Source organism: Ruminococcus sp. SR1/5, from assembly GCF_000209835.1.
Lineage (GTDB): Bacteria > Bacillota > Clostridia > Lachnospirales > Lachnospiraceae > Blautia_A > Blautia_A fusiformis.
The window spans coordinates 1,767,498-1,825,168 of the sequence record NC_021014.1 but is presented as its reverse complement, the minus strand read 5'-3'; the positions used below and the strand labels follow the sequence as shown (position 1 = coordinate 1,825,168).

Annotated in this window: 57 protein-coding genes, 3 pseudogenes and 2 riboswitches (2 of these 62 cut by a window edge); of the genes and pseudogenes, 59 read left to right on the top strand and 1 reads right to left on the bottom strand. The window is 47.1% G+C overall.

Annotated elements, in window-relative coordinates; genetic code table 11:
• From argJ to CK1_RS09070, 50 genes and pseudogenes are all read left to right on the top strand, one after another.
• A protein-coding gene (gene argJ, locus CK1_RS09295; RefSeq protein WP_015526005.1) for a bifunctional glutamate N-acetyltransferase/amino-acid acetyltransferase ArgJ crosses the window boundary here: on the top strand, window positions 1-946 show its 3' portion. The gene continues 278 nt to the left of window position 1, outside the view; only the last 946 of its 1,224 coding nucleotides appear in the window; its start codon lies beyond the left edge, outside the window; its stop codon occupies window positions 944-946.
• A 634-nt stretch (window positions 947-1,580) separates the two neighbouring features.
• Window positions 1,581-2,477, top strand: a complete 897-nt coding sequence (argB, locus tag CK1_RS09290; RefSeq protein ID WP_015526004.1) for an acetylglutamate kinase — start codon at window positions 1,581-1,583, stop codon at window positions 2,475-2,477.
• Window positions 2,464-3,654, top strand: a complete 1,191-nt coding sequence (locus CK1_RS09285; protein WP_015526003.1) for an aspartate aminotransferase family protein — start codon at window positions 2,464-2,466, stop codon at window positions 3,652-3,654. Before argB ends, CK1_RS09285 begins: the two co-directional genes overlap by 14 nt.
• A 299-nt stretch (window positions 3,655-3,953) precedes the next feature.
• The gene (locus tag CK1_RS09280; RefSeq protein WP_173722804.1) at window positions 3,954-5,393 is read left to right on the top strand and encodes a sodium:proton antiporter; all 1,440 of its coding nucleotides are present in this window, start codon (window positions 3,954-3,956) and stop codon (window positions 5,391-5,393) included.
• Window positions 5,394-5,408: 15 nt separating this feature from the next.
• Window positions 5,409-5,660, top strand: coding sequence for a hypothetical protein (locus CK1_RS18265; protein ID WP_015526001.1), 252 nt, complete (start codon window positions 5,409-5,411; stop codon window positions 5,658-5,660).
• On the top strand, window positions 5,657-6,412 hold the full coding sequence (locus tag CK1_RS09275) for a cytidylate kinase-like family protein (protein ID WP_015526000.1): 756 nt from the start codon (window positions 5,657-5,659) through the stop codon (window positions 6,410-6,412). The genes CK1_RS18265 and CK1_RS09275 overlap by 4 nt, the downstream gene beginning before the upstream one ends.
• Before the next feature lie 300 nt (window positions 6,413-6,712).
• Window positions 6,713-6,925, top strand: coding sequence for a FeoA family protein (locus CK1_RS09270; RefSeq protein ID WP_015525999.1), 213 nt, complete (start codon window positions 6,713-6,715; stop codon window positions 6,923-6,925).
• Between the two features lie 103 nt (window positions 6,926-7,028).
• On the top strand, window positions 7,029-7,247 hold the full coding sequence (locus CK1_RS09265) for a FeoA family protein (protein WP_015525998.1): 219 nt from the start codon (window positions 7,029-7,031) through the stop codon (window positions 7,245-7,247).
• 58 nt (window positions 7,248-7,305) lie between these two features.
• Window positions 7,306-9,489 carry a ferrous iron transport protein B gene (gene feoB / locus CK1_RS09260; RefSeq protein ID WP_015525997.1) on the top strand — a complete coding sequence of 728 codons (2,184 nt, stop codon included), beginning with the start codon at window positions 7,306-7,308 and terminating at the stop codon, window positions 9,487-9,489.
• Between the two features lie 72 nt (window positions 9,490-9,561).
• Window positions 9,562-9,909, top strand: a complete 348-nt coding sequence (locus CK1_RS09255) for a FeoB-associated Cys-rich membrane protein (protein WP_015525996.1) — start codon at window positions 9,562-9,564, stop codon at window positions 9,907-9,909.
• 18 nt (window positions 9,910-9,927) lie between these two features.
• Complete coding sequence (locus CK1_RS09250) at window positions 9,928-10,269, top strand: heavy-metal-associated domain-containing protein (RefSeq protein ID WP_015525995.1); 342 nt, start codon at window positions 9,928-9,930, stop codon at window positions 10,267-10,269.
• A gap of 468 nt (window positions 10,270-10,737) precedes the next feature.
• Window positions 10,738-11,510, top strand: a pseudogene (locus CK1_RS09245) (nucleotide-binding protein).
• Window positions 11,507-12,115: a nitrogenase component 1 gene (locus CK1_RS18260; protein ID WP_015525993.1), complete on the top strand. Its 609-nt coding sequence runs from the start codon at window positions 11,507-11,509 to the stop codon at window positions 12,113-12,115. Before CK1_RS09245 ends, CK1_RS18260 begins: the two are co-directional and overlap by 4 nt.
• A gap of 10 nt (window positions 12,116-12,125) precedes the next feature.
• Window positions 12,126-12,656 carry a nitrogenase component 1 gene (locus CK1_RS18255; protein WP_015525992.1) on the top strand — a complete coding sequence of 177 codons (531 nt, stop codon included), beginning with the start codon at window positions 12,126-12,128 and terminating at the stop codon, window positions 12,654-12,656.
• Window positions 12,653-12,808 carry a hypothetical protein gene (locus tag CK1_RS18250; protein WP_353611156.1) on the top strand — a complete coding sequence of 52 codons (156 nt, stop codon included), beginning with the start codon at window positions 12,653-12,655 and terminating at the stop codon, window positions 12,806-12,808. The genes CK1_RS18255 and CK1_RS18250 overlap by 4 nt, the downstream gene beginning before the upstream one ends.
• The gene (locus CK1_RS09235) at window positions 12,805-13,497 is read left to right on the top strand and encodes a nitrogenase component 1 (RefSeq protein ID WP_015525991.1); all 693 of its coding nucleotides are present in this window, start codon (window positions 12,805-12,807) and stop codon (window positions 13,495-13,497) included. Before CK1_RS18250 ends, CK1_RS09235 begins: the two co-directional genes overlap by 4 nt.
• Window positions 13,433-13,840 carry a hypothetical protein gene (locus CK1_RS18245; RefSeq protein ID WP_353611155.1) on the top strand — a complete coding sequence of 136 codons (408 nt, stop codon included), beginning with the start codon at window positions 13,433-13,435 and terminating at the stop codon, window positions 13,838-13,840. The genes CK1_RS09235 and CK1_RS18245 overlap by 65 nt, the downstream gene beginning before the upstream one ends.
• A gap of 30 nt (window positions 13,841-13,870) precedes the next feature.
• Window positions 13,871-16,291, top strand: a complete 2,421-nt coding sequence (hypF, locus tag CK1_RS09230; protein WP_015525990.1) for a carbamoyltransferase HypF — start codon at window positions 13,871-13,873, stop codon at window positions 16,289-16,291.
• Between the two features lie 90 nt (window positions 16,292-16,381).
• Window positions 16,382-16,591, top strand: a complete 210-nt coding sequence (locus CK1_RS09225) for a HypC/HybG/HupF family hydrogenase formation chaperone (RefSeq protein WP_022426401.1) — start codon at window positions 16,382-16,384, stop codon at window positions 16,589-16,591.
• On the top strand, window positions 16,591-17,634 hold the full coding sequence (hypD, locus tag CK1_RS09220) for a hydrogenase formation protein HypD (protein WP_015525988.1): 1,044 nt from the start codon (window positions 16,591-16,593) through the stop codon (window positions 17,632-17,634). The genes CK1_RS09225 and hypD overlap by 1 nt, the downstream gene beginning before the upstream one ends.
• Before the next feature lie 130 nt (window positions 17,635-17,764).
• Entirely contained in the window at window positions 17,765-18,772 is a 1,008-nt protein-coding gene (gene hypE / locus CK1_RS09215; protein WP_015525987.1) for a hydrogenase expression/formation protein HypE, read from the top strand.
• Window positions 18,773-18,799: 27 nt separating this feature from the next.
• Complete coding sequence (locus CK1_RS09210) at window positions 18,800-19,069, top strand: TM1266 family iron-only hydrogenase system putative regulator (RefSeq protein ID WP_015525986.1); 270 nt, start codon at window positions 18,800-18,802, stop codon at window positions 19,067-19,069.
• Window positions 19,066-19,832, top strand: a pseudogene (locus CK1_RS09205) (nucleotide-binding protein). The gene CK1_RS09210 and the pseudogene CK1_RS09205 overlap by 4 nt, the downstream one beginning before the upstream one ends.
• Complete coding sequence (locus CK1_RS09200) at window positions 19,826-21,169, top strand: nitrogenase component 1 (protein ID WP_015525984.1); 1,344 nt, start codon at window positions 19,826-19,828, stop codon at window positions 21,167-21,169. Before CK1_RS09205 ends, CK1_RS09200 begins: the two are co-directional and overlap by 7 nt.
• Window positions 21,166-22,239, top strand: a complete 1,074-nt coding sequence (locus CK1_RS09195) for a nitrogenase component 1 (RefSeq protein WP_306288855.1) — start codon at window positions 21,166-21,168, stop codon at window positions 22,237-22,239. The genes CK1_RS09200 and CK1_RS09195 overlap by 4 nt, the downstream gene beginning before the upstream one ends.
• On the top strand, window positions 22,215-22,481 hold the full coding sequence (locus CK1_RS09190; RefSeq protein ID WP_015525982.1) for a hypothetical protein: 267 nt from the start codon (window positions 22,215-22,217) through the stop codon (window positions 22,479-22,481). Before CK1_RS09195 ends, CK1_RS09190 begins: the two co-directional genes overlap by 25 nt.
• Window positions 22,482-22,661: 180 nt before the next feature.
• The gene (locus CK1_RS09185; RefSeq protein ID WP_015525981.1) at window positions 22,662-23,093 is read left to right on the top strand and encodes a DMT family transporter; all 432 of its coding nucleotides are present in this window, start codon (window positions 22,662-22,664) and stop codon (window positions 23,091-23,093) included.
• 110 nt (window positions 23,094-23,203) lie between these two features.
• The gene (locus CK1_RS09180; protein WP_015525980.1) at window positions 23,204-24,031 is read left to right on the top strand and encodes a ComEA family DNA-binding protein; all 828 of its coding nucleotides are present in this window, start codon (window positions 23,204-23,206) and stop codon (window positions 24,029-24,031) included.
• Between the two features lie 10 nt (window positions 24,032-24,041).
• The gene (locus tag CK1_RS09175) at window positions 24,042-24,731 is read left to right on the top strand and encodes a response regulator transcription factor (protein ID WP_015525979.1); all 690 of its coding nucleotides are present in this window, start codon (window positions 24,042-24,044) and stop codon (window positions 24,729-24,731) included.
• 3 nt (window positions 24,732-24,734) lie between these two features.
• Window positions 24,735-26,165: a sensor histidine kinase gene (locus tag CK1_RS09170; protein ID WP_021651567.1), complete on the top strand. Its 1,431-nt coding sequence runs from the start codon at window positions 24,735-24,737 to the stop codon at window positions 26,163-26,165.
• A 10-nt stretch (window positions 26,166-26,175) separates the two neighbouring features.
• Window positions 26,176-26,628: a GerMN domain-containing protein gene (locus CK1_RS09165; RefSeq protein WP_015525978.1), complete on the top strand. Its 453-nt coding sequence runs from the start codon at window positions 26,176-26,178 to the stop codon at window positions 26,626-26,628.
• Window positions 26,591-27,124: a GerMN domain-containing protein gene (locus CK1_RS09160; protein WP_015525977.1), complete on the top strand. Its 534-nt coding sequence runs from the start codon at window positions 26,591-26,593 to the stop codon at window positions 27,122-27,124. The genes CK1_RS09165 and CK1_RS09160 overlap by 38 nt, the downstream gene beginning before the upstream one ends.
• A gap of 43 nt (window positions 27,125-27,167) precedes the next feature.
• Window positions 27,168-29,447, top strand: a complete 2,280-nt coding sequence (locus tag CK1_RS09155) for a DNA internalization-related competence protein ComEC/Rec2 (protein WP_015525976.1) — start codon at window positions 27,168-27,170, stop codon at window positions 29,445-29,447.
• An 89-nt stretch (window positions 29,448-29,536) separates the two neighbouring features.
• Complete coding sequence (locus tag CK1_RS09150; RefSeq protein ID WP_015525975.1) at window positions 29,537-30,916, top strand: NAD(P)/FAD-dependent oxidoreductase; 1,380 nt, start codon at window positions 29,537-29,539, stop codon at window positions 30,914-30,916.
• Between the two features lie 319 nt (window positions 30,917-31,235).
• Window positions 31,236-31,410: riboswitch (cobalamin riboswitch) on the top strand.
• Window positions 31,411-31,572: 162 nt separating this feature from the next.
• Window positions 31,573-32,865, top strand: coding sequence for a sirohydrochlorin cobaltochelatase (locus CK1_RS09145; RefSeq protein ID WP_015525974.1), 1,293 nt, complete (start codon window positions 31,573-31,575; stop codon window positions 32,863-32,865).
• Window positions 32,866-32,986: 121 nt separating this feature from the next.
• Entirely contained in the window at window positions 32,987-33,556 is a 570-nt protein-coding gene (locus CK1_RS09140; RefSeq protein WP_015525973.1) for a hypothetical protein, read from the top strand.
• Window positions 33,557-33,699: 143 nt separating this feature from the next.
• On the top strand, window positions 33,700-33,885 hold the full coding sequence (locus CK1_RS09135; protein WP_015525972.1) for a hypothetical protein: 186 nt from the start codon (window positions 33,700-33,702) through the stop codon (window positions 33,883-33,885).
• A 58-nt stretch (window positions 33,886-33,943) separates the two neighbouring features.
• The gene (locus CK1_RS09130; protein ID WP_306288854.1) at window positions 33,944-35,026 is read left to right on the top strand and encodes an ABC transporter substrate-binding protein; all 1,083 of its coding nucleotides are present in this window, start codon (window positions 33,944-33,946) and stop codon (window positions 35,024-35,026) included.
• A gap of 96 nt (window positions 35,027-35,122) precedes the next feature.
• Window positions 35,123-36,141 (top strand): annotated as a pseudogene (locus CK1_RS09125) (FecCD family ABC transporter permease).
• On the top strand, window positions 36,138-37,205 hold the full coding sequence (locus tag CK1_RS09120; RefSeq protein WP_353611237.1) for an ABC transporter ATP-binding protein: 1,068 nt from the start codon (window positions 36,138-36,140) through the stop codon (window positions 37,203-37,205). Before CK1_RS09125 ends, CK1_RS09120 begins: the two are co-directional and overlap by 4 nt.
• A 286-nt stretch (window positions 37,206-37,491) precedes the next feature.
• Entirely contained in the window at window positions 37,492-39,159 is a 1,668-nt protein-coding gene (locus tag CK1_RS09115) for a DUF1002 domain-containing protein (RefSeq protein WP_015525971.1), read from the top strand.
• Between the two features lie 232 nt (window positions 39,160-39,391).
• A complete protein-coding gene (locus tag CK1_RS09110) occupies window positions 39,392-40,594 on the top strand; it encodes a class I SAM-dependent rRNA methyltransferase (RefSeq protein WP_015525970.1) in 1,203 nt (400 codons plus the stop codon).
• Window positions 40,595-40,668: 74 nt separating this feature from the next.
• The gene (locus CK1_RS09105; protein ID WP_015525969.1) at window positions 40,669-41,082 is read left to right on the top strand and encodes a hypothetical protein; all 414 of its coding nucleotides are present in this window, start codon (window positions 40,669-40,671) and stop codon (window positions 41,080-41,082) included.
• Window position 41,083: 1 nt separating this feature from the next.
• Window positions 41,084-41,932 (top strand): DUF5685 family protein, encoded by an 849-nt coding sequence (locus tag CK1_RS09100; RefSeq protein WP_015525968.1) that lies wholly within the window; start codon window positions 41,084-41,086, stop codon window positions 41,930-41,932.
• Window positions 41,926-42,573: a J domain-containing protein gene (locus CK1_RS09095; protein WP_015525967.1), complete on the top strand. Its 648-nt coding sequence runs from the start codon at window positions 41,926-41,928 to the stop codon at window positions 42,571-42,573. The genes CK1_RS09100 and CK1_RS09095 overlap by 7 nt, the downstream gene beginning before the upstream one ends.
• A 193-nt stretch (window positions 42,574-42,766) precedes the next feature.
• Window positions 42,767-43,753, top strand: coding sequence for a diaminopimelate dehydrogenase (locus CK1_RS09090; protein ID WP_015525965.1), 987 nt, complete (start codon window positions 42,767-42,769; stop codon window positions 43,751-43,753).
• A gap of 280 nt (window positions 43,754-44,033) precedes the next feature.
• Entirely contained in the window at window positions 44,034-44,270 is a 237-nt protein-coding gene (locus tag CK1_RS09085) for a hypothetical protein (protein ID WP_015525963.1), read from the top strand.
• Complete coding sequence (locus tag CK1_RS09080; protein WP_015525962.1) at window positions 44,267-45,526, top strand: N-acetylmuramoyl-L-alanine amidase family protein; 1,260 nt, start codon at window positions 44,267-44,269, stop codon at window positions 45,524-45,526. The genes CK1_RS09085 and CK1_RS09080 overlap by 4 nt, the downstream gene beginning before the upstream one ends.
• A 283-nt stretch (window positions 45,527-45,809) precedes the next feature.
• Window positions 45,810-47,270, top strand: coding sequence for a C40 family peptidase (locus CK1_RS09075; RefSeq protein ID WP_015525961.1), 1,461 nt, complete (start codon window positions 45,810-45,812; stop codon window positions 47,268-47,270).
• Window positions 47,271-47,501: 231 nt separating this feature from the next.
• Window positions 47,502-47,671: riboswitch (cobalamin riboswitch) on the top strand.
• 267 nt (window positions 47,672-47,938) lie between these two features.
• Complete coding sequence (locus tag CK1_RS09070) at window positions 47,939-48,226, top strand: cysteine-rich small domain-containing protein (RefSeq protein ID WP_173723397.1); 288 nt, start codon at window positions 47,939-47,941, stop codon at window positions 48,224-48,226.
• Window positions 48,227-48,333: 107 nt separating this feature from the next.
• Here the strand turns inward: CK1_RS09070 and CK1_RS09065 are convergent, their stop codons facing one another.
• A complete protein-coding gene (locus CK1_RS09065) occupies window positions 48,334-49,050 on the bottom strand; it encodes a phosphatase (RefSeq protein ID WP_015525959.1) in 717 nt (238 codons plus the stop codon).
• Between the two features lie 354 nt (window positions 49,051-49,404).
• On the opposite strand from CK1_RS09065, the gene CK1_RS09060 reads away from it, so the two are divergent.
• The 9 genes from CK1_RS09060 to CK1_RS09020 form a co-directional block, all read left to right on the top strand.
• Window positions 49,405-51,930, top strand: coding sequence for a glycyl radical protein (locus CK1_RS09060; RefSeq protein WP_015525958.1), 2,526 nt, complete (start codon window positions 49,405-49,407; stop codon window positions 51,928-51,930).
• Between the two features lie 11 nt (window positions 51,931-51,941).
• Entirely contained in the window at window positions 51,942-52,733 is a 792-nt protein-coding gene (locus CK1_RS09055; protein ID WP_015525957.1) for a glycyl-radical enzyme activating protein, read from the top strand.
• A 185-nt stretch (window positions 52,734-52,918) separates the two neighbouring features.
• On the top strand, window positions 52,919-53,800 hold the full coding sequence (locus CK1_RS09050) for a class II aldolase/adducin family protein (protein ID WP_015525956.1): 882 nt from the start codon (window positions 52,919-52,921) through the stop codon (window positions 53,798-53,800).
• Window positions 53,801-53,830: 30 nt separating this feature from the next.
• The gene (locus CK1_RS09045; protein WP_015525955.1) at window positions 53,831-55,219 is read left to right on the top strand and encodes an aldehyde dehydrogenase family protein; all 1,389 of its coding nucleotides are present in this window, start codon (window positions 53,831-53,833) and stop codon (window positions 55,217-55,219) included.
• A gap of 18 nt (window positions 55,220-55,237) precedes the next feature.
• Complete coding sequence (locus tag CK1_RS09040) at window positions 55,238-56,470, top strand: zinc-binding dehydrogenase (protein WP_015525954.1); 1,233 nt, start codon at window positions 55,238-55,240, stop codon at window positions 56,468-56,470.
• A 24-nt stretch (window positions 56,471-56,494) separates the two neighbouring features.
• Window positions 56,495-56,809: a BMC domain-containing protein gene (locus CK1_RS09035; RefSeq protein WP_015525953.1), complete on the top strand. Its 315-nt coding sequence runs from the start codon at window positions 56,495-56,497 to the stop codon at window positions 56,807-56,809.
• Window positions 56,810-56,893: 84 nt separating this feature from the next.
• Complete coding sequence (gene pduA, locus CK1_RS09030; RefSeq protein ID WP_015525952.1) at window positions 56,894-57,169, top strand: propanediol utilization microcompartment protein PduA; 276 nt, start codon at window positions 56,894-56,896, stop codon at window positions 57,167-57,169.
• 43 nt (window positions 57,170-57,212) lie between these two features.
• Window positions 57,213-57,554 carry a BMC domain-containing protein gene (locus CK1_RS09025; RefSeq protein WP_015525951.1) on the top strand — a complete coding sequence of 114 codons (342 nt, stop codon included), beginning with the start codon at window positions 57,213-57,215 and terminating at the stop codon, window positions 57,552-57,554.
• Between the two features lie 72 nt (window positions 57,555-57,626).
• Window positions 57,627-57,671, top strand: partial view of a BMC domain-containing protein gene (locus CK1_RS09020; RefSeq protein WP_005427721.1) — the start only. The gene runs 234 nt beyond the window's last position; only the first 45 of its 279 coding nucleotides appear in the window; the start codon lies at window positions 57,627-57,629; its stop codon lies off the right edge, out of view.

Here is a 57,671-nt window from a genome sequence, read left to right as displayed (position 1 = left end):
AACCGCCAAGGCAGCATCCGAAAGCCTTGGGGTCCCGGAAGACAGCGTACTGGTAGCATCCACAGGTGTCATCGGAATGCAGCTTCCCATCGACCGTATCGCAAACGGAGTAAAAGCCATGGCACCGAAGCTTGAGGGAAGCCGCGAGGCAGGCCTTGAGGCAGCAAAAGCCATCATGACAACAGATACCGAGAAGAAAGAGGCAGCGGTAGAGATCGAGCTCGGTGGAAAAACTGTAACGGTAGGCGGTATGTGCAAGGGCTCCGGAATGATCCACCCCAACATGTGCACGATGCTTGGATTTATCACCAGTGATGTGGATATCTCAAAGGAGCTTCTTCAGGAAGCACTCAGCGAGGATATCAAGGACACCTACAACATGGTATCCGTTGACGGAGATACCTCCACAAACGACACTGTCCTCCTCCTTGCAAACGGCCAGGCCGGCAATCCGAAGATCACAGAGAAAAACGCAGATTATGAAGAGTTCAAAAAGGCTCTTAACTACGTAAACACAACCCTTGCCAAAACGATCGCAGGTGACGGAGAAGGTGCAACTGCACTCTTCGAGGTCAAGGTCATCGGCGCAGCCACCAAGGCAGAAGCCGTAACCTTAAGTAAATCCGTAGTAACCTCTTCCTTAACAAAGGCAGCCATTTACGGCCACGACGCAAACTGGGGAAGAATCCTCTGCGCCCTCGGCTACTCCGGCGTCCAGTTCGATCCGGAAAAGGTAGATCTCTACTTTGAGAGCAAAGCAGGAAAGATCAAGATCATTGAAAATGGAGTTTCTACAGGCTACAGCGAAGAGGAAGCAACTAAGATCCTCTCAGAAGAGGCAGTGACAGCCATCGCGGATATGAAGATGGGAGATGCATCCGCAACTGCGTGGGGATGCGACCTCACCTATGATTACATAAAGATCAATGCGGATTATCGTTCTTGATGTAAGAGCTTTGTAGAATGGTTTTTATGGTGGATTTTAGTTGTAGTTTTGTTTCAGTTTGTAAGCTGAGAAAACCCTTAGGGGGAGCGAGCTCAAAGTTGCGAAGCCCGCACGCTCCCCCTAAGAACCCCCTCCGTTGGGCACGCTTGGCTGTGGCATGTAGAACTTCAGTCGACGAAGACTGGGTGACGAACGTGAGAACCCGCAGTGCGGGAGCCCGGAAGTTGAGGCGTGTTGAGGTGTAGTTGACGAAGACTGAGTGACGAACGTGAGAACCCGCAGTGCGGGAACCTGGAAGTTGAGGCGTGTTGAACTTCAGTCGATGAAAACTGAGTGACGAACGTGAGAACCCTCAGAGCGGGAGCCTGGAAGTTATGTCGGGTTAAACGTCAGTCGCCGAAGGCAGACTGACGAGCTGTTCGCCTTCGGCGAAAGCGCGTCGGAAGCGGCTGTCTGCGACAGCCTGTCCGCAGCAGGCGCTTTGCCCGCAACGCGGGCAACAGCCCGTTTCCCCTCCTCGCAAATCCACAGCTGTCAGCTGAGACAAAATTATAATAAAAAAGAAATCCCTCCAACATACAACAACAAAACCTTTTTCAATCCATATCATTTTTCAAAAAAAGGAGACACCCACATGGTAAATCAGAAATATCTTGACAAAGCAGAGGTTCTCATAGAAGCCCTGCCATACATCCAGCGGTTCAACCGCAAGATCGTAGTCATCAAATACGGCGGAAGCGCCATGCTTGATGAAGAATTAAAGCGTAACGTCATCAAGGACGCAGTCCTTCTGAAATTAGTCGGTTTCAAACCGATCATTGTTCACGGCGGCGGCAAGGAAATCAGCCGCTGGGTCGGTAAAGTCGGCATGGAGCCGCATTTTGTAAACGGTCTCCGTGTAACGGACAAAGACACTATGGAGATCGCAGAGATGGTTCTTGCAAAAGTAAACAAGGAGCTTGTTACTCTGGTAGAATCTCTCGGCGTACAGGCTGTAGGTGTCAGCGGTAAGGACGGCGGTCTTCTCCAGTGCAAAAAGAAGCTTTCCAAAGGCGAAGACATCGGCTACGTAGGTGAGATTACAAAGGTTAATCCGAAGATCCTTCATGACCTTCTGGAAAGAGATTTCCTTCCGATCGTATTCCCGATCGGCTTTGACGAAAATTTTGATTCCTACAATATCAATGCGGACGATGCAGCCTGCGCCATTGCAGAGGCAGTTGAGGCAGAGAAGCTTGCCTTCCTGTCCGATATTGAGGGCGTTTACAGGGATGCAGATGATCCCTCCACTCTGATCTCCGAGCTTCGTGTAGATGAGGCTGAGAATCTGATCTCAGATGGTACTGTGGGCGGCGGTATGATCCCGAAGCTGAAAAACTGTATCGACGCTATCGAGCATGGTGTAAACAGAGTTCATATCCTGGATGGAAGGATCCCGCACAGCTTACTGCTTGAGATCTTTACAAACAAAGGTATTGGTACTGCAATTTTAAAAGATGATGGGGAGAAATATTACAATGAGCATGAATGAACAGATGGAAGAATCTGAAGCCAGTATTCTTCATACATATAACCGTTTTCCGGTAGTTTTTGAAAAAGGCGATGGCTGTTACCTCTATGATTCCGAAGGAAAGGAATATCTGGATTTTGCGGCCGGTATCGCTGTAAATGCCCTGGGATATCATTATCCGGGCTATGACGAAGCATTGAAATCCCAGATCGACAAGCTGATGCATATTTCCAACCTGTACTACAATGAGCCGATCATTGATGCAGGTGCCAGACTTGTACAGGCAAGCCATATGGAAAAGGCTTTCTTCACAAACAGTGGTACAGAGGCCATTGAGGGTGCTCTGAAGGCTGCCAAGAAATATGCCTACGAAAGAGATGGCCATGCAGACCATGAGATCATTGCCATGAACCATTCCTTCCACGGCCGCAGCATCGGCGCTCTTTCCGTGACAGGCAATGCACATTACAGAGAACCCTTTGAGCCTCTGATGGGTGGGGTGAAATTTGCAGATTTCAATGATCTTGAGAGTGTAAAGGCTCAAATCACAGATAAGACCTGTGCCATCATCACCGAGACCGTACAGGGAGAAGGAGGTATTTATCCGGCTACAAAAGAGTTCCTGGAAGGCTTACGTAAGCTTTGTGATGAGAAGGATATCATCCTGATCCTGGACGAGATCCAGTGCGGTATGGGACGTACCGGACATTATTTTGCATGGCAGGCATATGGAGTACAGCCGGATATCATGACCTGTGCCAAAGCACTTGGCTGTGGAGTTCCGGTAGGTGCTTTTGTGCTGAACAAAAAAGCAGCTGCAGCTTCCCTGAAGCCAGGCGACCACGGAACCACTTACGGTGGAAATCCCTTCGTATGTGCAGCAGTCAGCAAGGTATTTGACATTTTTGAAAAAGATCAGATCCTTTCCCATGTGCAGGGACTTACTCCGTATTTTGAGGAGAAGCTGGACGAACTGGTTGCAAAGCATGACTGTGCAGAAACAAGAAGAGGCAAAGGCTTCATGCAGGGTATCGTGATCAAGGGACGTCCGGTAGGAGATGTGGTGAAAAAAGCTCTTGCAAAGGGGCTTCTGGTGATCTCAGCAGGAAGTGATGTTCTCCGCCTTGTTCCTCCTCTTGTGATCACAAAAGAGGATATCGACAAGATGGCAGAGATCCTTGACGAGTGTATGGAATAATAAAAAAATAACAGATACAAAAGCAGCAGTATTTTCCGGAAAGGGTAGTGTGCCGATGGAGAATACGGCTGCTTTTTTGTCAGAGAGACAATGTATATAAATTATATAACAGATATAGAAAACAGTATCCGAAAATCTGGTCGTGTGTTTGAAAACAAACAAAAAATGCTATGACACACCGGCAAAATGCACAAAAAAGAGAGAGGGTTCGAGTATAAATTGCACATCTACACAGTTGATTTTAGAACGCCATATGTTATAATTTCACTGGTAAAAAATTTATGTGAGGGGTGAAAATTTTGAAAAAATTATTAACCGTCATGTGTACTTTTCTGACAGTATTTCTGGCATGTCCTGTGGGTGTATGGGCAGCCGGAAACGGTGGGACAGGATCTGGTGTGCCGGTGTGGCTTTGTATCCCTTTTGCGGGCCTTCTTCTGTGTGTTGCAGTGATGCCGCTGGTAAAGGGTGAGTGGTGGGAGTCACATCAGCCCGTTGTGGTTGCATTCTGGATCATTCTTATGATCATTCCGTTTGCAGTTGTTTACGGTGCTGGAAAAACTGCGGAAACAGTACTTGAGTGCGTGATCAATGACTATCTTACATTTATCATCCTGTTATTCGGACTGTTCTGTGTATCCGGTAACATTACAGTTGAGGGTGATTTTGCGGGTTCGCCAAGAGTAAATGTAGGACTTCTTGCACTGGGAACCCTGCTTTCCAGCTGTATCGGAACTACCGGAGCCAGCATGCTGATGGTCCGTCCGGTGATCAAAATGAATTCCTGGAGAAAGAGAAAGGGTCATATCATGATCTTTTTCATCTTTATGGTATCCAACATGGGTGGCTGCCTGACACCGATCGGTGATCCGCCGCTTCTGATGGGCTTCATGCGAGGAGTTCCGTTTTTCTGGAGCCTTCATCTTTTTCCGGTACTGATCTTTAATATGGTGATCCTTCTGTTTGTGTTCTATCATCTGGATATGCGCTCTTACAAGAAGGATATCGCAGAGGGACGTAAACCGGATATCAGCAAACCGGGTACCGAGTTTAAGATCGAGGGTCTTCATAATATCATCTTTCTTGTGATGATCGTTGTGGGTGTTATTTTAAGCGGAATGCTTCCCGGTATGCCTGCATTTCAGGATGCAGCCGGAAATGTAAAGGGGCTTCATATTTTCGGTGAGGTTACTTTAGGCTTCCCGTCGATCATTGAGATCGTCCTGATCCTGGCAGCTGCATTTCTGTCCTTTAAGACAACGGATAAAAGGATCCGTGTGCGGAACCATTTTACCTGGGGTGCGATCAAGGAGGTTGCAGTACTTTTCATCGGTATTTTTATCACCATGCAGCCGGCCCTGATGCTTCTGAAAGCAGTAGGACCGAATCTCGGTATCACCGAGCCGTACCAGATGTTCTGGGCGACCGGAGCTTTGTCCAGCTTCCTGGATAATACACCGACCTATCTGGTATTTCTGACAACAGCGGGAACTCTCGGATTTACAAACGGAATCGCAACAACGCTGGGAACGGTTCCTGTAAAGCTTCTTTCTGCGATTTCCTGCGGTGCTGTATTTATGGGCGCCAATACATATATCGGCAATGCTCCGAACTTTATGGTCAAGACACTTTCTGACGAAAATGGTATCAACATGCCGTCCTTCTTCGGATATATGGCATGGTCCATTTGTTTCCTGGTACCGGTGTTCATCATCGATATGCTGGTATTCTTTTTATAAGGGAGGAGGATCAATATGCAGGATAATAACATTCGAGAGAAATGCAGAGAGCTTGCCACCAGGCTTTATGAACTGGATGGCGAGGTTTATGAAAGCGTAGGATCTTCCCTTGGACGTACCTTCACCGGTGACAGAGAAGGCACTATCCGGAACTTAAGTGCTCTGATGTATACCAAACCGGACGGACATCTTCTTCGAAGCGAGATGGCACTGATCAGCAACATGGCCAGGACCATCAAGGATAAAGAAGAAAAAGCCGTCTCATGAAGAAATATGATGAGATCTTTCAGGAGATCCTGACGTTGCCGGAGACTTTTGTTGCTACGGATATCATGGATAAGGAACGTGTGGCACTGAATCATATGATCAAGCACAGGGAAAAAATCTCTGAGAATGACCATCTGGTCATCTGCATCAGCCGTACACAGGGAAGTGCCGGTAATGATATCGGTTTCGGACTGGCAGACAAGCTTCGGATCAACTATTATGATGTGGAGATCTTTGATCAGGTATTAAGGCGTCTTGAGGCGGAAAAGGGCGCGGTCAACGATGCGGAATATTTTGCGGATTTCAATAAATATGAGAAGAAGCATAAATTTGATCCCAAGGGCTGGTTCCGGGAATTCAACCGTTACCATGGTCTTCCGAAACAGGATGCGGTATTCTTTAACATGAGTGACCTGATCTGCGATCTGGCCTCAAAAGAGGACTGCATCATTATGGGAAGGTGTGCGGATGCGATCCTCAAGAACAATCACATTCCGCATATAAGTCTGTTTATCACAGCTCCTTTTGCTATCCGTGTGCAGCATGTTATGGATGTACGGAAGATGAATATGAAGCAGGCAGTCCGTTTCCTGAAGAAGATGGACAGCCAGCACAGACGGTATTACAATTTTTACGGCGGAGCTCAGTGGGGCAAGCCGGATAACTACGATCTTTGTATCAACAGTGCAAGCTACGGAATCAATGAAACGGAGAATCTGATCCTGAAGCTTTTGAATGATCAGATCCACTAAGAGATAAAAATATGAGCAGCACGGAAGAAAGAAAAAGTTCCGGAAGGGGTTTTTAGCTTAACAGGCTGCAAACAGAAAAAGAATCAGAACAGAGTTCCTGCATTCTGAGGTAACCTTCTGCCAGACAGAAATACCTCAGAATGCAGGAACTTTTTTATATGTTGTTTATAAAAACTTAATCTTGATTAACTTTTTTCATTTAGGGGATTGACATTCGAAAAAACTTAGTATAAACTAACCTATGAGTTAGGGCTGACTAATTAGACTGAGTTAATTAATAGAAAGAAACGGAGGGATTCCATGCAGCCGATTTTATTTTTACAGTCAGGTGATACTGGCACGATCAAGCGTATTTCCGGAGCGGAGGATACAAGAAGATTTCTTGCAGGCCTTGGTTTTGTTGAGAATGCGGAAGTGACAGTTATTTCTCAGTTTGACGGCAATCTGATCGTAAATGTCAAGGATTCCAGAGTAGCAGTCAATAAGGAAATGGCCAGACACATTATGGTGTGACCGGACTGCGAGGCAGTGACCGGTAGTGGATTTGCCCCAAACTGCGGAAGGCGCAGTTGAGGATAGATTAGGAATTGGAATATGAACAGGGAGGAAAAGAGAAATGACTTTACGTGATGCAGCAGTAGGTTCTACAGTAGTTGTTTCCAAGATCACCGGCGACCCGGCTTACAAGCGCCGTATCATGGATATGGGAATCACAAAAGGCAGCGAGGTTTATATCCGAAAGGTAGCTCCTCTTGGAGATCCGGTTGAGATCACCATCAGAGGTTATGAGCTTTCCCTGCGTAAGCATGACGCAGCATGTGTGGAAGTAAAGTAAATAAGCTTCGAAAAATGACAGAGCGTCAGGCTCTGACCTGAAAAAAGGAGGATGCAAAATGTCTGTAACAATAGCTCTTGCCGGAAACCCGAACTGTGGTAAGACTACAATGTTCAATGCTCTTACAGGCGCAAACCAGTACGTTGGTAACTGGCCAGGTGTTACTGTAGAGAAAAAAGAGGGTAAGCTGAAAAACCAGAAGGATGTAACGGTAACAGACCTTCCGGGTATCTATTCACTTTCCCCGTATACACTTGAGGAGGTTGTCAGCCGTGATTATCTTCTGAAAGAGAAACCGGATGTGATCATCGATCTTGTGGATGCAACAAACATCGAGAGAAACCTGTATCTTGCAACCCAGCTTCTTGAGATCGGTATCCCGGTTGTTATCGCTCTTAATATGGTGGATCTTCTGAAAAAGAACAACATCCATATCAATGTAAAAGGCTTAAGCTCCGCGCTTGGATGCCCGATCGTTGAGACCTCTGCTCTTAAAGGAACAGGCCTTAAAGAGGTTGTTGATGAGGCAATCAAATGTGCGAACCAGCACAGAGTACCATCGAAGCAGATGGAATTTCCGAAAGCAGTAGAAAAAGCTGTAAATGAGATCGAGGGATTTGTTCCTGCAAACATCGCTGAGGAGAACAAGAGATGGTATGCAGTAAAGCTTCTTGAGAGAGACAGCAAGGTAAAAGAAGGTCTGAACCTTCCGGCTTCTGCACAGTCCAGGATCGAGGAGATTGCTTCTGGCCTTGAGAAGGCAGAGGATGATGATACAGAGAGTATCGTAACGGATGGAAGATATCAGTACATCCAGAAGGTTGTTTCTGCAAACGTTAAGAGAAGCGGAAATAAGATGACAGTTTCCGATAAGATCGACCGTATCGTAACAAACCGTATTCTCGGTCTTCCGATCTTTATCCTTACCATGTTTATCGTTTATTATGTATCGGTAACAACAGTTGGTACCATGGTAACAGACTGGACAAACGACAGCTTTGTGGGAACCATCCAGAGTGTTGTATCGGATGGACTCGGCAATGCCGGTGTTGCTGACTGGCTGGTAAGCCTTGTATCAGATGGTATCATCGGTGGTCTTGGTGCAGTGCTTGGATTCGTTCCGCAGATGGCGATCCTGTTCCTGTTCCTTTCCATCCTTGAGGATTGCGGTTACATGGTTCGTATCGCGTTCGTCATGGACCGTGTATTCCGTCATTTCGGACTTTCCGGAAAGAGCTTTATCCCGCTTCTTATCTCCTCCGGCTGTGGAATCCCTGGAATCATGGCTTCCAAAACGATCGAGGCAGATAATGACCGTCGTCTGACGATCATGACAGCAACATTTATCCCATGTGGTGCCAAGCTTCCTGTTATCGCCCTTATGGGTGGTATCATGACCGCTTATGCAACCGGTGACTATGTAGCTGCTGGTTTCATCACACCACTGATGTACTTCATCGGTGTTGTAGCAGTTCTTGTAGCTGCGATCATCCTGAAGAAAACAAAACCTTTCTCCGGTAAACCTGCTCCGTTCGTAATGGAGCTTCCACAGTATCACATTCCGTCTGTAAAGACAGTTCTGCTTCATGTTTGGGAGAGACTGAAAGGCTTCATCATCAAAGCCGGTACCATTCTTTTCCTTGCAACCGTTATCATGTGGATCCTTTCCAGTATCGGAAATACAGGAAGCGGAATCGGATTTGTTGAGGACAGCAATGACAGTATCATGGCTATCCTTGGCGGTATCCTTGCTCCGATCTTTGCTCCTCTTGGATTTGGCAAATGGCAGCCGGTTGCAGCCTCCATCTCCGGATTCTCCGCAAAAGAGTCCATCGTAAGTACAATGGGTGTTCTTGCAAACGTAGCTGGTGATGATGCAGAGGATACCATGATCGTTGGTGCAGCGATCAAAGCATGGTTCCCGACAGCAGTAGCAGCATTTTCTTTCCTGCTGTTCAACCTGCTTGATTCTCCGTGCCTTGCAGCTATTTCTACAATGGCACATGAGATGCAGTCCAGAAAATGGTTCTGGTTTGCAATTTTCTTCCAGAACATTTTTGCTTATGTTGTAACACTTTGTGTATACCAGATCGGTCTTGTTGTCACAGGTGCCGGTTCCTTCGGAATTGGAACGATCGTAGCGCTGATCCTTGTAGCGATCCTGCTCTTCCTTCTGTTCAGACCAGATCCGTACAAGAACCAGAACGACGTTACAAAGAGATCTGTACAGGCAGCAGAGTAATTGAAAACCGGTCATACAGTAACGATCCGGTACATATGATAGCTTTGAAATGATGCTGTAAGAACAGCTGAAATGATAAGAAATGCAGGAGACCGGGGATGTAAATACCTGGTCTTCTGTGCTATAATAAGCCTGAAGAAATATGGAAGTTTTTTTACAAAAGTATTCATCAGAGGCTGGCAGCAGTTCACAGGCTGTACAGCGAAAGAAAGGGTGACAGATATGAGTATGATAGCGGATATTATTGTACTGGCACTGGTGATCGCATATGGCGTATTTGTGGTCAGTTATCTCTATTCAAGAAAGAAACAGGGGCTCAGCTGTGTCGGCTGTGCCGGTAACACACGTACAGGTGGCTGTGGCGGCAGCTGCTCCGGTCATTGTTCCGGCTGCTCCGGCTGCAGTGGAATGCATAAGTAACCAGGAGGGAAAGAAATCATGGCAAATGCAATTGTTGTCATCGTTGTTATCATCATTATGCTGTTTGCCGGAAAAGGCGCATATAAACATCTGAAGGGCGGAGGCGGCAGCAAGCCGGAGATCCCGAAGAAGAGGCTGGATGGAACCAAGCTGGGTGAGAAAACCATGAAGATCACAGGCATGCACTGTGAGAACTGTGTGGCCAGCGTCACAAGAGCGATCAACCGCATTGACGGTGCGGCAGCAAAAGTAAGCCTGAAAAAAGGTGAGGCAGTGGTTTCCTACGACAGAGAGATCTCCAACGAAGAGCTTAAGAAGGTAGTGGAAGACAGAGGATATCACGTAGTTTCTATCCAGTAAAGCTTTATCATAAGAATAACTTTGCCGCGGCTTCTGAGCCGGCAGATCAGAGAAGAGACTTCTCGGCGAAATGCTTAAAAATATTTCGCCTTGGGGTCTTTTTTGTATAAAAAGTCAGAGTTGCAATTGACTCACTAATGTACACCATTGTATAATAAAAATAGAAAAATTCAGACGGAACGAAATATTTTCTTTCTATCCGGATGAGGCATTAAAACAAAATACAGCAGGAAACAGACTTTGACGGCAAGGAATATCCGAGCAGGAATCGTTGTTCATCCGGCACAGCTTAACCGAATCAGCTGCGAAGCAGTTATTCGGTTATGAACAAGCAGCAAATGCGGATCGCGAATATCCGCTTGACTTTGTTTTGTGAGCGGAATACGGGACTCTTTCACCTTGTACGTGAAAGAGCTTTTTTATGAAAAATATCTGCGGGAGCGGACAGAATGAATTAGGGAGGATTTTATGCTGAAGGTAGCAGTATACGGAAAGGGCGGTATCGGAAAGTCTACAGTGACGTCCAACCTGGCGGCGGCTTTTGCAGCCATGGGGAAGAGAGTGATCCAGATCGGTTGTGATCCCAAGGCGGATTCCACCATCAATCTTCTTGGGGGAGAACCTCTGCGGCCGGTAATGAATTATATGCGGGAAGAGGATGAGGAGCCGGAAAAGCTGGAGGATATTTCAAAGGAGGGCTTTGGTGGAGTCCTCTGCATTGAGACCGGCGGCCCCACGCCGGGACTTGGCTGTGCAGGCAGAGGTATCATCGCAACCTTTCAGCTTCTGGAGGATCTGAAGCTTTTTGAGACCTGGAAGCCGGATGTAGTGCTTTACGATGTTCTTGGAGATGTAGTATGCGGCGGTTTTGCGGCACCGATCCGGGAGGGCTATGCGGAAAAAGTACTCATTGTCACATCCGGAGAGAAAATGGCACTCTATGCAGCCAATAATATTTCCAGTGCTGTGCGGAATTTTGAGGATCGAAGCTATGCGAGAATCTTCGGAATCGTGCTGAATCACAGGAATGTGGAGAATGAAACGGAAAAAGTAAATGCTTTTGCAAAAAAAATAATATCCCGGTCGTGGGTGAGATCCCGAGAAGTGACGAGATCATCCGATGGGAGGATCAGGGCAAAACGGTGATCGAGGGAGATGAGAATTCTGAGATCAGTGAGAAATTTTTTGCACTGGCGAGGAAGCTATTGGAAAGTGAAGAAGCGGAGAAGGAGGATATATGAAAAAGGAAGCATATTTTGCAACTGCAGAAGAACTGGCCCGGGGCGGGCTGGAAGCGATCCCTCCGCAGATGATCTCCGGGAAGCATCTGATCTACAGCTCTCCGGCAACTCTGGCATTTAACTCTCCGGGAGCGGAGGGCTTTGGCGTAAAGCGGGCCGGGCTTGCAGTGCCGGATTCCATTATGCTGATCGTGGCACCGGGATGCTGCGGAAGAAATACTTCTCTTATCAGCTCCATGCCGGAGTACAATGATCGATTTTTTTATCTGATGATGGACGAGACGGATATTGTTACAGGCCGTCACCTGAAAAAGATCCCGAAAGCGGTAAAAGAGATCTGCGACTGCTGTGAGAAGAAGCCGTCTGTGGTGATGATCTGTATCACCTGTGTGGATGCACTTCTGGGAACGGATATGGAACGTGTCTGCCGGAAGGCAGAGGAAAAGGTGGATATTCCGGTGCGCCCCTGTTACATGTACGCACTGACACGTGAGGGCAGAAAGCCGCCTATGGTCCATGTGCGCCAGTCCTTATACTCCCTCCTTGAGCCACAGAAAAAAAGGGAAATGTGGTCAATCTTCTGGGATTTTTTCGCCGCTGGTTGATGACTGTGAGATGTATGAGCTGCTGCAGCAGGCAGGCGTAAAGACCATCCATGAGATCTCAAGATGTAAGGATTATGAAGAATATCAGACCATGTCACAGGCCAATTTTAATCTGGTGCTTCATCCGGAAGCAAGGTTTGCAGCGGAGGATTTTCATGACCGGCTGAAGATTCCTTTTATTGAGCTTCGGAGGCTCTACCAGACAGATAAGATCGAAAATCAGTATCGTGCCTTGGGACAGGTTCTTGGAGTCTCGTTTGATCAGGAAGTGTATAAAAAAACAGCAGAAGAGGCAGTGGAGAGATTCCGGGAGGTCTGTCCGGATGCGTCTTTTGCTGTAGGGGAGTGCATGAACGGAGATTCCTTTGAGCTGGCCCTGGCCCTGGTGCGGTATGGTTTCCGGGTGCCGGAGATCTACGGAACTATCACAGCCGAGAATTTTGTATACATACGGCATCTTGCGGAATTGAGTCCGAATACAAAGGTTTTTCCAATATGGAACCCACCATGCTGTATTACGATCCGTCCGGGAGCGGAGTGAACCTTACTATAGGAAAGGATGCAGGATATTATCACCGGGATCAGCCAAATGCCGTGTGGAATCAGGACCGGCAGCCCTATGGCTATGCAGGGGTACGCAGGCTGTTTGAAACACTGACAGAGAAAGTTTTGCAGAAGGGAGAAAAGGTATGAGAGGACTTCGGAAATATCTGACACCTTTTGCACCGGATCAGTCCGGAGCCGTGTCAGTGCTGTATGAGCTTGGCGGGATCATCGTGATCTGTGATGCAGGAGGATGTGCGGGAAATGTCTGCGGCTTTGATGAACCAAGATGGTTTGAACAGAAAAGTGCGGTATTCAGTGCAGGACTTCGGGATATGGATGCCATCCTGGGACGGGATGACCGCCTGGTTGCCAAGCTTGTGGATGCAGCAGTAAAGGTGGAGGCAGGCTTTGCAGCCATTATCGGAACACCGGTACCTGCTGTGATCGGAACGGATCATCAGGCACTGCGGCGGATGTGCGAGAAGAAAACAGATCTTCCGGTGCTTGCAGTAAATACCAACGGAATGGAGCTTTATGATGCGGGAGAGCGGAAGGCTTATCTGGAGCTTTTTAAAGCCTTTGCCCGGGAAAAGCTGCCTGTGGAGGCTGGTAAGACAGGAATTCTCGGAATGACACCTCAGGATGTCAGTGACCTGAAAGCAGCAGACAAGATCCGTGAAAAATTCCGTGCCAGAGGACAGAGAGCAGTCTGCTACGGAATGGGAGACGGGCTTGATGAGGTAAAAAAGCCTCCTCTGCGGAAAAAATATCGTGGTTTCTCCTGCGGCACTGGAATGTGCCAGATATCTGGAGAAAACCTTCGGAACACCTTATGAGGTGGGATATCCTCTGGCGGAAGAGCTGGTTCCTGATATGGATTATACAGGAAAAAAGATTCTCATCGTGCAGCAGCAGGTGATGGCCGGTTCCATAAGAGAGGAGCTACGGAAACGTGGTGCGGACGGAGAGCTCACCGTGGCAAGCTGGTTTTCCATGGAAAAAAATCTCCTGGAGGAGGGCGATGTGTCATTAAGGGATGAGGAAGATTACATGGAACTGGCAGAGAAGGGCGGATATGACGTGATCTTTGCAGATCCATGTATGAAGCGGATGACAAAGGCTTTTTCAGGAGTGTTTGTGGATACAGTGCATTTTGCGGTATCCGGAAAATGCAGGTAGTCCATAAGGGCAGGATATAAAGTTACATGCATGCTGCAGCCGGATCAGTGGAAACAGCTGCAGGGAATGGAGAAACATATGGAGCGGGAAATTACGAAAATGATCCGTGTTTACGGGATCGTACAGGGAGTGGGATTTCGCCCTACGGTGAGTCGTCATGCTATGGCAAGAGGAATCCGTGGCAGTGTGTCCAATAAAGGACCCTATGTGGAGATTTTTGCTCAGGGTAAGCAGCAGGATGTGGATGCCTTTATCGCAGATATCGGGAATAAGCCACCGAAGCGTGCAGCTATCCTGAAGCTTCTTGAAGAACCGGTGGAGGAGCCGGAGAAATTTACACAGTTTGATATCATCGAAAGTGAGAAGACAAAGGGCGAAATCTTTGTCTCCCCGGATATCGCGATCTGCGATGAATGTAAGGCGGAGATGTTTGATCCGGAAAACAGGCGGTATCTGCATCCCTTTATCAACTGTACCTGCTGCGGTCCGAGACTGACGATCCTGGATTCCCTTCCTTATGACCGTGAACGGACCAGTATGAAGGAATTTCCTATGTGTCCCTCCTGTGCGGATGAGTACCATAACCCGGATACCAGACGCTATGATGCCCAGCCGGTGTGCTGTAATGACTGCGGCCCTGAGGTATACCTGGCGGGAAGAGAGGAACGGGGACGGGAGGCTATCACTTATACAAGGAAGATCATTGCTTCCGGCGGGATCGTGGCCATCAAAGGGATCGGTGGTTTTCACCTTTGCTGTGATGCTACCAGTGAGGAGGCTGTACAGCGGCTGCGGCAGCGGAAACGGCGTCCGGTGAAGCCTTTTGCAGTGATGGCACAGGATATGGAAGCTGTGAAGAAGATCTGTAAGGTCAGCGAGGAACAGGAGAAGATCCTTACCGGTCATCAGAAGCCGATCCTGCTGTTGGATAAGCTGCCGGGAGAAACGGGGCTTTGTGAGAGCATTGCACCCGGGAATCCCAAGGTGGGTGTCATGCTTCCCTATGCACCGGTTCAGCTGCTTCTTTTTCATTACGATGATGGGATCCGGATGCCCGGGCTTCTGGTAATGACCAGCGGAAATACTTCCGGGGCGCCGATCTGCAGAGATGATGAGGAGGCGGTAGAGGAGCTTTCCCATCTCTGTGACTGCATTCTTTCCCACAACAGGAAGATACGTATCCGGGCCGACGATTCGGTGATGGATTTCTATAAGGGTGAACCCTATATGATCCGCCGTTCCCGCGGGTATGCGCCTCTTCCGTTTATGGTCTCCACACCCTGGAAGGGCCAGGTGATCGCAGCAGGTGGAGAACTTAAGAACACCTTCTGCATTGGTGTGGATAACCGTTTTTATCCTTCCCCTTATGTGGGAGATCTGGAGGATCTTCGAACGGTAAAAGCCCTGAAGGAAACGATCGGGCGGTTGGAAACACTTCTGGAGGTGCAGCCGGAGGTAGTGGTCTGTGATCTTCACCCTAAATATAATTCCACAGTGGTGGCAGAGGAGCTAGGGCTTCCGGTTCTGAGGGTGCAGCATCATTATGCACACATTTTATCCTGCATGGCAGAAAATGACTGCGAAGAAAAGGTGATAGGGGTTTCCTTTGACGGAACAGGCTATGGAACCGATGGAACCATCTGGGGCGGAGAGCTCCTGGTTGCAGACTGTCAAGGATTTACAAGGCTTGGAAGTATAGAACCCTTTGTCCAGGTTGGCGGAGATATTTCCGCAAAAGAAGGCTGGCGGATCGCCGTTTCCCTGATCTGGAAGAATATGGGAAATCTGGAAAAAACCCTGGATACTATCCGTAAATTGGGACTTTGTACAGATCAGGAAGCAAAGGTACTGGTGACTATGGCACAGCGGAAGATCAATGCCGTGACTTCCACCAGTGCAGGAAGACTTTTTGACGGAGTCAGTGCGATCCTGGGGATCCGGAGAGCGTCTACCTTTGAGGGAGAAGCGTCCACAGCATTGGAATTTGCGGCGGAGGCCTGGAGAAAGCAGCGGGAGATGCAGAAGAAAAATCCGGAAGAAAATCTGAAGATACGGATGTCAGAAAAGGAAGACATTCCGGAAAGCACAGGCATCTCAGAAGCGTCTGAAGATGAACGAAAATTTATTTTAAATACAGGTGAGATCGTTGCATATCTGGTCCGGGCAAGGCTTGCAGGAGAGGATCCCGGGAAGCTGGCTTATGGATTTCACCGGGCACTGGCAGATGAGATCCTTGCAGCCTGTGAGGAAGCAGAGCGGCAGACCGGAATCCGGAAAGTGGCATTAAGTGGCGGTGTCTTTCAGAACCGGCTGCTTCTGGAGCTGGTAGATGACGGCCTTACGGAAATGGGGTTTAAAGTTTTGAAGCACAGCCTGATCCCGCCGAATGACGGAGGGATCGCACTGGGACAGGCGGTGTATGGGATGGCTTATGTGCAGCGGCACAGATAAATATAGACGAGATTATGCAGATACGGATCAAAAATGTTTTATGATAACGCATGGAGCATACAGCAGAAATGCAGGATGGGAGGCACAGATATGTGTGTAGGATTATCAGCAAAAGTAGTAAAGATCAGTGACGGAACAGCAGTGGTGGATGCAGGCGGCGCAAAGAGAGAGGTTTCCGCCCAGCTCCTGGGAGACCTGGAGCCGGGGGATTATGTGATGGTGCATGCAGGTGTTGCCATTGCAAAGATCACCGATGATGACGAGGAAGAGACAGACCAGCTGATGGAGGAACTGCTGTGATGGAAGAGAGGAAAAAAACAGCAAGAGAGATCATAGAAGGATATCAGGGGCCGCCGGTGCGGATCATGGAGGTCTGCGGAACACATACCCACGAGATCTTCCGTCTGGGGATCCGCAAGCTTCTGCCGCCGCAGGTGGAGCTGATCTCAGGACCGGGATGTCCGGTCTGTGTAACACCGGTAGGGTTTATTGACGAGGCCGTTTATCTTGCTCTGGAAAAACAGGTGACGATCTGCACATTCGGTGATCTTGTCCGCGTACCGGGAACAAAGAAAAGCCTTGCAGATGCCAGGGCAGAAGGCGCCAGGATACGGATCGTCTATTCACCGGCAGATGCAGAAAAATATGCGAAAGAGCATCCAAAAGAGCAGGTGGTATTTCTTTCCGTTGGCTTTGAGACCACCACGCCTGCCGGCTGTCTTTCCGTGAAAAAGGCCGGAGAGGACGGACTTTCCAATTATTCGCTCCTTGTGGCAAACAAGACCATGCCCCAGGCTTATCAGGCATTAAAGGGCAGTGCGGATGTGTTCCTTTATCCGGGACATGTCAATGCGATCACAGGAACTGCGCTCTGTGAGCAGCTGGCAGAGGAAGGTATCAGTGGTGTGGTGGCAGGCTTTACAGCGAAGGAGCTGCTTACGGCACTGGCTGTTGCACTGGTACGTTTTCAGGAAGGAAAACCGTTCTTTGTGAACTGCTATCCCCGTGTGGTAAAAAGTGAGGGAAGCCCGGAGGCACAGAAGCTGATCGAAGAACTGATGGAGCCCTGTGATTCCGAATGGCGCGGTCTGGGTGTGATCCCGGGGTCCGGCCTGGTGCTCCGGAAGGAGTGGGAAGCCTTTGATGCCAGAAAAAAATATGCAGTGCCGCCGATCCAGGGCAGGCCAAATCCGGCCTGTCGCTGTGGGGATGTGCTTCAGGGAAAATGCAGGCCATCAGATTGTAAGGTATTCGGAAAGGTCTGTACCCCGCAGCATCCGGTAGGTGCCTGTATGGTATCCAATGAAGGAGCATGTTCCGCATATTTTATGTACGGAAACTGATGTCCGCTTTAATGGACTGCGAAATATGATACATTACATATAGTACAAACGAAGGATCGTATCCGGAAGATCTGACAGGATGAAACCGATATGAAATTCCTTTGACCCAGCATAGAAAGAAGATAATATTATGGAAAATAAAACAGTGACCATGGCACACGGTGCCGGAGGCCGTCAGACCTCAGAACTGATCGATGAAGTATTCAAAGCGCATTTTGCAAACCCGGATCTCACAGCCGATGATGCGGCCGTGCTGGTTCCGCCTGCAGGAAAAATGGCAGTATCCACCGATGGATTTATTGTTTCTCCGGCATTTTTTCCGGGGGGAAATATCGGCAAGCTTTCCATCTGCGGAACCGTTAATGACCTTGCCTGTATGGGAGCAAAACCGATGTATCTTACCTGCGCTTTTGTCATTGAGGAGGGTTTTCCCATGGAGAAGCTGGAGGAGATCGCCGCAGCCATGGAAAAAACAGCAAAAGAAGCCGGAGTGCGTATTGTTTCCGGAGATACTAAGGTGGCAGGAAAAGGTCAGGTTGACGGTGTGTTTATCACAACAACCGGAATGGGTGAGATCCAGGAGGGCGTTCAGGTAGGCGGTGAGCTGGCAAAACCGGGAGATGCCATTATTGTAACCGGTGATGTGGGAAGACATGGATGCACCATTCTTCTGGCAAGAGAGGATTTCGGCATTGACGCAGATGTGACAAGTGACTGCGCACCGCTGTGGGGAGCTGTAAAAGAGGTACTGGATGCCACCCACAACATTCATGTGATCCGTGATGCCACAAGAGGTGGTGTCGGAACGGTTCTTTATGAGATCGCAGGACAGAGTAACGTAGGAATCCGCCTGGATGCAGCAGCTGTTCCGGTAGCTCCGGAGGTAAAGGGTGTCTGCGGCATGCTTGGCCTGGAGCCTCTTTATCTGGCATGTGAGGGACGAATGGTGATCATGGCACCAAAGGAAGAGGCAGGAAGGATCGTGGAAGCACTGCGTAAATGTCCTTATTCCAGGGACGCAGCCATTATCGGTGAAGTTACGGAAGAACAGTCGGGAAAGGTTGTCATGACTACGGAGATCGGAACGCAGGCACTTCTTCCGCAGCCGGGAGGAGAGCTTCTGCCGAGGATCTGCTGATAATATCGGAAAGGAGAGTCAGATCTTATGGAGACAAGAGTGGCATTGATCTCGATCATTGTGGAAAACAATGACGTGATCGATGATATCAACCGTTTTCTTCATGAAGCGGGAAAATATATTATCGGGAGAATGGGGATCCCTTACCGGGAAAAAGGCATCAATATCATCAGTATTGCCATTGACGCACCACAGGATGTGATCAGCTCCTTATCCGGAAAGATCGGACGCCTCAGTGGAGTTTCCGCCAAAACGGCATATTCCAATGTGATCACAAAAGCGGAGGACAGAAAATGATAAAAGTTGCGGTATACGGAAAGGGCGGCATCGGAAAATCTACTACGGTTTCCAATGTGGCAGCTGCCCTTGCGGAAAAAGGAATGAAAGTGATGCAGATCGGCTGTGATCCCAAGGCAGATTCCACGATCCTTCTCAGGCATGGAAAAAAGTTCCCACTGTGCTGGAGCTTTATAACGAAAAACGCCAGGAGCTGAAGCTTACGGATATGGTGCAGATCGGATATGGGGGTGTAGTCTGTGTGGAAGCCGGCGGTCCTGCACCGGGGCTTGGATGTGCGGGAAGAGGTATCATTACTGCTCTCGAGAAGCTTAAGGAAAACGGAGCCTATGAGACCTATAAACCGGACATTGTTTTTTATGACGTACTGGGAGATGTTGTCTGCGGTGGATTTTCCATGCCCATGCGAAATGGGTATGCAGATAAGGTATTTATCATCACCTCCGGAGAAAACATGGCCATCCATGCAGGGGCAAATATTGCCATGGCAGTGGATAATTTTAGAAACAGAGGATATGCATCTCTTGGCGGCGTGATCCTGAACCGGCGGAACGTGCCGGGAGAGGAAGAAAAAGTCCGGGAGCTGGCAGAGGATTTTCATACGCGGGTAGTGGGAACGCTTTCCAGAAGTGCTCTGGTTCTGGAAGCAGAGAATCGAGGAAAAACTCTTCTGGAAGCTTATCCGGATTGTGAGATGGCAGAGGAGTACCGGACACTGGCCGAGCAGATTCTGAATGCATGCAGGGAGGAAGGCTCATGTTAAAAAGAGTTGGTAACAGAGAGCTTTCGGGAAAAACAGAAATATTTATAAAGGAAGCCTCTTTTCCGGTTCCCTTTCAGCCGGGGCTGGAATTTAATTCACCGGTCCATGGAAACTGGAATATCGTACATACGGGAATGCTGGTTCCGGAAGCAAGGCAGATCTACGTCTGTGCGGATAACTGCATGCGTGGCGTTGTGCTGACTGCCGCAGAGATGAATGCGGCAGACCGTTTTTCCTTTGTGATCGTGGAGGAAAAGGATCTTCTGGGCGGAAATCTGGAGGATGTGACCATTGAAGGAGTGACGGACATTCTGAACCGGCTGGATGAGAAGCCAAAGGCAGTCTTGCTTTTTACCGTGTGTCTTCATCATTTTCTGGGAAGTGATCTGGACCGCATCTACGGCGAACTGGAAGAAAGATTTCCGGAGATCTTTTTTATGCGATGCTTTATGGATCCTGTCATGCAGAAAACAGGTCCGACTCCGGATCAGAAGCTGCGCCGTGCCATGTATGATGCAGTACCGGAGAGGAAAGCAGATCCGGAATGTGTCACAGTCCTGGGCAGTGATTTTGTGCTGGATGAGAGTGCAGATATCTGCCGGATCCTGAAAAAGAACGGAATCCGTCTCCGGGAAGCACCGGCCTGTAAGAACTGGGAGGATTATCAGAGCCTGGGAGAGGGAAGCCTGATCCTTAACTGCTATCCGGCAGGAAAATTCGGAGTACAGCAGCAGGCGGAGAGACTTGGAAGGCCGTTTTTATATCTGCCCGGAAGCTTTGACTATGAGGAGATAGAGACGCAGGAAAAGTATTTGCTGGAGCTGCTGGATCAGCACAGCTGCGGTAAAAATGGCCTGGATATCAAAACGGAGATCCGAAAATGCGAGGAGGCTCTTTCCCATGCACACCAGATCATCGGTGACACTCCCATAGCTGTGGATTATCTTTTTCATCCAAGACCTCTGGGACTTGCAAAGCTTCTCCTTACCCATGGATTTCAGGTACAGTCCGTTTTTCTGGACAGTATCAGCCCGGAAGAAAAAGAAGTATTTTTCTGGCTGAAGGAGAATTATCCGGAACTCAGGCTGATTTCGACTGTTCGCCCGGAGATGAGAGTGCGGCCACGGCAGCATTTCGGAAAAATCCTTGCCGTCGGACAAAAAGCAGCCTGGTTTACCGGAAGCCGGAATTTTGTCAATATGGTACAGGGCGGCGGGCTCTGGGGCTTTGACGGGATTAGACGTACTGCACAGCTGATGCTGGAGGCATTTAATGAGGAAAAAGCTCCGGAGGATCTGATCGTTCGAAAGGGATGGGGGTGCGAAAGCTGCATATGAGACAGGCATATCGGATCATACCAATCTACACGGCAGACGTGTCGGGTGTCTGCTCCGCGTTGTATGAGCTTGGAGGAATGACAGTGATGCATGATCCCTCCGGCTGTAATTCTACCTATAATACCCATGATGAGATCCGGTGGTACGACCAGGACAGTCTGATCTTTATCTCAGGTCTTACGGATATCGATGCCATTATGGGAAATGATGAGAAATTTCTTCAGGATATCGAAGAGGCGGAAAAGGAGCTGAAACCGAAATTTATTGCACTTGCAAGTTCACCGATCCCCTTTATGAACGGAACAGATTTTCAGGGACTGGCCCGTGCACTTACAGCAAGGACCGAAATTCCGGTATTTTCGGTTCCGACCAGCGGCATGCACGACTATGTATACGGAGCAGGGCTGGCACTGGCGGAAATCGCCGGACATTTCACAGGAGCAGCAGAGAAAACCGGAAGGTGTTTAGAAGTACCGACGGGATCTGCGGAAAGATCTACAGAGAAGAGAAGCAGGAAATTAAATCTTCTTGGAGCAACACCCCTCGATCTTGGCCCGCAGTCTGCAGTAGATGCAATGAAAAAACGTCTGAAAAACTATGGCTGGGAGATACTTTCCACCTGGGCTATGGGGGATACGCTGGAAGCTTTGTCCCGTGCCGGTGAAGCAGCGGTAAACCTTGTGGTATCCTCTGTGGGGATCCCGGCGGCCAATGTGCTGAAAGAAAAATTCGGTACGCCATTTCTCGTGGGGACTCCTGTGGAAGGCTATGAGGGACAGATTTCAGATGCACTTGAGCGGATCGCGGATAGATCCTGTGGAGAGTGGGTAAATAAGAAGGATGACTCCGCAGAGGAAAGCGGAGGGCAGATCTTAGGAAAACAGGAGGAACTGTGGAAAGTAACTCCGGAGCAGGTAATCTATTTTCAGGGAAGGAACAGTCTGTCAGCAGTATCTGACCCTTCAGGAGAAAGCAGGGAAATGCCCGACAAAGATGAGATATTTTTTCCGTACCGGACATTACCATCATCGGAGAACCGGTTACCATGGGCTCCCTGGCAGCAGTCATAGAGCAGAAATACGGAAAAAAGGTTCAGCTGCTCTGTCCGCTGGAGATCACAGAGGGACTTTTGCGCAAGGGAGATGAAACCATCTGTGGCGAGGAAGCCATGGAAGAAAAGCTGAAAACAGCCAGGATCATTGTGGCAGACCCACTCTATCGTCCAATCTGTCCGAAAACAGCCATTTTTTATGAGATGCCGCATATTGCGTTTTCCGGAAGGATATATCTCAGAAAATATTTTCCGGAATAAAGAGCGTTTCGTGATCATGTATATAAATATTATGCGGATGAGAAAACAGAGCAGCAGTGTGTATAATTGCAGGAAAATCACATAAACTAAATTATAAGAAACCGTAAAGGCGTTGCAGAAATATGCAGCGCCTTTTTCCAACAGTAATACCGGAAATGGAGTATATATGGAGGGATTTTTATGTGGGGATTTTGGTCAGCACTGCTCTCAGGTGCACTGATGAGTATTCAAGGGGTATTTAACACAAATGTAACAAAACAGACCAGTCTGTGGGTTTCAACCGGCTGGGTACAGTTTTCTGCATTTCTGGTCTGTGTGGCAGCATGGTTTTTCACAGGCAGAGAAAGTATCGGCATGCTGTGGCAGGTAGAGGATAAATATAATTTACTCGGAGGAGTGATCGGTGCATTTATCACTATCACAGTGATCCGGAGTATGGGAAGTCTGGGGCCTGCGCGGGCGGTTATGCTTATTGTCATTTCTCAGCTTGCGGTGGCTTATCTTATAGAATTGTTGGGGATTTTCGGTGTGGAAAGAGCAGATTTTCAGTGGAGAAAGCTGTTGGGAATGCTGATCTGTATTGCAGGTGTGGTTATTTTCAAATGGAAATAGAAATAAAAGTATTGTAATATTTGTAATACTTCGTTAAAATAAGGTATGGTTTTGCATGAGTAACGGGGCACCTGCCGCCACATCGGCGGAAAGGAGTGAACCGCCTACCTATGAAAATAAGATCACATATCAGAAGTGTTCGGTTTGTTTTTTCCATATTTTTGTTACAAATCCTGGCAGGGCTGACAGGCTGTAAGGATAACGGAACAGAATTTCTGGAGAAAGAACTGGTGCAGGAAGAAAGTACGGAAGCATCCGGAATGGATGCAGAGCAGGAAAAACCGAAGGATACGGAAAGTGAAGTATCCGGGAAGGCATCCGCAGGGGCTGCGGCAGATATATCACAGAAGAAACAGAATGAGTCTGCGGAGGAACCGGCTCCGGAGGTTGAAAAACAGCTGCCGGAGATCTCAGACACCCCTCAGACCATTTATGTAGATATATGTGGAGCAGTGACCAGTCCGGGAGTCTATGAGCTTCCATATGGCAGCCGTGTTTTTCAGGCTATCGAGCAGGCCGGAGGATATCTTCCGGAAGCTGCAGCAAGCTATCTCAACCGTGCTAAGGGACTTTCCGATGGACAGCAGGTTTATGTGCCTACCCAGGCGGAGGTGGACAGCCAGCGGATCGCAGCTACCCAGGATGGATCGGAAGTCACAGCAGAAAACAGTACCGAAACGGCGAGCGGACAGAAATCCGCCGGAGAGGATTCCGGTGAAGCTGAGACTGCATCTTCCACAGAGCAGAAGATCGATCTGAACACCGCTGATGTATCCCAGCTTACTACTCTCACAGGTGTAGGGGAGTCCAAGGCCCTGGCGATCATCGCTTACAGGGAAGAGAACGGTCCCTTTACTTCAGCAGAGGATATCATGAATGTACCAGGCATCAAAGAAGGAACCTATGAGAAGATAAAGGATAAAATAGCAATAAAGTAAGGAGCGCTAAATGAGCAGGAAAGTATTGGTAGTAGATGATGAGAAACTGATTGTCAAGGGACTTCGCTTCAGTCTGGAGCAGGACGGAATGGAAGTGGACTGTGCCTATGACGGAGAGGAAGCACTGGAAAAAGCAAAAGCAGGAGAGTACGATATCATCCTTCTTGACCTGATGCTTCCAAAAATGGACGGTCTTGAGGTATGCCAGCAGATCCGTGAATTTTCCAATGTTCCGATCATCATGCTTACAGCAAAAGGAGAAGATATGGATAAGATCCTGGGTCTGGAATACGGAGCTGATGATTATGTCACCAAGCCTTTCAACATCCTGGAAGTCAAAGCCCGCATCAAGGCAATCATCCGCCGTGCAGGCAGCAAACAGGACAAGCAGGAGAAGGCCAAGACTGTGGAAGTCGGAGAACTGAAGCTGGACTGCGAAGGACGCCGCGTATTTATCTCCGGAAAAGAGATCAACCTCACAGCCAAGGAATTTGATGTGCTGGAGCTGCTGGTATTCAATCCGAACAAGGTATACAGCAGAGAAAATCTTCTGAATATCGTATGGGGCTATGAATATCCGGGAGATGTCCGTACCGTAGATGTACATATCCGCCGCCTGAGAGAAAAGATCGAGGCCAATCCCAGTGAGCCGAAATATGTACACACCAAATGGGGTGTGGGCTACTATTTCCAGGCATAACCTGTGAAGTTCAAAAAGAACGGCAAATTTTTCAAAAGTCTCCGCTTTCGTATTCTGATCATCCTGATCATACTGGGAATCGTACCGAGTGTCATCGTAACGGAAATGGTCATTGCCAACTATGAAGATCGTGCCATTGCCAACCGTGTGCAGAGCATGGAGAACATCTGTGACATCATGTGCGACCTGCTGATCAAGGAGAATTATCTGAATGACACCAGCTCTCAGACGGTGAACAGCAAGCTGGAATTACTGTCCAACAGCTATGGTGGCAGGATTCTCATTGTAGACAGGGATTTCAGGATCATCAAGGATACCTATGGCGTGGATGAGGGCAGGACTCTGGTTTCCCAGAAAGTATTGAACTGTTTTAAAGGAGAAGATGCCTACCAATATGACTCTGACAGCCAGAAGCTGATCCTGGCAGTTCCGGTAAAAAGTCCGGATGTAAAACAGGTGCAGGGTGCCATGATGATCATGGCATCTTCCAGTGAGGTGACAGCAACCATCCATGAACTGGAGCAGAAAGGGATTCTGATCATCGGTATCATTGTAGTGCTGGCCATTTTTCTGGGATATATTCTTTCCACGATCCTGGTGAAGCCATTTGCCAGGGTAACGAAAGCAATCGAGGACCTTACAGACGGATATCAGAATGAGGAGATCTCGGTACCGGATTATACAGAGACAGCTTTGATCACAGATGCATTTAACAAGATGCTTTCCAGAATGAAGACGTTGGATGAATCCAGACAGGAGTTTGTATCCAATGTGTCTCATGAGCTGAAGACACCTATGACTTCAATGAAGGTTCTGGCGGATTCGCTGGTAGGACAGCAGGGGGTTCCGGAGGAACTGTATCAGGAATTTCTTTCTGATATCACAGAAGAGATTGACAGAGAGAACAAGATCATCACCGATTTGCTCTCCCTGGTAAAAATGGACAAAAAAGCAGCAGATATGAATATCCGTAATATGAATATCAATGAGCTGCTGGAGAATATTCTGAAGCGTCTCCGTCCTATTGCAGATCAGAGAAGGATTGACCTGATCCTGGATTCGTTCCGACCGGTAACGGCAGATGTGGATGAGGTGAAATTTACCCTTGCCATCAGTAACCTGGTCGAAAATGGTATCAAATACAATGTAGATGAGGGATGGGTCCGCGTAACACTGGATGCGGATCATAAGGATTTCTATGTGACGGTTGCAGATTCCGGCCTGGGAATACCGGAAGATTCCATTGAACGGATCTTTGAGCGTTTTTATCGTGTGGATAAATCCCATTCCAGAGAGATCGGCGGAACCGGTCTTGGACTTGCTATTACAAGAAGTTCTATAGCCATGCATCATGGGATCATCAAGGTATCCAGCAAAGAGGGCGAGGGAACCACATTTACCGTGAAAATCCCGCTGTCCTATATCCCGTCCTAGGAGGTACAGCATGAAAAAAACGATTTTGATCATCTGTGTGGCCGCTGCCTGCATCCTTTTTGGTCTGGTTGCTTTCATAGGTTTGTCGGGAAGAAATAAAAACGAAGAACAGCAGTATAGATTTTATTATATCAACAGCGATGAAACGAGACTGAAAGAAGAAAAATATACTCCTGAGAAAGAAACAACAGAAGTGATGCTGCGCAATTTTTCCGAGAGTCTGAATAACCGTGAGACCCGGGAAGACGGAATCTCACTTTTTCCGGATGGGGTAAAGATTTCTTCTTATTCCATACAGGATGGAGTCCTGAACGTAGAATTCAATGAGGCCTATGATAAAATGTCACGTACCAGAGAACTTCTGGTGCGGGCAGGTATAGTGAAGATCTTTTTACAGGTTCCAGGAGTGGATTCTGTGGAGATCTATGTGGGTAAAAAAGCCGCTGACAGATACCAGGGGTGAAGAAGTGGGAGCCATGAACAACGACACCTTTGTGGAGTTTTCCGGGTCCGATGGGGATGTGTACAGCTATGACACCTTTACTCTGTATTTCACAAATAAAAACGGAGATAAACTGGTAGCGGAACAGAGAAGTGTCCGCTACAGACGAAATCTTCCGAAGGCTACGGTGGTTCTGGAGCAGCTTGCAAGAGGTCCGCTGGAAAAAGGACATTATCCTACAATACCGGAGAATTCAGAGGTACTTTCCCTGACGAGAGCAAACGGAATCTGCTATGTGGATTATAATTCCGTATTTCAGGATTATGCGCTGGATGTTTCGGAACAGATTGCCGTGTATTCGGTGGTAAATACGCTGATCGCGGCAACGGATGTGGACAAAGTTGAGATTTCCATCGAAGGAAACAAGGAAGTGACCTTTGGCCAGAATATGCAGCTTTATAAGTTCTATGAATGGAACGACAGCCTGCTGGCACACACAAAGGCTAAAAAAGAATAGAAAAATAAAACATTTCAAAATATCAGAAAACGGGAGAACATTTATGGCGAAAAGGCCGATGTGTCTTTTGTGTGTTCTTATGGTGCTGAGTCTTGGCGTACTGGAGCTTATGGGGATTCCTCTGATCAGGGGGAATCCCCTTCCGTTAAATGTGCAGGAGCAGATCGAAGCGCACCCTGGTTCCATGATCTGCGGGGAGGTGGAACAGTATGAAAACACAGAATTTTCCCAGTCTGTTTATCTGAAAAAAACATATCTTATCCATCAGTCAAAAAAATTTCCAATTGAAAATGTAAGAATATTTCTCAAAAAAGAAGAAGATCTGAAACCGGGAATGCGGATCCTGGTCAAGGGAACGCTGAAAAGAGTGGAAGGTCCTGCGAATCCGGGGGGCTTTGACAGCCAACACTTTTACGCCTGTCGTCATATTTATTATTTTATGAAGAACGCTGTGCTCCAAAAGAAAACAGCAGTGTATTCCGGCTACAGGCAGCTCCTTTTGGAGATAAAAGAAAGCTGCAGACAGATCCTGAAGGAAGCTGCAGGAAAAGATGCGCCTGTTTTTTGTGCCATAACGCTTGGAGACAAACAGGAACTGGATCCGGAAACACAGATGCGCTATCAGCTGGCCGGGATCATACATATCCTTGCCATCAGCGGACTTCATATCAGTATTCTGGGAATGGGGCTTTACAACCTTCTAAAGAAGATGGGACTGGGAATCTGGCCTGCCGGGATTTTTTCTCTGGGAGTGATGCTGCAGTATGGGATCATGACCGGAGGGAGTGTTTCCACCATGCGTGCAGTAACTATGTTTTTGATCGCTATGGGAGCCAGGATCACCGGACGGATCTATGATATGATGAGTGCTCTTTCCGTAACTGCCATGATGATCCTTGTGGAATCTCCGGCCTATCTCCTGGACAGTGGATTTCTTCTGTCCTTTGGCTGTGTTCTGGGAATGGGGCTCGCTGCGGAAAAGATCTGTGCCCTTGCAGGAGCGGAGAAAAAATGGACAAAGGCACTGGTAAGTCCTATAGCTCTTCAGCTTGTGACTCTGCCGGTGATGCTGAAGTTTTTCGGAGAAGTCTCTATTGCCGGATTTATCTTGAATCTGTTGGTGCTTCCAAGTGTGGGGGTAGTGCTGACTGGAGGAATGGCGGCGCTGCTTCTGGGAATTCTCAGTATTCCCGTGGCAAAACTGGTGCTCCTGCCGGCAAGGGTACTGCTGCTTTTTTATGAACATCTCTGCAGTCTGGCAGGAAGGTCAGGATGGAGTACCTGGATCGGAGGAGAGCCGGAAATATGGCAGATCCTGGTATATTATGGCTTTTTGATCACAGTTCTGTTTATGGGGCAGTATATAAAAGAACAGCTCCGGAAGAAAAAAGCAGTCTGTGAGGAAACGGAGCTAGCAGAGGAGCGGGCGGAAGCAGGTTGTTGGAAGCTATATGCTATCCGGATAACAGCCGGTATTTTTCTGGCAGTCGGAATCCTGATACTGGGATATCATCCAGCAGGAAGTCTGAAGGTGATCTGCCTGGATGTAGGACAGGGGGACGGTATTCTTGTGGAGACCCCGGAGGATCATCATTTTCTGATTGACGGAGGAAGCAGCAGCCAGTCGGATCTTGGAAGATACTGCCTTTTGCCGGCATTGAAAAGTCAGGGGATTTCCTGGCTGGATGGGATTTTTATTTCCCATACAGATCAGGATCATATCAACGGTGTGAAGGAGCTTCTGGAATATATGGGAAAAGGTCTTACAACCATCCGGGCCGGATATCTGATCCTGCCTGCCTGGGCAGAAAGACCAGATGCATGGAGGGAGCTTGCAGAGGCAGCAAAAACAGCCGGAGTTAAGGTCGTGACAGCAGGAAAAGGGGATGAATTGCCTTGCGGCAAAGTATCTTTTTCTGTTCTGTGGCCGGAGAAAAATGCCACAGGAAAAGATGTGAATGAGGAAGCTATGGTGATGGAGCTGTCTTTTGGAGATTTTCAGATGCTTTTTACCGGAGATATCGGTGCAGATACGGAGAAAAAGCTTCTGGCAGCCGGGGGGCTTGAGGATGTTGATTGTCTGAAGGTGGGACATCACGGTTCCCGTTATTCTACCACAGAAGCATTTCTTGAGAAAATAAAGCCGGAAGTGGCGATCATTTCCTGTTCTTCCACCAACACCTACGGACATCCGTCACCGGAAACCGTAGAGCGGCTTAAAGCGGCCGGAAGTCAGGTGGAATACACCATGAAAAACGGTGCTATTACCGTGGAAACAGATGGAAAGAAGCTTAAGATCGGAAGGTTCCGAAAAAACAGGTGACTTTTGAACACACTTGTTGTAGAATAGACAGGGTTTGTGCAAAAACAAAGCACTGAAAATGTGCAATACAAGATAAGGAGTTTTTATTTATGAAATATGATGTACTGATCGTAGGAGCAGGTCCCGGTGGAATCTTTGCGGCCTATGAACTGATGAATAATGATCCGGAGAAAAAGATCGCGGTTTTTGAAGCCGGTCATCCTCTGGAAAAAAGAAAATGTCCCATCGACGGAAAGAAAGTAAAATCCTGTATTCACTGCAAAACCTGTGCGATCATGAAGGGATTTGGCGGTGCAGGCGCTTTCTCCGACGGAAAATACAATATCACCAATCAGTTTGGCGGAACTCTGTACCAGCATATCGGCAAGGATACAGCTACAGAGCTGATGGAATATGTAGATAAACTGAACCTGATGCATGGCGGTGAGGGAACCAAACTTTATTCTACCACAAACAGCGAGATCCGTAAGCTCTGCCTTCAGAACGGCCTGCATCTTCTGGATGCATCAGTCCGCCATCTGGGAACAGATATCAACTATGTGGTACTTCAGAACCTCTATGAAAAAATGAAAGACCATGTGGACTTCTATTTTGACGCATCTGTTGACAAAGTAGAAAAAACTGAAGACGGTTATGCAGTTTTTGTAGGAGATGAGCGTTACGAGGGAACTTACTGTATCATCTCCGCAGGACGAAGCGGAAGTAAATGGATGGAGACGGTATGTACAGAGCTTAAGATCCCGACTCTTTCCAACCGTGTGGACATCGGAGTCCGTGTGGAGCTTCCGGCAGAGGTTTTCAGCCGTCTGACAGATGAGCTTTATGAGAGCAAGATTGTTTACAGAACTGAGAAGTTTGAGGATATGGTCCGTACCTTCTGCATGAACCCGCGAGGTGTTGTCGTGAATGAAAATACCAACGGTATCATCACAGTAAACGGTCACAGCTACGAAGATCCGGCAAAGCATACCAACAATACAAACTTTGCCCTTCTGGTATCCAAGCATTTCTCAGAGCCGTTCCATGACAGCAACGGATACGGTGAGAGCATTGCAAGACTTTCCAATATGCTTGGCGGTGGTGTTATGGTACAGCGGTTTGGAGATCTGATCCGCGGAAGACGAAGCACAAAAGCCCGTATTGAGGAAAGTTTCGTAACACCTACACTTTCTGCGACACCGGGAGATTTAAGTCTTGTTATGCCGAAACGTATCCTGGATGGCATCATCGAGATGATCTATGCTCTGGATAAGATCGCACCGGGAACCGCGGATGACGATACTTTGCTTTATGGCGTGGAGGTTAAATTCTACAACATGGAGGTTGAGATCGACGAAAATCTGGAAACCTGCCACAAGGGTCTCTTTGTTATCGGAGACTGCAGCGGCGTGACCCATTCTCTGTCCCATGCATCTGCCAGCGGAGTCTACGTAGCCAGATACCTGGAGCAGGAGTATTTTAACAGATAAACTGCAAAGCAGTTTATCTGTTATGAGCAAGTAGCGAAGCGGATTGCGAATATCCAGTGTAAGACAGTCCTTTTCTGATATCAGGGTGATGACAGAAAGGGGCTGTTTTTTATGCAGGATGTGCATGAATATTGGAGAAAGTATTCTGATAATAACTGACAGATACAGGGAGAAAACCGGTTACTGTTCACTGGTAATATTTCGCGAGGTGTTTTTGGTGAGCGAAGATCACAGAAAACCGTGAATCGTCTGACATCAATCTTGACAAATTTATGAGTTTGTGGTAAAAGTTAGATAACCAGGTAAAAGAAAATATGTGCAAATGTTATAATGATAAGGTTGCATCCAGTCGGATGTGCAAAAGAGAATCCGGTGAGAATCCGGAACGATACCGTCACTGTGAAAGGGGAGTTGCTTTTATAACCACTGGGAGACCGGGAAGGGAAAGCAGCGTGGAACCAAGTCAGGAGAACTGCCTTATTGTGAGATTCAGGGATTCGCGGTTTACGAATCGGTATTCTCCATAACAATACAGAACTTCTTTTTATGTATTTGTATTGCGCAGAGAATCATGTGTGAGCAGGCGGCCGCAGAGAGCTGCTGCTTTTTTGTACATATCAGTATTCTGGAAATACATGAAAAGAGGACAATGAGAAATGAAAAGAAAAACAATGTTAGCTCTGATGCTCGCAGTTTCCATGACATGCTCTATGGGTGCGGCTACAACAGCAATGGCAGCAGAGGATTCTGCTACAGAAGAGAACGCTGAGGCAGCTGATACCACAGAGGCTTCTGATGCAGATCAGGAAGCAGCAGATAATGTAGCAGCTCTGATCGACAAGATCTATGTACAGGAAAGAAACGACACAACAGATGAGGACTGCAAGGCAGCCAAAGAAGCATGGGATGCTCTGACAGATGCTCAGAAAGAACTGGTAGAGGGTGAGAATGCAGATCCGGATTATTTCGGACGTGACACAGGAGATGCTTCCAAGGACGATCCGCGTAACCAGGATGAGATCGGTGAGAATGAACTTCTTGTTGTAAGCTTTGGTACTTCCTTCAATGACAGCCGTGCAGAGGATGTCAAGGGAATCGAGGATGCTCTTGCAGAAGCTTATCCGGACTGGTCTGTAAGAAGAGCATTTACAGCACAGATCATCATCAACCATGTAGAGGCAAGAGATGATGAAGTGATCGATAACATGCAGCAGGCTCTTGACCGTGCAGTAGAGAATGGTGTTAAGAATCTGGTTGTACAGCCTACCCATCTGATGCATGGTGCTGAGTACGATGAGATGACAGAAGCGATCAATGGCTATAAAGATAAATTCGAGTCTGTAGCTATCGCAGAGCCAATGCTCGGTGAGGTTGGAGACGATGCAACTGTGATCAATGATGACAAGAAAGCCGTTGCTCAGGCGATCACAGATACGGCTTGCAAAGAGGCCGGATTTGACAGCATGGATGCAGCAGCTGAGGCTGGCACAGCATTCGTATTCATGGGACATGGAACATCTCATACAGCTAACGTTACATACGATCAGATGCAGACACAGATGGAAAACCTTGGATTGAAGAACGCATTCATCGGTACTGTAGAGGGTAAGCCGGAAGATACAGCCTGCGACAAGGTTATCGAGAAGGTAAAAGAAGCAGGATACAAGAACGTTGTTCTTCGTCCGCTGATGGTTGTTGCCGGAGACCATGCAAATAACGATATGGCCGGTGATGAGGAGGATTCCTGGAAGAGCCAGTTTGTAGCATCCGGAAACTTCGATAAGGTTGACTGCCAGATCGAGGGTCTTGGAAGAATCGAAGCAGTTGAGAAGCTTTATGTAGAGCATACAAAGGCAGCCATCGATTCTCTGGGAAGCACTGAGGAGTCCGCAGATTCTGATGCAGCAGCAGATACAGAGGCTGATTCTGCTGAGGAGTCCGCAGAATAATAAATATAAAAATATCTGAGTGAGTTCAGATACCTATAAGAAATCAATGTAACTGCCCGGAAAGATCAGGAAGACTGTTTTCCGGGCAGATTGCTGTATCTATGGAAGGGAGAAGATTATCATGAAAAAACGCTATGTAAACTTAATTCTTGCAATGGCAAGTGCATCAGTCCTGGTGCTGGGCTCTGTGCCTGCGATGGCAAAAACAGATGAAACAAAAACAGAGTCCGGTGAGGAAGCAGAAGCTTCCGAAGAAAAGGATACAGATGCAGCCAAAGCAGATACCCTGGAAGATGGCGTTTATACAGCAGAGTTTGGTACAGACAGCAGCATGTTTCATGTAAATGAGGCCAATGACAAAAAAGGAGAGCTCACGGTCAAAGATGGTAAAATGACCATCCACGTAAGTCTGGTTTCCAAGAAGATCGTTAACCTGTTTGCGGGAACTGCCGAGGATGCCCAGAAGGACGGAGCAGAGATCATTGAGCCGACCACAGATACAGTGAAGTACAGCGATGGTTATACAGAGGAGGTTTACGGATTTGATATCCCGGTACCGGCCATTGGTGAGGAATTTAACGTGGCGATCCTGGGAGAAAAAGGCAAATGGTACGACCATAAAGTCAGCGTAAAGAATCCTGTAAAAACCTCTGACGACAAAAAATCCGAAGGGAAAAACCGGAAGAGCTGAAGCTGGAGGACGGAACCTATGAGACGGATGTAACCCTTACAGGCGGAACAGGAAGAGCATCTGTAGAATCTCCGGCTAAAGTAGAGATCAAGGACAAAGAAGCTACGGCAACCATCATCTGGAGCAGTCCGAATTATGATTACATGATCGTGGACGGCGAAAAATATGAGCCGGTGAACAAAGACGGAAACTCCACATTTGAGATCCCGGTCACAGTCTTTGACGCAGAAATGGAAGTGACTGCAGATACTGTAGCCATGAGTACTCCTCACGAGATTGAGTATACCCTGAATTTTGATTCTTCGAGCATGAAAAAGGAAGAAAAATGAAAAAATAATTTCATACATATTTCTGACGCTGACCCTGATCCTGGGGTGTGCTTTTGCAGTGCAGGCAGCAGAGACAGAACATAAGCCTGCGGATATTCCAGGCCTTACCTTTGACCACAGTATGGATCTTTCCTACGCAAAGGAATTTAATGTGGATTACTACAACGATGGCTATGCGCTGCTCACCATTGATCAGGAAGGACAGTTTCTTGTAGTTCCCGAAGGCAAGAAAGCACCGGAGGGGCTGGATCCTGACATTGCGGTTCTGCAGCAGCCCATAAACAATATCTATCTGGTAGCAACCTCGGCCATGGATCTTTTCCGCGCTATCGACGGGATTGACAGCATCAAGCTTTCCGGAACCAAGGAAGACGGATGGTATATCCAGGAAGCAAAGGACGCCATGGAACAGAAAAAGATGATTTATGCCGGCAAGTACAGTGCTCCGGATTACGAGCTGATCCTGAACGAGGGCTGTGACCTTGCCATTGAATCCACCATGATCCATCACAATCCGGAGGTACAGGAGAAGCTGGAGCAGTTCGGGATCCCTGTAATGGTAGAGCGTTCCAGCTATGAGAGTCATCCTCTTGGAAGGACCGAGTGGATGAAGCTTTACGCAGTTCTTCTGGGAAAAGAAGATGTAGCAGAAAAGGTTTTCAAAGAGCAGACGGACAAGCTGGATAAGGTTCTCACAGCAGATAAAACAGACAAGACCGTAGCGTTCTTTTATATCAACTCCGTAGGTGCGGTAAATATAAGAAAAAGTGGCGACTATGTTTCGGAAATGATCTCTCTCGCAGGAGGAAATTATGTTCCGGAGGATACGGGAGTAAATGACAATGCTCTTTCCACCATGAATATGCAGATGGAAGAGTTTTATGCCAAGGCGAAGGATGCAGACTATATCATCTATAACAGTACGATTGACGGGGAACTTAAGACCATTGATGAGCTTCTTTCCAAAAGTAAGCTTCTTGCAGATTTCAAGGCAGTGAAGAACGGAAATGTCTGGTGCACAGGCAAAAATCTCTTCCAGGAAACCACCGGACTTGGAACCATGATTGAGGATATCCACACCATGCTGACTACAGACGATGATTCTCTGGATGAGCTGACCTATATGCATAAACTAAAATAAATTCCAGTGTTCGCTTTAACTCCTTTGCCGGTTTCCACCTGTGAGCAGGAAACGAAAGGACAGGATAACAAAACAGAAGAGGAGTGTACCAGAAAAATGAATGACAGAAAACGCGCAGTCCGATACGGGATCTCTTTTGTGATCCTTGCGGTACTTTTGATCTTTTTATTTATATGGAATGTAAATTCAGGAAGTATCCACCTCTCTGTGAAGGAGATCCTGAATATCATATTCCGGCATCAGGGAGATGAAACTTCTTATAATATCGTCTGGGAGATCCGTCTTCCCAGGATACTGGCAGTTATCATCCTTGGCGGAGCACTTTCTGTTTCCGGATTTTTGCTGCAGACCTTTTTTAACAATCCTATCGCGGGACCCTTTGTACTGGGAATCTCTTCCGGTGCCAAGCTGATCGTGGCGCTTCTGATGATCTTTTTTTAAGCAGATCGGTGTCCATCGGTTCCGGTGCCATGATCCTGGCTGCTTTTGCAGGCTCAATGATTTCCATGGGCTTTGTGCTCCTTGTGGCAAAAAAAGTCCACAACATGTCCATGCTGGTCATCAGTGGTGTTATGATCGGCTATATCTGTTCGGCCATCACAGACTTTGTGGTGACCTTTGCAGATGATTCCAACATAGTCAATCTTCACAACTGGTCACTGGGAAGCTTTTCCGGTATGACCTGGGGGAATGTGCAGACTATGGCTGCTGTGGTACTTCTTACCATGGTGATCGTATTTTTTATGTCAAAACCGATCAGCGCCTATCAGCTGGGGGAGACTTACGCGCAGAATATGGGAGTTAATATCAAGGCTTTCCGGATACTTCTGATCCTGCTTTCCAGTATTCTTTCTGCCTGTGTGACCGCTTTTGCAGGGCCGATCTCCTTCGTGGGGATCGCTGTGCCTCATATTGCAAAAAGTCTCCTGAAGACTGCAAAACCCCTGCTTGTGATCCCGGCCTGTTTTCTGGGCGGTGCAGTGTTCTGCCTGTTCTGTGACCTGATCGCAAGAACTGTATTTGCACCGACGGAGCTGAGCATCAGTTCTGTGACAGCAGTTTTCGGAGCACCGGTAGTTATCTATATCATGATTCACAGACAGCAGAGGATATAAACGATGAAATCATATTTTTTTATACAGATCAGCTGACCGTAGGCTATGATGGAAAACCGCTGATCAAAGAAATCAATATTCAGCTGAATAAAGGAGAAATCCTGACACTGATCGGTCCCAACGGTGCCGGAAAATCTACTATTTTGAAGAGTATCACAAGACAGCTTTCCCTGATCAGCGGAACGGTATATCTGGAACAGGAACAGATGAGCCGGATGACCAACAGGGAAGTGTCAAAAAAACTGGCTGTAGTACTTACCGAGCGCATGCGACCGGAGCTTATGACCTGTGAGGATGTGGTATCCACCGGACGATATCCCTATACCGGAACTCTCGGGATCCTTTCCGCAGAGGACAAGGAAAAAGTTAAAAGTGCCATGGAGATGGTTCACGCCTGGGATCTGAAGGATCGGGATTTTACAGCCATCAGTGACGGACAGAGACAGCGTATCCTTCTGGCACGCGCCATCTGCCAGGAACCGGAGATCATTATCCTGGATGAACCGACCTCCTTCCTGGATATCCGGCATAAGCTGGAGCTTCTTGCCATTTTGAAGAAGATGGTATTGGAAAAACAGATGACGGTGATCATGTCCCTTCATGAGCTGGATCTTGCCCAGAAGATTTCTGACCAGGTGATCTGTGTTCATGGAGATCACATTGAGAAATATGGTGCACCGGAGGAAATCTTTACTTCCGATTATATTCGGAAGCTTTATGGCATCACCCGTGGAAGCTATAATGCAGAATTCGGCTGCGTGGAAATGGAACCTCCGGCCGGAAAACCGGAGGTGTTTGTGATCGGAGGAAATGGAAGCGGGATTCCGGTATATCGGAAGCTGCAGCGACAGGGGATTCCTTTTGTGACCGGAGTTCTCCATACCAATGATGCAGATTATCAGGTGGCAAAAGAACTGGCTGCAAAAGTGATCACGGAGAAGCCTTTTGAATGCATTTCGGAGTCTGCCTTTGAAGAAGCACTGGAGTTCCTGGGAAAATGTGAAAAAGTGTACTGTCCGCTGAAGGATTTTGGTATCATGAATGAAAAAACCGGGAATTGTTGAAAAAAGCAAAAGAAACCGGAAAATTAAACCAGATCAGATAAGTTCTCTGGGAAAATGAGAAAAGCAATAAAACGCTGTCAGAAATGAGTGATATAATTTCCGGCAGCGTTTTTTATATAATATAAATTACAAATATTTCAGCAGCTGTGTTATAATATGACAAGAACGACAGATCGTGAAGCGCTCGCATTCGTGGAGATGTAAGTAACGAAGAGGAATGTCCGCTTTACACCGCAAAAGTTAAGCAGATACAATCGATCCGAAAAAATATATGGAGGGAAGATCAATGAAAAAAAGAAACATGATCGCAGCTCTGCTCTGTAGTGCATGCCTTGTGGCAGGAAGTGTAAATCCCGTATTTGCAGATGCATCGAAGGTAGTAACACTTGGAGCAGATCTTACGGATGCCCAGAAGCAGACAATGATGAAATATTTTAATGTAAGTTCCGATCAGGTGCAGGTGATGACCATTACAAATGAGGATGAGCATAAACACCTGGATAATATCGCACCACAGTCCCAGATCGGTTCCAGAACTTTGAGCTGTGCCTATGTGAAGCCTACACAGTCCGGCGGGATCAAGGTCCGCACAGCAAATCTGAACTGGGTGACAGGTAATATGATCGCAACGACACTTTCCACATCCGGTGTGAAGAACTGTGAAGTAGTTGCTGCCTGCCCGATGGAAGTATCCGGAACAGGTGCACTTACCGGTATCCAGATGGCATATGAGAAGGCCAGCGGAGAGAAGCTGGATGAGACCAAGACGAAGCTTGCCAACCAGGAGATCGTAACCACTGGTGAGCTTGCAGATAAGGTTGGTAAAAATGAGGCGACAACAGTTGTAAACCAGTCCAAGATGGATGTGATCCAGAACGGAGTACAGAATGCAGATGAGATTCAGAATATTGTAATCAATGTGGCTGAGCAGAACAATATTTCCGTAAGCCAGGACGATATTGACAGGATCGTGTCTCTTCTGAAGCAGATCTCACAGCAGGATTACAATTATGATGATGTGAAGGAAACACTGGAGCAGGTAGATGCCAATACCACAGGCCAGACCTCTTCCTCTGATGATACGCTGGATGGCGAGAGCAGTGATGAAACCGTAGATGTGGATGCAGATTCTTCTGATGATATCGTCAACAATGTAAATGACAGCATTCTTGGTGACGATGTGATCCAGAGCTCCACAGAGGATCCGGGTCTTGAGGAAGAAACAGGAGCAGATTCTCAGGATACAAGCAATGAGACCGGAATCCCGGATGCTACCGACGACGGAACCTATAGCAATGAGGAAAGCTCGGACGAAAGCAGCACAGACGAAAGTACCTCTGACGAGAACAGCACAGAGGATAGTGCATCTGACGAGAGCAGCACAGATGAAAGTGCTTCTGACGAGGCTGCATCCGATAAGACCGGAATCCCGGAGGCAACAGAAGATACAGAATCTTCAGAAAGTACAGAGGGCTCAGACCAGGCAGACAGTGCAGAAAACGATACTTCCGTGCTCAGCGAAGAAGCAAAGAACAATTATGACAAATTTGTCCTCTTTGTAAAAGGCGAGTATGAGGGAGATGCAGATTCCCTTCTCGCTGCAACGGAGGATACAGTGGCAACGGTAACACTGGATGAGCAGACAGCGAAGAGTGTGGCAGAAACTGTTGAGAAGGATTATTATGATATCCTGAAGGATGGTACAGAATCCTATGAGGCAGATGGTACAGAAAAATATCAGAGTACAGAGCTGAATATGATGGATCAGAAGCTGAAGAAGCTGTTCAGTATTGACAGTTCCCAGGAGGACACAGAGGCCACAGACGTGACAGCAGCTATTCTTGCAGATGTTCCCCAGGAAGATAAGCAGACACTTTATAAAGAAACCATGAAATATCTGGCAGGTCTTTACGGCGAGAACACGGACTCTTCTGAGGAATCCGCAGCAGAATAAAAGATTTACAGAAAATGAGATAAAAAATACCGCAGCAGAGAAAACAACCTCTGCTGCGGTATTTTTTGTCGTGCCGGAAAGATATCATGAAAATTTTGTGATTTACGACAAGGATTTGTGTAAGCACTGGAAAAATGGATTTTTCTGTGATAAAATTGACCGTAAATCGGTTTTGTGGACTCATACATCGCAAACCGTGATAGGGAAACGAGAAAGGGAAAAGGTAGAATTTATGAGCCTGGCAGTAGTAACATTAAAAAAAGGCGAAGGCAGATTCCTGAAATCAGGAGGCCTCTGGGTATATGACAATGAGATCGCAAGCATCATGGGAAGTTTTGTGAACGGAGATATCGTTCTGGTCCGGGACTTTGACGGATATCCGATGGGAAGAGGATTTATCAACACCAATTCCAAGATCACAGTCCGTATGCTTACCAGAGATGAGCGTACAGAGATCAGTCCGGAATTTTTGAAACAACGTGTCCGCGACGCATGGGAGTATCGTAAGAAGGTAGTAGATACCGGAAGCTGTCGTGTGATCTTCGGAGAAGCAGACTTTCTTCCGGGGCTTGTTGTGGATAAGTTTTCAGATGTGCTTGTTGTACAGTCTCTTGCACTGGGAATCGACCGTCTTAAAGAAACGATCATAGATGCACTGAAGGAAGTCCTTGCTGAGGATGGGATCCGGATCCGTGGAGTCTATGAGCGGAGTGATGCAAAGGTACGCCGCCAGGAAGGAATGGAACTTACCAAGGGATTTATCGGAGAAGAATTTCCGACACTTGTTCAGATTGAAGAGAACGGTGTGAAATATGAAGTAGATATCAGGGACGGGCAGAAGACCGGATTTTTCCTGGATCAGAAATATAACCGTCTTGCTATCCAGAAGCTCTGCAAGGGGGCGAAGGTTCTGGACTGCTTTACACATACCGGCTCTTTTGCCCTGAATGCGGGAATTGCAGGGGCACAGAGTGTTCTCGGTGTGGATGCGTCGGAAACTGCAGTCCTGCAGGCAAGAAGAAACGCCAGTCTGAACGGCCTGGACGGAACAGTGAAATTCCTCTGTGAGGATGTTTTTGAGCTTCTTCCCGAGCTTGAGGAGAAGGGAGAGAAATTTGATGTTGTGGTACTGGATCCTCCGGCATTTACGAAATCCAGAAGCTCTGTAAAAAATGCCATCAAGGGATACCGTGAGATCAATCTCCGTGCAATGCGTCTTGTAAAGGACGGCGGATTTCTTGCAACCTGTTCCTGCTCTCATTTTATGACGTATGAGCTGTTTACACAGACCATCGGTCAGGCAGCGAAGAATGTCCATAAGAGACTGCGCCAGGTAGAGTACCGTACACAGGCACCGGATCATCCGATCCTCTGGTCAGCAGATGAGTCCTATTATCTGAAATTCTACATTTTCCAGGTATGCAATGACCGTTAGGAACTGCCATCCGGATTTTTTTACGGAAATTTTTGGGCAGTGCCGTCTGGCAGTGAAAAGGAGATGCAGATCATATGAGAGACAAATTCAATAAATTTATGCAGGGACGTTATGGAGTGGATGATCTTTCCAGGTTCACCATGGGAGTCGCACTGGTTCTGATCATTCTGGCAATGTTTGCTAATATATTCAGCAGAACTGTCGGCAGCACCCTTGACATTCTCGGGGTCGCAGCGATCGTATATGCATATATACGTATTTTTTCCAGAAATATCCAGCAGCGTTATGCCGAAAATCAGAAATTCCTTCAGATGACGTCAAAGTTCCGTTTTCGCTTTAATAAAGAAAAGGATCTGATGAAGCAGAGAAAGACCCATCACATCTACAGCTGTCCGGGCTGCGGACAGAAGATACGTATTCCAAAGGGAAAGGGCAAGATCGAGATCGAATGTCCGAAATGCCACACAAAATTCGTAAAAAGGAGCTGACATGTTCGGATATGTGACCGTTAATAAACCGGAAATAAAATTCAAGGATTTTGATGTGTACCGTTCTTTTTACTGCGGTCTTTGCAGAGAATTGCGGGAGAGATACGGGATACCGGGACAGATCTCACTGACTTATGATATGACATTTGTGGTCCTTCTTTTAAGCGCTCTTTATGAACCGCCAACGAAGAAGGGAACCTCCAGGTGTGTGGTCCATCCGCTGAAGCCCCAGCCGGTGCGCAAAAATACAGTAACTGAGTACTGTGCGGATATGAATGTGATCCTTACCTATTACAAATGTATGGATGACTGGCAGGATGAACACAAACCACTGCGCTATGCATATGCAGGAATTCTGAAGAATTGCGGAAATATGCATATGTCCGCTTATCCGGAGAAGATCCAAAGGATCCGAAACGCACTAGAGGAGCTTTCTTCCCTGGAAAAACAGGGGGAAACCGATGTGGACCGTGTAGCCGGATGTTCCGGACGTATCATGGAAGAGATTCTGGCCTTCCGTAAGGATGTCTGGGAATCGTCCCTGCGCCGTCTGGGATTTTATCTCGGAAAATTTATCTACATCCTGGATGCTTATGACGATGTGGAAAAAGATGCAGAAAACGGAAATTACAATCCTTTCCTTGAAAAATATAAGATAGAAGGGTTCGAGGAAGAGGTACGTCGGCTTCTTATGATGATGCTTGCAGAATGCTGCAGAGAATTTGAAAAGCTGCCGATCCTCCGATACGGAGATATCCTTCGAAATATTTTATATTCCGGCGTCTGGTGCCGCTTTGCGGCGATCGGACAGAAGCGCAGGGAAGAACGGGAGAAAGAGAAAAAATGTTAGATCCATACAGCGTGCTGGGAGTTCCCAGAAACGCATCTGATGATGAAATAAAAAAGGCATACCGGAAGCTGAGTCGAAAGTATCACCCGGATGCCAATATCAATAATCCGAATAAGGATCAGGCCGAAGAAAAATTCAAAGAAGTGCAGCAGGCTTACGAGCAGATCATGAAAGAGCGTGAGTACGGAAGTAGTTCCCAGAATGGCTATGGCGGCTACGGAAATTACGGTGGTTTTGGAAATTACGGAAATGCCGGTTCCAGTGCCTATCAGGATGAGGAAAGTATGCGCAGAAGGGCGGCCGCCAATTATGTGCAGAGCGGTCATTTTCAGGAAGCTATGAATGTACTGGATTCTCTTGGTCAGAAAAATGGGGAATGGTATTACCTGGCTGCTATGGCAAATATGGGAATGGGAAATAATGTAACAGCTCTGGATCAGATCCGTGAAGCAGTCCGTCAGGAACCGGATAATATGCAGTACCGTATGCTGCTCCAGAGAATGGAAGGCGGTGGCGGCTGGTATCAGCAGCGGCAGGATCCCTTTGGGGGAATGCCGACTGCAGAAGGGGATATGTGTGATGCCTGCTGCAGGACCATGGCCTGTTTCATGTGCTGGCCGGGCGGCTTTTTCTGCTGCTGATGCAGGAACAAAGCGGTCATCGATATCCCGGAATTGAGAATCGGAATATCCTGAGGCAGCATATCCATATGTTTGTAAGGCGGATCCTGCAGATCCGTTTTGCGATATAGATCGCAGAGGGATTTTTCTGACAGAAATTCACAATGCTGTCCGGAAAATGTCATACTGCAGAGAAAAAGAGGAGGAAATCGTTATGAGTATAAGAATTGGTATTTTAGGTTACGGAAACCTGGGACGCGGCGTGGAGTGCGCCATCAAGCATAATCCGGATACAGAGCTGGTTGCAGTATTTACCAGACGTGATCCAGAGACTGTAAAGATCCTTACAGAGACCGCAAAGGTTTATTCTGTAAAAGATGCGGAGAAGCTGAAGGATGAGATCGATGTCCTGATCATCTGTGGAGGAAGTGCGACAGATCTTCCTGTTCAGACACCGGAGTATGTAAAATATTTCAATGTTGTGGACAGCTTTGATACACATAAGAAAATCCCGGAACATTTTGCAAATGTTGACAAGGCAGCAGCAGAGAGTGGACATGTAGGAATCATTTCCGTAGGCTGGGATCCAGGAATGTTTTCTCTGAACCGTATGTATGCAAATGCGATCCTTACAAATGGAAACGACTACACATTCTGGGGCAAGGGTGTCAGCCAGGGACATTCTGATGCAGTCCGCCGCATCAAAGGCGTAAAGGATGCAAAGCAGTACACCATTCCGGTAGAAGCTGCACTTGAGGCAGTAAGAAACGGAGAAAATCCGGAGCTTACCACACGCCAGAAACATACAAGAGAGTGCTTCGTAGTTGCTGAGGAAGGTGCTGATCTTGCACGCATCGAGGAAGAGATCAAGACCATGCCGAACTACTTTGACGAGTATGATACAACGGTACATTTCATTTCCCAGGAAGAGCTGGACCGTGACCACAGCGGTATCCCGCACGGCGGTTTTGTGATCCGCAGCGGAAAAACAGGCTGGAACAATGAGAACAGCCATGTGATCGAGTACAGCCTGAAGTTGGATTCCAATCCTGAGTTTACATCTTCTGTGATCGTTGCCTATGCAAGAGCTGCATACCGCATGAACCAGGAAGGACAGAAGGGCTGCAAGACTGTATTTGATGTTGCACCTGCATATTTAAGTGCCCTTGACGGAGCAGAGCTTCGCAAAAAATTCCTGTAAGGATCTGTAACAGATCTGTAACAGACAGGAGCAAAACTGCATAAAAGATCATATCCCCGGAGCATCAGTGAATATTTCTGATGTTTCGGGGCTTTTTTCTGCATAAAATCAACATTGGTAATACCTGGATGATGATTTTTCTGAAAGAAAAGGAAAGAGTTGACGGACCGTAAAGAATGTTATATAATATGGACGTAAAATTGTAACAAAATCGTAATGTTTACGATCAGCCGGACTTAAGAAATAGTAAATATCAATGATCTATCTATCAAAGGAAGGTATGTATGCGAAAATTAAGCAGAAAATGGAAACTCTGGGGACTTTTTTTGTTCTGATGTTCTTTGCAGCCGGAGCAACTGTACATACAACGGCAACAGATGTACAGGCTGCGACCAAAAACGGCTTTAAAACAGAAAAAGGAAAGTCCTATTATTATCAGAACGGCCAGAAGGTAAAAGGCTGGCTTACACTGAACGGGAAGAAATATTTTTTAATAAATCCACAGGCGTGCAGATGAAGGGCTGGGCTAAGGATTCCAAGGGCAAACGATATTTTTATAATGTCAACGGTGCCAAGGGCTATATGGCTACAGGCTGGCTTACAGACAGCAAGAAAAATACCCGTTATTTTAATCCCGCCAGCGGATATATGACAACGAAATGGGCCACGATCAGCAATAAGAAATATTATTTCTACAGCGGCAGTGGTGCTGCAGCCAGAAGTGTATTCCTTACAGACAAGAAGAATGTGACCAGATATTTTACCAGCAAATGCTTTATGGCAAAGGGCTGGGCAACGAATAAGAAACAGCAGAAGCGTTATTTTGATCCAAACACGGGAGCTATGTATAAGGGCTTCAAGAAGATCGGCAGCGATACCTATTATTTTTACAGCAAGAGCGGCGTGATGGCTACCGGATGGGTCACAAATTCCAAAAAAGGATATAAATATTATTTTGATCCGTCAACCGGTGTCATGGCTACGGGAACGAAGACGATCGATGGCAAGAAGTATACATTTGGCAGCAATGGTGTCCTGGATACCAACCCGGGTACTGCTACAGCTACAAGCTCCAGGACCATCAAGAATTTCCTCGCCAATGCATTACTTCCGGTAGGAAAGACTCTTTACGTATGGGGCGGCGGCCACAACTGGTCAGATGCGACCAGAAAGGGCATCAGTCCAAAATGGAAACAGTGGTATGACAGCAATTCCAGTTCTTATAATTACAGATATTATATGGATCTCAGTGAAGCTACAGAACAGAAGGGCCTTGACTGCTCCGGCTTTGTAGGATGGTCTGTATATCAGATCATGCAGAGCAGATCCGGCAGACCCCAGTATACTACTGTTTCCGGAGAGATTGGATCTTTATATTCCGGTAAGGGAATGGGAACCATCGTTTCCCAGTCTCAGCTGGCAAGCTCAAACTGGAAGCTTTATCCGGGAGATATCGGATACAACAGCGGACATACCTGGATCGTTCTCGGACAGTGTTCTGATAAGAGTGTTGTGATCCTACACTGTACACCGAATGCCGGCGTACAGATTTCCGGAACACCGACACCAAGCGGAACTTACGGAAGCCAGGCGATCAAGCTGGCAGAAACTTACATGTCCAGGTATCCTGGAGTCAGCAAATATGATTATCATGAATCCAGCGGTAATTATATCCGAAACGGTGCATACTTCAGATGGAACAGAAGCACACTTTCCGATCCCAACGGATATCTGAACAAGACAGCCAATCAGATCCTTGCAGATCTGTTCTGATCAGGATGTGCTGAAAGAAATTTGTATGTAACAAATAGCAATAAGAAACGTGAGAGGAGAACCTGAGATAACCCGGGTTCTCCTTTTTTAATGTCAAAATCATTAATAAATGTTACAAAGTTTTAAACTAATTAATAGAAATTCCTTGCAATCCAAATAACACTGTGTTAATATATAAAAAGATTGAAACAAGATATTGCAAAAGTGTTACAAAGAAAACCAACGAAGCGGATGGTCAGATCCGCTGTATTAAATTAGAATCAGATTGCGAGGGTGAACAGTCATGAAGAAAAGGATATTATGTCTGACACTGGCGCTCATCATCAGCGGAGCACAGGTAGTCAGCGTAAGCGCAACAAGAGAAGATGAGGCAGCACTTCAGCAGGAGATGGATGCGACCAACGAACAGCTGAATGCGACTTATTCCAGATTGGATGAGCTTTCCTCACAGAAGTCACAGATTGAAGGCGAGATTTCAACTCTTGATGCCAATCTTGTAAACGTGATGGTTTCGATCCAGACACTGGAGGGAGATATCTCCAATAAGGAAGCCGACATTGCATCTACACAGACCAACCTTGAGAAGGCCAAAAATGCCAAGCAGAAACAGTATGAGGCAATGAAGAAACGTATCCAGTATCTCTATGAGAAGGGTGGAGACGATGCATGGTTCCAGATGATGCTGAATGCAGAGAACCTGTCTGACCTTCTTACAAGAGCAGAGTACACACAGAAGACTTATGAGCAGGACCGTAAGAGTCTTGAAAAATATTCCAATACGATCCAGCAGGTGGCAAACCTGGAGGCACAGTACACACAGGAGAAGGCAGAGCTGGAGGGAATGAAGCAGGAATATGAGGCAGAGTCCCAGAACCTGCAGGCACAGCTGGATGAGAAGCGTGCCACATCCGCAGATTATGATAATGAGATCGCCTACGCACAGCAGCAGGCTACAGATTATGCAAACCTTCTTGCAGAGCAGACTGCAGAGCTTCAGAGATTAGAGGCTGAGCGTATTGCAGCAGAGGAAGAGGCAAGACGTCAGGCCGAGGCTGAAGCAGCAGCGAGAGCACAGGCTGAGGCAGAAGAGGAAGCAAGACGCCAGGCAGAGCAGGAAGCACAGCAGGATGAGGCGGACGAGAGCGAAGACGGACAGTACGATGAGGACGGCGACGTGATCGAGAATGCAGATGAGGATACTGCTGAAGATGACACCGAGGCTGTGGATGAAGATGCAGACAATGGTGAGAATGATGATGCGTCCGAGGATACTGAGAATACAGAGGATAATGCAGACGCAGATTACGATAACAGCACAGACGCATCTGAAGAAAGTGCAGAGGACACATCTAATGCAGAGGATACATCTTCAGACAGTGACAGTTCTTCTTACAGTAGCGGTTCAGGATCTTCTGTTGTGAATTATGCTACACAGTTTGTGGGAAATCCTTACGTATGGGGCGGAACAAGCCTTACCAATGGTGCAGACTGCTCCGGATTTGTACAGAGTGTCTATGCGAACTTCGGAGTCAGCCTTCCGAGAACCTCCTATGAGCAGCAGAATGCAGGTACAGAAGTATCCTACGCAGATGCACAGCCGGGAGATCTGATCTGCTATGGCGGACACGTGGCTATTTACATGGGTAATGGCCAGATCGTTCATGCATCGAACTCTCAGGACGGGATCAAGATCAGCAATGATGCTACATACAGAACAATTGTATCTGTAAGACGTCTTGTATAATAAAAACGTACAACAGAAAATAAAAATACAGCAGCCCGACAGCAGTTTGTCGGGCTGTTTTTAACGTCGGAAAAAATATTGAAAACCCATGGAACGGATTGAACAGCAATAAAATATGCTCAAAAATATATAAATATTGAAAACAGTATTGACATATAATTAACAGGATGTTATTATAATGTCAGTATAATTCCATATTGAACATAGCAAGTGCTGAGGATAGCTGACAGTTATATATTGATTATCAGAAGTCCACAGAAAAGGGAATCAGGTGTGAAACCTGAGCGATCCGGTCACTGTAACGGAGGAGCGAATCTCATAGTCCATTGTACGTATGTATGAGAAGGAGAGAGGAGTCATGATCCCGGAGCCAGGAAACCTGCTTGTTATGGCGAGGTTAAACTTCCGTGTAAAGTGTAACAACCATTTCAGGGACTCCGCACCCCTGGGACGTTGTCTACTTTTTTACGAGAGTAGGCATTTTTTTATGGAATGCGCCTGTTCATATGAATTATACATGATTAAATGGCAGGCGATACTACTCCGGATACATTCGTTCCCTCCGCGCACTCATGAACGGATTATATTTCTACCCCGGGGTGGCATCGCTACCTCTTTTTTATAGGAAAAAATTATGTGTGGTTATGTCAGGAGAGGAGAAAAGAGCCATGGAGAAACCATACTGGGAAGGCAAAGAATACTCTTACTTCAGCCACAAAAACTGTGAGTATTTTCCGTGCCATAAAGGAGCAGATCCGGAGAACTTCAATTGTCTGTTCTGCTATTGTCCTTTATATGCACTGGGAGATAAATGTGGTGGTAATTTCCGCTTTACGGAAAGCGGGATTAAAGACTGCACCGAATGCAAGCTTCCTCACAGAAGAGAAAATTTCGGATATGTTACAGGTAAATATAGCGAGCTTGCGGAAATTGTACGGAAGCAGCGGGAAAAATAAAAAACAGGCCAGTTCAGATACAGGAAAATGTATATTCCTGTGTTTGAACTGGCCTGTTTTGTTTGGAGTGGACAATATCTGTTATCTGTCGGAAAAGATACAGAAGATCATTCTCTGGTTTGGAGAAAAACCTTGAGTCTGGGAATCTGGTTGTTGAGGATCAGCTGTTCCGGAAACATGGCCTGATGAACAAACTCAGCAGCACAGGTAAAATCTCCGATATGCTCCGGGCCATGGCTGTCACTGGAAAGAAGCAGCGGCAGATCATATTTGCGGCAGCATCGAAGGATCTCGAAACAGTTTTCTCTTGTGTCGCCACGATAGCCATAAGGTGCAAGAGAAGCTTCGTTGATCTCAAAGATCGTGCCGGTTTCCCTGGCAGCCCTTGCAAGCGCATCATAATTAACCGGGTAATGAGTGTTATCACTATGTCCGAGGATCTTTACACAGGGGTTTTTCATTACATTGATAAAAGCTTCTGTGTTTTCGGCTCTGGTACCGCAGCGGTAATTCCAGGCATGCATGCTGGCAATGGCGTAATCAAGTTTACATAATGATTCCTGATCTAAATCTACCGTTCCGCTGCGGTCAAGGATATTCAGTTCAATTCCGTAGAGTAATTCTACACCGAAATGTTTTTTGGGAGAATAGGTAAGGCTGCGGAAATAGGAGGAAGTTCCGGCTGCCAGAGTGCCGGGACCGTGATCAGTGATCCCGAGAAGCCGGAGACCTTTCTCGGCAGCTGCGCGTGCCATGTTTGTGATGGTACATTCCGTGCCGTGACCACTGGCGATGGAGTGGGTATGCATATCAGAAAGATACATAAAAATACACCTCTTTTACTGTTTGAGAACATGTGACAGAGCGGAATACGAATGTCCGCTTTGCATAAATTTTTTCTGAAAAACAAATGAATTCCTATATAAATCCAAGTATGGCAGAGCAGAAAAACAAAGTCAATAGAGAAAAACATAAAAATACAAAAAACAAATAAAATCAACAGGGCGCAACCGATAAAAACCACAAAAACAGCTATAAACACATGTTGGATTTCGTTGACATCGAAGTAGGGGTAAGGTATAATAAAACTACATGAGCACATAGCCGGACAGGAGCGGTTCTGGAAGCGTAGAGGCAGACAGATCACCAGAAACAACCGGTTATGAGAAAGGAGAATCATGGAGAAATTTCATATAGCAGATGTTCCGAAAACAGACAGGATCACACATCTTGTAGATAATCTTTATGCAAAGATGCCGGTGATCGAATCTGCCAGAGCAAAACTGATCACAGAGTCTTACAAAGCAACAGAAGACGAGCCGATCATCACCCGCAGAGCCAAGGCATTTGCCCACATCCTGCACAACATTCCGATCATCATCCGTGATGAGGAGCTGATCGTCGGAAGCAGCACTTTGGCGCCGAGAGGATGTCAGACGTTTCCGGAGTATTCTTTCCAGTGGCTGGAAGATGAGCTGGATACAGTGGCTACCAGAACAGCCGATCCATTTTATATTGCGGAGGAAACCAAGGCGGAGCTCCGTGAGGTACATAAATACTGGAAAGGCAAGACTACCAGTGAGCTTGCAACCTCCTACATGGCACCGGAAGCGATTCTTGCCATTGACCACAATATTTTTACACCCGGAAACTATTTCTACAATGGTGTAGGACACGTAACCGTTAAATATGAAGAAGTTCTGGCGATCGGTTATGAAGGGATCATTGCCAAAGCTCAGAAGGAACTGGATGAGTGTAATGTAGGAGATGGTGATTACGCAAAGAAATCCCGTTTCCTGGAAGCAGTTATCATGAGCTGTCAGGCAGTTATCGACTATGCACATCGCTATGCCGAGCTCGCAGAGCAGATGGCATATCAGTGTCAGGATCCGACCAGAAAACAGGAACTCCTTCAGATCGCATCCAATTGTACACACGTACCGGCGAAGGGCGCCCGTAATTTCTATGAGGCGTGCCAGTCCTTCTGGTTTGTACAGCAGCTGATCCAGATGGAAAGCAGCGGACATTCTATTTCTCCGGGACGTTTTGACCAGTATATGTATCCATATTACAAGAGTGATATGGAGGCAGGCAATCTTACCAGAGAGTTTGCCCAGGAACTGATGGACTGCATATGGGTAAAATTAAACGACCTGAATAAATGCCGTGATGCTGCATCTGCAGAAGGCTTTGCAGGCTACAGCCTTTTCCAGAACCTGATCGCAGGTGGTCAGAACAAGGATGGCGAGGATGTGACCAATGATCTCTCCTTTATGTGCATCCAGGCGTCTATGCATGTGCACCTTCCGGCACCGTCTCTTTCTGTAAGAGTATGGAACGGATCACCACATGAATTCCTGATCAAGGCTGCAGAGCTTACAAGAACAGGAATCGGACTTCCGGCTTATTACAATGATGAGGTTATCATTCCTGCACTGCAGAACCGCGGCCTTTCTCTTGCAGATGCCAGAGAATATAACATCATCGGCTGTGTAGAACCGCAGAAGGCAGGTAAGACAGAGGGCTGGCATGACGCTGCATTCTTTAACATGTGCCGTCCGCTGGAGATGGTTTTCTCTAATGGTATGGACAAAGGGGTACAGATCAGTGTCCAGACCGGCGATGTCACAGAGATGAAGAGCTTCGATGAGTTCTATGATGCATATAAGAAACAGATGGAATATTTCATTTCCCTGCTTGTAAATGCTGATAATGCCATTGATGTGGCACATGCGGAGAGATGTCCGCTTCCATTCCTTTCCTGTATGGTGGATGACTGCCTGAAACGGGGCAAATCCGTTCAGGAAGGCGGAGCTGTTTATAACTTTACAGGTCCTCAGGGATTTGGTATTGCAAACATGGCAGATTCTCTGTATGCGATCCGCAAGCTTGTATATGAAGAAAAGAAGATGACCATGGAAGAGCTGAAGGAGGCTCTGGCATGGAACTATGGCAAGGGTATCGATGCACAGTCTGCAGCAGATATCACCACCATCGTTATGCAGAAGCTTCAGGAGAATGGCATCAGCGTAAATGAGCAGACCGCAACAGCTGTTATGACAGCAGCTCTCGGAACAGAGCCATCTCCTGAGAAAAAGGCAAGATTCGAAGAGATCCACAAGATGATCGAGGAGGTTCCGAAGTTTGGAAATGATATCCCGGATGTGGACTACTTTGCAAGGGATGTGGCTTATACTTACACAAGACCGCTTCAGAAATATATGAACCCAAGAGGCGGACATTATCAGGCAGGACTTTATCCTGTATCTGCAAACGTTCCGCTTGGCGGACAGACCGGTGCAACACCGGATGGCCGTTACGCACATACTCCGGTAGCAGATGGCGTTTCCCCGTCAGCCGGCAAGGATGTGAAGGGACCGACAGCTGCGGCAACTTCTGTATCCCGCCTGGATCATTTTATCGTATCCAACGGAACACTGTTTAATCAGAAATTCCATCCGTCAGCACTTGCAGGAAGAGAAGGACTGGAGAAATTCGTAGCACTGATCCGCGGATATTTTGATCAGAAGGGTATGCATATGCAGTTTAACGTTGTTGACAGAGAAACACTTCTGGATGCACAGAAGCATCCGGAGAAGTACAAACATCTGGTTGTACGTGTTGCAGGCTACAGCGCATTGTTCACTACACTTTCCAGATCTCTGCAGGACGATATCATCAGACGTACTGAGCAGGGCTTCTAAAGGAGTAACGAATGGACTATTTGGATACAAAGGGCAGGATCTTTGATGTTCAGAAATATTCAGTACACGATGGACCGGGTATCCGTACCATCGTGTTCCTGAAGGGCTGCGTTCTTCGCTGCCGCTGGTGCTGTAATCCGGAATCACAGGAATACCGGATCCAGAACATGAAGGTTCTGGGAGAAGATAAAGTGATCGGCCGCGACGTGACAGTTCGTGAGATGATCGAAGAGGTGGAAAAAGACCGTGCCTATTATTACCGTTCCGGAGGCGGGATCACCCTTTCCGGGGGGGAATGTATGTGCCAGGCGGACTTTTCCAGAGATCTTCTTCGCGCGGCAAAGGAGAGAGGAATCAACACAGCGGTAGAAAGTATGGCCTGTGCCCCATGGGAAAAGATCGAACAGGTACTTCCCTATCTGGATGTATATCTGATGGATATCAAGCATATGGATCAGGAAAAACATAAAGAATTCACAGGACGGGCCAACGGACTGATGCTGGAGAATGCAAGAAGGGTTGCGCTCTACGGAAAAACTAGACTGGTGATCCGCGTTCCGGTGATCCCCACATTTAATGATTCTGTGGAAGAGATCCAGGCGATCGCAAGATTTGCAGCATCCCTTCCGGGCGTAAACAAGATTCATCTTCTTCCGTACCACAGACTGGGGCAGGATAAATATGAAGGACTTGGCAGACCATATTTAATGGAAGGAATCCTTCCGCCTACAGTAGAACATATGCAGATGTTAAAGAATGCAGTGCATGCGGTATGCGGCCTGGACTGCCAGATCGGCGGCTGAGAGATACAGGATTACAGAAAAAAGATCCTTTACAAACAGAAAATATAAAAACAATAAAAACAACACAAAATACAACAAGAAACCAACATAAAACAACGGATTGTCCTTGACTTATTTTGTGGTATGGGGTAAAATGTTCTCAGAAACAAAATAGTGCAATCCAATGCTCAAGGAGGAAATTAAGCATGGTAAACGAGTTTGAAATCAAAAAACAGCTTTGTGACATCGGTAAGAGAATCTACAACCGTAACATGGTTGCAGCTAACGACGGAAACTTTTCTGTTAAGATAGCTGAGAATGAATATCTTTGCACACCAACTGGTGTATCCAAAGGATTCATGACACCAGAGTTCATCTGTAAAGTAGATGGCAAGGGTAATGTGATCCAGGCTAACCCGGGATTCAAACCATCATCTGAGATCAAGATGCATATGAGAGTATATGAGAAGAGACCGGACGTAGGATCTGTTGTACATGCTCATCCAATCTATGCTACATCTTTCGCAATCGCAGGTATCCCGCTTACACAGCCGATCATGCCTGAGGCAGTTATCGCTCTTGGATGTGTTCCGATCGCTGAGTACGGCACACCTTCCACAATGGAGATTCCGGACAACCTTGAGAAATACCTTCCATACTTCGATGCAGTACTTCTTGAGAACCACGGAGCACTTACATGGAGCACAGACCTTAACGCTGCATATATGAAGATGGAGTCTGTAGAGTTCTATGCACAGCTTCTGTATCAGACCAAGCTCCTTGGCGGACCGAAGGAATTCGACAAAGAGAACATCGAGAAGCTCTATGCGATCCGTCGTAAATTCGGTATGCCTGGAAAACATCCGGCAAGCCTCTGCCTGAACAAAGACGGCAAGAACTGCCACAACTGCGGCGGTGCATGCCACAGCGAGGACTACAAACAGTTCCCAGGATATCAGTATGATTTCGTTGGAAAAGACTGTGATTGTGATAAAGATGCAGCTCCTGCAGCAGATACAGCAAAGAATGACGCAGAGCTTGTTGCTCAGATCACAAAACAGGTTATGGCTCAGCTTGGCCTGAAATAATTTTTGACGGAATATTAAGGAGGACATCTCATGCCAATAAGTGAGAATATGGTACAGGAAATTGTACAGGAAGTTATGGCAAAAATGCAGATCGCAGATGCTCCGGCCGGAAAACATGGCGTTTTCAAGGATATGAATGATGCTATCGAAGCAGCCAAGAAGGCTCAGCTGGTAGTTAAGACAATGTCTATGGACCAGAGAGAAAAGATCATCACCTGCATCCGCAAGAAGATCAAAGAAAATGCGGAAGTACTGGCACGTATGGGTGTTGAGGAAACTGGTATGGGTAATGTAGGAGATAAGATCCTGAAGCATCACCTGGTAGCAGACAAGACACCTGGAACAGAAGACATTACAACAACTGCATGGTCCGGAGACAGAGGACTGACTCTGATCGAGATGGGACCGTTTGGTGTTATCGGTGCGATCACACCATGTACTAACCCGAGTGAAACAGTTCTCTGCAACACAATGGGTATGCTGGCAGGCGGAAATACAGTAGTATTCAACCCACATCCGGCAGCAGTTAAAACTTCTATTTACGCAATCAATCTTTTAAATGAGGCTTCCCTGGAATCAGGCGGCCCGGATAATATCGCTGTCACAGTTGAGAAACCAACACTTGAGACCAGCAATATTATGATGAAACATAAAGATATCCATCTGATCGCAGCAACAGGCGGCCCTGGTGTTGTAACAGCAGTTCTTTCCTCCGGTAAGAGAGGAATCGGTGCAGGAGCAGGTAACCCACCGGCACTGGTTGATGATACTGCTGATATCCGTAAGGCAGCTCAGGATATCGTAAACGGATGTACATTCGATAACAATCTTCCATGTATCGCTGAGAAGGAAGTTGTTGCAGTATCTTCCGTAGTTGATGAGTTAATGCACTACATGATCACAGAGAATGACTGCTATCTTGCATCCAAGGAAGAGCAGGACAAACTTGTTGAGACTGTACTTGCAGGTGGCAAGCTGAACCGTAAATGTGTAGGACGTGACGCGAAGACACTTCTTTCCATGATCGGAGTTCAGGCACCGGCAAATACCCGCTGCATTATCTTCGAAGGACCGAAGGAACATCCGCTCATCACAACAGAGCTTATGATGCCAATCCTCGGAATCGTAAGAGCTAAGGATTTTGACGATGCTGTAGAGCAGGCTGTATGGCTTGAGCATGGCAACCGTCATTCCGCACATATTCATTCCAAGAATATTGATAACATTACAAAATATGCGAAAGCAATTGATACCGCAATCCTTGTAAAGAACGGCCCGTCCTATTCCGCACTTGGATTTGGCGGAGAAGGTTTCTGTACATTCACAATTGCAAGCCGTACCGGTGAGGGACTTACAAGCGCAAGCACATTCACAAAGAGAAGACGCTGCGTAATGACAGACAGCCTTTGCATTCGTTAATCAGGAGGAACAGAAACAATGGATATGAACAATGTAAATATCGAAGAAATCGTTAAACAGGTTCTCTCCGGCATGACAGGAAACGCTCCTGCAGCAGCTGCTGCAACAAGCGCTCCGGCTGCTCCGGCAGGAAACACAATTCCAAAAAAAGCAAGAGTAGCAATGATGACAGAGAAGAAACATTTTGAGCTTCAGGAGTATGATCTTCCGGAAGTTGGTGACGACGACATCCTCGTTAAAGTTGAGGGCTGCGGCGTCTGCGGAACAGATGCTCATGAGTACAAAAATGACCCGTTTGGTCTTATCCCAGTAGTTCTCGGACATGAGGGAACCGGTGAGATCGTAAAAATGGGTAAAAACGTTAAAGTTGATACAGCTGGTAAACCGGTTAAAGTCGGCGACAAGATCGTTACATGTATGATCTTCAAAGATGATCCGGAAATCACAATGTTCGACCTTAACAAGAAGAACGTAGGCGGCGCTGACGTATATGGACTTCTTCCGGATGACGACGTTAAATTCAACGGCTGGTTCGCTGATTACATCTTCATCAGAGGCGGAAAATTCGGTTCCACATTCTTTAATGTAAGTGACCTGGATCTTGATTCCCGTATCCTCATCGAGCCATGTGCAGTACTTGTACATGCTGTAGAGAGAGCAAAAACAACAGGAATCCTGAAATTCAACAGCAGAGTTGTTGTTCAGGGTTGCGGACCGATCGGTCTTATCTGCATCGCAGTTCTCCATACAATGGGCGTTCATAATATCTGTGCAGTAGACGGAAATGAGAAACGTCTTGAGTTTGCCAAGAGAATGGGAGCAAACACAACCGTTAACTTCATGAACTTCAAGGGCATTGAGGCACTTACTGAGGCTGTGAAAGAGGCTCAGGGCGGACATCTTGCAGATTTCGCTTTCCAGTGTACTGGAAATCCTCATGCACACTCCAACATCTACAAATTTATCCGCAACGGCGGCGGTCTTTGCGAGCTTGGTTTCTTCATCAACGGTGGAGACGCTACCATCAACCCGCACTTCGACCTCTGCTCCAAAGAGATCAACCTTGTTGGTTCCTGGGTATACAACCTCAGAGACTATGCAACAACATTTGATTTCCTTAAGAGAGCAAAAGCAATCGGACTTCCAATGTCTGAGCTGATCACACACAAGTTCCCGCTTGAGGAGATCAACGAGGCACTTGAGACAAACCTGGCAATGACAGGTCTTAAGATCGCGATTGTTAATAAATAACCTTAACGGGAAAGGAGAAGCAACATGGCAGAAGCTGTAGGAATTCTTGAGGTCTTCGGACTTGCAACAGCCTTTGTGGCAGCTGACGCCGGGTGCAAGGCTGCAAATGTCCACCTGGAGGTATTCGATAAGAATAAACCGGCGAATGCGGACAGCCTGCCAGTACCGCTTCTTGTCTGCATCAAGTACCGCGGAAGCGTGTCAGATGTCACGGCAGCGGTAGAAGCCGGCATGAAAGTCGCAGAGAGCATGACAGGCGTGGTACAGCATTACATAATCCCCAACCCGGAACCAGGTACACAGAAAATGCTGAAAATCAGCGCCCTGGATAAAGATTAAGAGGATTCCGAAGTTCACTTTACAAAAGTGGCGGAATCATATATGATAAAATGTAACGAAGATAAGATTCAGGAGGATAGAATCATGGCACAGGAAGCATTAGGAATGGTTGAGACAAGAGGCCTCACAGCGGCAATCGAGGCAGCAGATGCAATGACAAAAGCAGCAGAGGTTGCACTTGTAGGAACAGAGAAGATCGGTTCCGGTCTTGTAACTGTTATGGTTCGTGGAGACGTAGGCGCTGTAAAAGCAGCAGTAGAGAGCGGAAGCGCAGCAGCATCCAGACTTGGAGAGCTCGTAGCTACACACGTAATCCCGAGACCTCATACAGACGTAGAGAAAATCCTTCCAAAGCTCTGATTCAGGCTTTGAGAGGAATAGAAATTAGTTAAGGAGTTCGCTCATGGGAAAATCATATGGATTTATAGAAATCACTGGTGTAGTTGCGGCGATCAATGCCCTGGACATCATGTGCAAAACGGCAGACGTTGAGCTGGCGTCATGGGAGCGTAAGCTGGGCGGACGACTGGTGACCCTGATCGTACAAGGCGATGTATCAGCAGTTACAGCAGCTGTCAATGCAGCAGTAGAACAGGCTATCAAGAAGCCTGCCAGCTATGCGGTAATTGCCAATCCCCACGAGGAAATCGTCAAACTGGTTGAGCTGAGTGCAAGCCGGTGGAAAAAGAAACAGCAAGAAGATCCGGAAGAAGCACTGGAAAGCAAAAACAGCAGCAAAAAATAAGCTGCTGCACCAAAATAGTCAGAAGTAAACAGAACAAATAAAGCATTTATAATCCACAAGGAGGATATGATCATGACACAGGAAGCATTAGGAATGGTTGAGACAAGAGGACTTACA

Bases quoted from the DNA above. Each gene is read 5' to 3' on its own strand.
- CK1_RS09255 (WP_015525996.1), top strand. From the start codon at position 9,562: ATGATAAGAAATGCAGGAGACCGGGGATGTAAATACCTGGTCTTCTGT.
- CK1_RS09225 (WP_022426401.1), top strand. From the start codon at position 16,382: ATGTGTGTAGGATTATCAGCAAAAGTAGTAAAGATCAGTGACGGAACA.
- CK1_RS09175 (WP_015525979.1), top strand. From the start codon at position 24,042: ATGAGCAGGAAAGTATTGGTAGTAGATGATGAGAAACTGATTGTCAAG.
- CK1_RS09235 (WP_015525991.1), top strand. From the start codon at position 12,805: ATGAGAGGACTTCGGAAATATCTGACACCTTTTGCACCGGATCAGTCC.
- CK1_RS09285 (WP_015526003.1), top strand. From the start codon at position 2,464: ATGAGCATGAATGAACAGATGGAAGAATCTGAAGCCAGTATTCTTCAT.
- CK1_RS09060 (WP_015525958.1), top strand. From the start codon at position 49,405: ATGGAGAAATTTCATATAGCAGATGTTCCGAAAACAGACAGGATCACA.
- CK1_RS09040 (WP_015525954.1), top strand. From the start codon at position 55,238: ATGGATATGAACAATGTAAATATCGAAGAAATCGTTAAACAGGTTCTC.
- CK1_RS09100 (WP_015525968.1), top strand. From the start codon at position 41,084: ATGTTCGGATATGTGACCGTTAATAAACCGGAAATAAAATTCAAGGAT.
- CK1_RS09105 (WP_015525969.1), top strand. From the start codon at position 40,669: ATGAGAGACAAATTCAATAAATTTATGCAGGGACGTTATGGAGTGGAT.
- CK1_RS09075 (WP_015525961.1), top strand. From the start codon at position 45,810: ATGAAGAAAAGGATATTATGTCTGACACTGGCGCTCATCATCAGCGGA.
- CK1_RS09045 (WP_015525955.1), top strand. From the start codon at position 53,831: ATGCCAATAAGTGAGAATATGGTACAGGAAATTGTACAGGAAGTTATG.
- CK1_RS09065 (WP_015525959.1), bottom strand. From the start codon at position 49,050: ATGTATCTTTCTGATATGCATACCCACTCCATCGCCAGTGGTCACGGC.
- CK1_RS09210 (WP_015525986.1), top strand. From the start codon at position 18,800: ATGGAGACAAGAGTGGCATTGATCTCGATCATTGTGGAAAACAATGAC.
- CK1_RS09180 (WP_015525980.1), top strand. From the start codon at position 23,204: ATGAAAATAAGATCACATATCAGAAGTGTTCGGTTTGTTTTTTCCATA.
- CK1_RS18260 (WP_015525993.1), top strand. From the start codon at position 11,507: ATGAAAAAGGAAGCATATTTTGCAACTGCAGAAGAACTGGCCCGGGGC.
- CK1_RS09165 (WP_015525978.1), top strand. From the start codon at position 26,176: ATGAAAAAAACGATTTTGATCATCTGTGTGGCCGCTGCCTGCATCCTT.
- CK1_RS09095 (WP_015525967.1), top strand. From the start codon at position 41,926: ATGTTAGATCCATACAGCGTGCTGGGAGTTCCCAGAAACGCATCTGAT.
- CK1_RS18265 (WP_015526001.1), top strand. From the start codon at position 5,409: ATGCAGGATAATAACATTCGAGAGAAATGCAGAGAGCTTGCCACCAGG.
- CK1_RS09250 (WP_015525995.1), top strand. From the start codon at position 9,928: ATGGCAAATGCAATTGTTGTCATCGTTGTTATCATCATTATGCTGTTT.
- CK1_RS09055 (WP_015525957.1), top strand. From the start codon at position 51,942: ATGGACTATTTGGATACAAAGGGCAGGATCTTTGATGTTCAGAAATAT.
- argB (WP_015526004.1), top strand. From the start codon at position 1,581: ATGGTAAATCAGAAATATCTTGACAAAGCAGAGGTTCTCATAGAAGCC.
- hypE (WP_015525987.1), top strand. From the start codon at position 17,765: ATGGAAAATAAAACAGTGACCATGGCACACGGTGCCGGAGGCCGTCAG.
- CK1_RS09070 (WP_173723397.1), top strand. From the start codon at position 47,939: ATGGAGAAACCATACTGGGAAGGCAAAGAATACTCTTACTTCAGCCAC.
- CK1_RS09135 (WP_015525972.1), top strand. From the start codon at position 33,700: ATGATCGTGGACGGCGAAAAATATGAGCCGGTGAACAAAGACGGAAAC.
- CK1_RS09200 (WP_015525984.1), top strand. From the start codon at position 19,826: ATGTTAAAAAGAGTTGGTAACAGAGAGCTTTCGGGAAAAACAGAAATA.
- pduA (WP_015525952.1), top strand. From the start codon at position 56,894: ATGGCACAGGAAGCATTAGGAATGGTTGAGACAAGAGGCCTCACAGCG.
- hypF (WP_015525990.1), top strand. From the start codon at position 13,871: ATGCTGCAGCCGGATCAGTGGAAACAGCTGCAGGGAATGGAGAAACAT.
- CK1_RS18255 (WP_015525992.1), top strand. From the start codon at position 12,126: ATGTATGAGCTGCTGCAGCAGGCAGGCGTAAAGACCATCCATGAGATC.
- CK1_RS09185 (WP_015525981.1), top strand. From the start codon at position 22,662: ATGTGGGGATTTTGGTCAGCACTGCTCTCAGGTGCACTGATGAGTATT.
- CK1_RS09150 (WP_015525975.1), top strand. From the start codon at position 29,537: ATGAAATATGATGTACTGATCGTAGGAGCAGGTCCCGGTGGAATCTTT.
- CK1_RS09090 (WP_015525965.1), top strand. From the start codon at position 42,767: ATGAGTATAAGAATTGGTATTTTAGGTTACGGAAACCTGGGACGCGGC.
- CK1_RS09035 (WP_015525953.1), top strand. From the start codon at position 56,495: ATGGCAGAAGCTGTAGGAATTCTTGAGGTCTTCGGACTTGCAACAGCC.
- CK1_RS09110 (WP_015525970.1), top strand. From the start codon at position 39,392: ATGAGCCTGGCAGTAGTAACATTAAAAAAAGGCGAAGGCAGATTCCTG.
- CK1_RS09080 (WP_015525962.1), top strand. From the start codon at position 44,267: ATGAAGGGCTGGGCTAAGGATTCCAAGGGCAAACGATATTTTTATAAT.
- CK1_RS09155 (WP_015525976.1), top strand. From the start codon at position 27,168: ATGGCGAAAAGGCCGATGTGTCTTTTGTGTGTTCTTATGGTGCTGAGT.
- CK1_RS09275 (WP_015526000.1), top strand. From the start codon at position 5,657: ATGAAGAAATATGATGAGATCTTTCAGGAGATCCTGACGTTGCCGGAG.
- CK1_RS09195 (WP_306288855.1), top strand. From the start codon at position 21,166: ATGAGACAGGCATATCGGATCATACCAATCTACACGGCAGACGTGTCG.
- CK1_RS09085 (WP_015525963.1), top strand. From the start codon at position 44,034: ATGTATGCGAAAATTAAGCAGAAAATGGAAACTCTGGGGACTTTTTTT.
- CK1_RS09115 (WP_015525971.1), top strand. From the start codon at position 37,492: ATGAAAAAAAGAAACATGATCGCAGCTCTGCTCTGTAGTGCATGCCTT.
- CK1_RS09145 (WP_015525974.1), top strand. From the start codon at position 31,573: ATGAAAAGAAAAACAATGTTAGCTCTGATGCTCGCAGTTTCCATGACA.
- CK1_RS09140 (WP_015525973.1), top strand. From the start codon at position 32,987: ATGAAAAAACGCTATGTAAACTTAATTCTTGCAATGGCAAGTGCATCA.
- CK1_RS09050 (WP_015525956.1), top strand. From the start codon at position 52,919: ATGGTAAACGAGTTTGAAATCAAAAAACAGCTTTGTGACATCGGTAAG.
- CK1_RS09160 (WP_015525977.1), top strand. From the start codon at position 26,591: ATGTGGGTAAAAAAGCCGCTGACAGATACCAGGGGTGAAGAAGTGGGA.
- CK1_RS09190 (WP_015525982.1), top strand. From the start codon at position 22,215: ATGGGCTCCCTGGCAGCAGTCATAGAGCAGAAATACGGAAAAAAGGTT.
- feoB (WP_015525997.1), top strand. From the start codon at position 7,306: ATGTCTGTAACAATAGCTCTTGCCGGAAACCCGAACTGTGGTAAGACT.
- CK1_RS09025 (WP_015525951.1), top strand. From the start codon at position 57,213: ATGGGAAAATCATATGGATTTATAGAAATCACTGGTGTAGTTGCGGCG.
- CK1_RS09265 (WP_015525998.1), top strand. From the start codon at position 7,029: ATGACTTTACGTGATGCAGCAGTAGGTTCTACAGTAGTTGTTTCCAAG.
- hypD (WP_015525988.1), top strand. From the start codon at position 16,591: ATGGAAGAGAGGAAAAAAACAGCAAGAGAGATCATAGAAGGATATCAG.
- CK1_RS09270 (WP_015525999.1), top strand. From the start codon at position 6,713: ATGCAGCCGATTTTATTTTTACAGTCAGGTGATACTGGCACGATCAAG.